This window comes from Leptolyngbya iicbica LK (assembly GCF_004212215.1).
In the GTDB taxonomy this organism is placed as follows: Bacteria; Cyanobacteriota; Cyanobacteriia; order Phormidesmidales; family Phormidesmidaceae; genus Halomicronema; species Halomicronema iicbica.
In genome coordinates this window covers 65316-121842 of the sequence record NZ_QVFV01000010.1, presented here as the reverse complement: position 1 = coordinate 121842, position 56527 = coordinate 65316, and the positions used below count along the sequence as shown (strand labels likewise).

54 protein-coding genes, 1 tRNA gene and 1 pseudogene (1 of these 56 running past the window's edge) are annotated in these 56527 nt (G+C 54.4%); 30 read left to right on the top strand and 26 right to left on the bottom strand.

Going from position 1 to position 56527, the window contains the following annotated elements:
* Positions 1–119: the beginning of a DUF3574 domain-containing protein gene (locus DYY88_RS22505; protein WP_052456686.1), read on the bottom strand. 382 nt of this gene lie to the left of the window's left edge; the window shows 119 of its 501 coding nt (coding positions 1–119); the start codon lies at positions 117–119; its stop codon lies beyond the left edge, outside the window.
* Positions 120–178: 59 nt separating this feature from the next.
* The gene (locus tag DYY88_RS22500; protein ID WP_039726604.1) at positions 179–1099 is read right to left on the bottom strand and encodes an alpha/beta fold hydrolase; all 921 of its coding nucleotides are present in this window, start codon (positions 1097–1099) and stop codon (positions 179–181) included.
* A 207-nt stretch (positions 1100–1306) separates the two neighbouring features.
* On the opposite strand from DYY88_RS22500, the gene DYY88_RS22495 reads away from it, so the two are divergent.
* Positions 1307–2164 carry an EamA family transporter gene (locus tag DYY88_RS22495; RefSeq protein ID WP_201278986.1) on the top strand — a complete coding sequence of 286 codons (858 nt, stop codon included), beginning with the start codon at positions 1307–1309 and terminating at the stop codon, positions 2162–2164.
* Positions 2165–2197: 33 nt separating this feature from the next.
* Here DYY88_RS22495 and DYY88_RS22490 read toward each other — a convergent pair whose 3' ends face one another.
* Both DYY88_RS22490 and DYY88_RS22485 read right to left on the bottom strand, forming a co-directional pair.
* The gene (locus tag DYY88_RS22490; protein WP_039726605.1) at positions 2198–2464 is read right to left on the bottom strand and encodes a Txe/YoeB family addiction module toxin; all 267 of its coding nucleotides are present in this window, start codon (positions 2462–2464) and stop codon (positions 2198–2200) included.
* The gene (locus tag DYY88_RS22485; protein WP_039726606.1) at positions 2461–2703 is read right to left on the bottom strand and encodes a type II toxin-antitoxin system Phd/YefM family antitoxin; all 243 of its coding nucleotides are present in this window, start codon (positions 2701–2703) and stop codon (positions 2461–2463) included. The genes DYY88_RS22490 and DYY88_RS22485 overlap by 4 nt, the downstream gene beginning before the upstream one ends.
* Positions 2704–2914: 211 nt before the next feature.
* Here DYY88_RS22485 and DYY88_RS22480 point away from each other — a divergent pair, with 211 nt between their 5' ends.
* Together DYY88_RS22480 and DYY88_RS22475 are read left to right on the top strand one after the other, a co-directional pair.
* On the top strand, positions 2915–4447 hold the full coding sequence (locus tag DYY88_RS22480; protein ID WP_044151179.1) for a DNA recombination protein RmuC: 1533 nt from the start codon (positions 2915–2917) through the stop codon (positions 4445–4447).
* A 135-nt stretch (positions 4448–4582) separates the two neighbouring features.
* On the top strand, positions 4583–5512 hold the full coding sequence (locus DYY88_RS22475; RefSeq protein WP_052288377.1) for an alkaline phosphatase family protein: 930 nt from the start codon (positions 4583–4585) through the stop codon (positions 5510–5512).
* 140 nt (positions 5513–5652) lie between these two features.
* Here DYY88_RS22475 and DYY88_RS22470 read toward each other — a convergent pair whose 3' ends face one another.
* Together DYY88_RS22470 and sfsA are read right to left on the bottom strand one after the other, a co-directional pair.
* The gene (locus tag DYY88_RS22470) at positions 5653–5835 is read right to left on the bottom strand and encodes a DUF2811 domain-containing protein (RefSeq protein WP_367889321.1); all 183 of its coding nucleotides are present in this window, start codon (positions 5833–5835) and stop codon (positions 5653–5655) included.
* 676 nt (positions 5836–6511) lie between these two features.
* Positions 6512–7237, bottom strand: coding sequence for a DNA/RNA nuclease SfsA (sfsA, locus tag DYY88_RS22465; RefSeq protein WP_039726607.1), 726 nt, complete (start codon positions 7235–7237; stop codon positions 6512–6514).
* 989 nt (positions 7238–8226) lie between these two features.
* Here sfsA and DYY88_RS22460 point away from each other — a divergent pair.
* Entirely contained in the window at positions 8227–9213 is a 987-nt protein-coding gene (locus DYY88_RS22460) for a glycosyltransferase (RefSeq protein ID WP_052288378.1), read from the top strand.
* 598 nt (positions 9214–9811) lie between these two features.
* Here the strand turns inward: DYY88_RS22460 and DYY88_RS22455 are convergent.
* Positions 9812–10567 (bottom strand): DUF8623 domain-containing protein, encoded by a 756-nt coding sequence (locus DYY88_RS22455; protein ID WP_044151561.1) that lies wholly within the window; start codon positions 10565–10567, stop codon positions 9812–9814.
* 442 nt (positions 10568–11009) lie between these two features.
* Positions 11010–11501 carry a DUF1269 domain-containing protein gene (locus DYY88_RS22450; RefSeq protein ID WP_039726609.1) on the bottom strand — a complete coding sequence of 164 codons (492 nt, stop codon included), beginning with the start codon at positions 11499–11501 and terminating at the stop codon, positions 11010–11012.
* A gap of 326 nt (positions 11502–11827) precedes the next feature.
* Here DYY88_RS22450 and DYY88_RS22445 point away from each other — a divergent pair, with 326 nt between their 5' ends.
* On the top strand, positions 11828–13132 hold the full coding sequence (locus DYY88_RS22445; RefSeq protein WP_039726610.1) for a hypothetical protein: 1305 nt from the start codon (positions 11828–11830) through the stop codon (positions 13130–13132).
* Here the strand turns inward: DYY88_RS22445 and DYY88_RS24775 are convergent.
* The 3 genes and pseudogenes from DYY88_RS24775 to DYY88_RS22435 form a co-directional block, all read right to left on the bottom strand.
* On the bottom strand, positions 13129–13281 hold the full coding sequence (locus DYY88_RS24775) for a ribonuclease HepT family protein (RefSeq protein WP_236146345.1): 153 nt from the start codon (positions 13279–13281) through the stop codon (positions 13129–13131). The two genes, DYY88_RS22445 and DYY88_RS24775, sit on opposite strands and share 4 nt — an antisense overlap.
* A 20-nt stretch (positions 13282–13301) precedes the next feature.
* Positions 13302–13448 (bottom strand): annotated as a pseudogene (locus tag DYY88_RS25120) (HepT-like ribonuclease domain-containing protein); the annotation flags it as partial.
* 19 nt (positions 13449–13467) lie between these two features.
* Positions 13468–13911, bottom strand: coding sequence for a nucleotidyltransferase family protein (locus DYY88_RS22435; protein ID WP_242517658.1), 444 nt, complete (start codon positions 13909–13911; stop codon positions 13468–13470).
* Between the two features lie 54 nt (positions 13912–13965).
* Between DYY88_RS22435 and DYY88_RS22430 the strand changes: the two genes are divergently transcribed.
* Positions 13966–16041 carry a prolyl oligopeptidase family serine peptidase gene (locus DYY88_RS22430; protein ID WP_039726611.1) on the top strand — a complete coding sequence of 692 codons (2076 nt, stop codon included), beginning with the start codon at positions 13966–13968 and terminating at the stop codon, positions 16039–16041.
* Positions 16042–16158: 117 nt separating this feature from the next.
* Here the strand turns inward: DYY88_RS22430 and DYY88_RS22425 are convergent, their stop codons facing one another.
* Both DYY88_RS22425 and DYY88_RS22420 read right to left on the bottom strand, forming a co-directional pair.
* Positions 16159–16671, bottom strand: a complete 513-nt coding sequence (locus tag DYY88_RS22425) for a methyltransferase family protein (RefSeq protein WP_039726612.1) — start codon at positions 16669–16671, stop codon at positions 16159–16161.
* A 78-nt stretch (positions 16672–16749) separates the two neighbouring features.
* Positions 16750–24576, bottom strand: a complete 7827-nt coding sequence (locus tag DYY88_RS22420) for a hypothetical protein (RefSeq protein WP_039726613.1) — start codon at positions 24574–24576, stop codon at positions 16750–16752.
* A gap of 550 nt (positions 24577–25126) precedes the next feature.
* Between DYY88_RS22420 and DYY88_RS22415 the strand changes: the two genes are divergently transcribed.
* From DYY88_RS22415 to DYY88_RS22400, 4 genes are all read left to right on the top strand, one after another.
* On the top strand, positions 25127–25834 hold the full coding sequence (locus tag DYY88_RS22415; RefSeq protein ID WP_039726614.1) for a Crp/Fnr family transcriptional regulator: 708 nt from the start codon (positions 25127–25129) through the stop codon (positions 25832–25834).
* A 9-nt stretch (positions 25835–25843) separates the two neighbouring features.
* Positions 25844–26641 carry a DUF2232 domain-containing protein gene (locus DYY88_RS22410; protein WP_084607046.1) on the top strand — a complete coding sequence of 266 codons (798 nt, stop codon included), beginning with the start codon at positions 25844–25846 and terminating at the stop codon, positions 26639–26641.
* Positions 26642–26652: 11 nt separating this feature from the next.
* Entirely contained in the window at positions 26653–27786 is a 1134-nt protein-coding gene (gene cobT, locus DYY88_RS22405) for a nicotinate mononucleotide-dependent phosphoribosyltransferase CobT (RefSeq protein ID WP_039726615.1), read from the top strand.
* Positions 27787–27939: 153 nt separating this feature from the next.
* Positions 27940–28359 carry a MerR family DNA-binding protein gene (locus tag DYY88_RS22400; protein WP_039726616.1) on the top strand — a complete coding sequence of 140 codons (420 nt, stop codon included), beginning with the start codon at positions 27940–27942 and terminating at the stop codon, positions 28357–28359.
* 219 nt (positions 28360–28578) lie between these two features.
* Here DYY88_RS22400 and DYY88_RS22395 read toward each other — a convergent pair whose 3' ends face one another.
* Together DYY88_RS22395 and DYY88_RS22390 are read right to left on the bottom strand one after the other, a co-directional pair.
* A complete protein-coding gene (locus DYY88_RS22395) occupies positions 28579–29307 on the bottom strand; it encodes a Tic22 family protein (RefSeq protein WP_039726617.1) in 729 nt (242 codons plus the stop codon).
* 337 nt (positions 29308–29644) lie between these two features.
* Positions 29645–29718 (bottom strand) — tRNA-Pro (locus DYY88_RS22390).
* A 341-nt stretch (positions 29719–30059) separates the two neighbouring features.
* On the opposite strand from DYY88_RS22390, the gene DYY88_RS22385 reads away from it, so the two are divergent.
* Together DYY88_RS22385 and DYY88_RS22380 are read left to right on the top strand one after the other, a co-directional pair.
* A complete protein-coding gene (locus tag DYY88_RS22385; RefSeq protein WP_039726618.1) occupies positions 30060–31112 on the top strand; it encodes a hypothetical protein in 1053 nt (350 codons plus the stop codon).
* 398 nt (positions 31113–31510) lie between these two features.
* Entirely contained in the window at positions 31511–32092 is a 582-nt protein-coding gene (locus tag DYY88_RS22380; RefSeq protein WP_039726619.1) for a TIGR04376 family protein, read from the top strand.
* A 115-nt stretch (positions 32093–32207) separates the two neighbouring features.
* Here the strand turns inward: DYY88_RS22380 and DYY88_RS22375 are convergent, their stop codons facing one another.
* The gene (locus DYY88_RS22375) at positions 32208–32987 is read right to left on the bottom strand and encodes a photosystem II electron transport protein, Sll1252 family (RefSeq protein ID WP_039726621.1); all 780 of its coding nucleotides are present in this window, start codon (positions 32985–32987) and stop codon (positions 32208–32210) included.
* 185 nt (positions 32988–33172) lie between these two features.
* On the opposite strand from DYY88_RS22375, the gene psbQ reads away from it, so the two are divergent.
* Both psbQ and DYY88_RS22365 read left to right on the top strand, forming a co-directional pair.
* Positions 33173–33640 carry a photosystem II protein PsbQ gene (gene psbQ / locus DYY88_RS22370; protein WP_242517657.1) on the top strand — a complete coding sequence of 156 codons (468 nt, stop codon included), beginning with the start codon at positions 33173–33175 and terminating at the stop codon, positions 33638–33640.
* Positions 33641–33646: 6 nt separating this feature from the next.
* Entirely contained in the window at positions 33647–34765 is a 1119-nt protein-coding gene (locus DYY88_RS22365) for an NAD(P)/FAD-dependent oxidoreductase (protein ID WP_039726622.1), read from the top strand.
* Between the two features lie 39 nt (positions 34766–34804).
* Here the strand turns inward: DYY88_RS22365 and DYY88_RS22360 are convergent, their stop codons facing one another.
* The 3 genes from DYY88_RS22360 to DYY88_RS22350 form a co-directional block, all read right to left on the bottom strand.
* Positions 34805–35458 (bottom strand): phosphoribosyltransferase, encoded by a 654-nt coding sequence (locus tag DYY88_RS22360; protein WP_039726623.1) that lies wholly within the window; start codon positions 35456–35458, stop codon positions 34805–34807.
* 60 nt (positions 35459–35518) lie between these two features.
* Positions 35519–35704: a hypothetical protein gene (locus DYY88_RS22355; protein ID WP_130199564.1), complete on the bottom strand. Its 186-nt coding sequence runs from the start codon at positions 35702–35704 to the stop codon at positions 35519–35521.
* A 131-nt stretch (positions 35705–35835) separates the two neighbouring features.
* Positions 35836–36192, bottom strand: coding sequence for a hypothetical protein (locus DYY88_RS22350; RefSeq protein WP_130199563.1), 357 nt, complete (start codon positions 36190–36192; stop codon positions 35836–35838).
* 858 nt (positions 36193–37050) lie between these two features.
* Between DYY88_RS22350 and DYY88_RS22345 the strand changes: the two genes are divergently transcribed.
* The 4 genes from DYY88_RS22345 (at position 37051) to ruvA (ending at position 40023) form a co-directional block, all read left to right on the top strand.
* Complete coding sequence (locus tag DYY88_RS22345) at positions 37051–37863, top strand: hypothetical protein (protein ID WP_130199562.1); 813 nt, start codon at positions 37051–37053, stop codon at positions 37861–37863.
* Between the two features lie 260 nt (positions 37864–38123).
* A complete protein-coding gene (gene coaD, locus DYY88_RS22340; protein WP_039726627.1) occupies positions 38124–38603 on the top strand; it encodes a pantetheine-phosphate adenylyltransferase in 480 nt (159 codons plus the stop codon).
* Positions 38604–38644: 41 nt separating this feature from the next.
* The gene (locus DYY88_RS22335) at positions 38645–39364 is read left to right on the top strand and encodes an ATP synthase subunit B family protein (RefSeq protein WP_063776176.1); all 720 of its coding nucleotides are present in this window, start codon (positions 38645–38647) and stop codon (positions 39362–39364) included.
* Between the two features lie 26 nt (positions 39365–39390).
* Entirely contained in the window at positions 39391–40023 is a 633-nt protein-coding gene (ruvA, locus tag DYY88_RS22330) for a Holliday junction branch migration protein RuvA (protein ID WP_039726628.1), read from the top strand.
* A 105-nt stretch (positions 40024–40128) separates the two neighbouring features.
* Here ruvA and DYY88_RS22325 read toward each other — a convergent pair whose 3' ends face one another.
* Positions 40129–40767, bottom strand: coding sequence for a bifunctional 4-hydroxy-2-oxoglutarate aldolase/2-dehydro-3-deoxy-phosphogluconate aldolase (locus DYY88_RS22325; protein WP_039726629.1), 639 nt, complete (start codon positions 40765–40767; stop codon positions 40129–40131).
* 234 nt (positions 40768–41001) lie between these two features.
* Here DYY88_RS22325 and DYY88_RS22320 point away from each other — a divergent pair, with 234 nt between their 5' ends.
* Positions 41002–41613, top strand: coding sequence for a hypothetical protein (locus DYY88_RS22320; protein ID WP_052288379.1), 612 nt, complete (start codon positions 41002–41004; stop codon positions 41611–41613).
* A gap of 330 nt (positions 41614–41943) precedes the next feature.
* Here the strand turns inward: DYY88_RS22320 and DYY88_RS22315 are convergent, their stop codons facing one another.
* Positions 41944–42909: an Npun_F2552 family protein gene (locus DYY88_RS22315; RefSeq protein ID WP_039726630.1), complete on the bottom strand. Its 966-nt coding sequence runs from the start codon at positions 42907–42909 to the stop codon at positions 41944–41946.
* A gap of 346 nt (positions 42910–43255) precedes the next feature.
* Between DYY88_RS22315 and DYY88_RS22310 the strand changes: the two genes are divergently transcribed.
* Positions 43256–43564: a hypothetical protein gene (locus DYY88_RS22310; protein ID WP_130199561.1), complete on the top strand. Its 309-nt coding sequence runs from the start codon at positions 43256–43258 to the stop codon at positions 43562–43564.
* Between the two features lie 23 nt (positions 43565–43587).
* Here DYY88_RS22310 and DYY88_RS22305 read toward each other — a convergent pair whose 3' ends face one another.
* Together DYY88_RS22305 and DYY88_RS22300 are read right to left on the bottom strand one after the other, a co-directional pair.
* Entirely contained in the window at positions 43588–44133 is a 546-nt protein-coding gene (locus DYY88_RS22305) for a TrmH family RNA methyltransferase (protein ID WP_207223375.1), read from the bottom strand.
* Between the two features lie 43 nt (positions 44134–44176).
* Positions 44177–44764, bottom strand: coding sequence for a thioredoxin family protein (locus DYY88_RS22300; protein WP_039726633.1), 588 nt, complete (start codon positions 44762–44764; stop codon positions 44177–44179).
* A 248-nt stretch (positions 44765–45012) separates the two neighbouring features.
* Here DYY88_RS22300 and DYY88_RS22295 point away from each other — a divergent pair, with 248 nt between their 5' ends.
* The 3 genes from DYY88_RS22295 to DYY88_RS22285 all read left to right on the top strand — a co-directional run bounded on the left by DYY88_RS22295 (position 45013) and on the right by DYY88_RS22285 (position 46428).
* Positions 45013–45750, top strand: a complete 738-nt coding sequence (locus tag DYY88_RS22295) for an AzlC family ABC transporter permease (RefSeq protein WP_039726634.1) — start codon at positions 45013–45015, stop codon at positions 45748–45750.
* Complete coding sequence (locus DYY88_RS22290) at positions 45747–46067, top strand: AzlD domain-containing protein (protein WP_039726635.1); 321 nt, start codon at positions 45747–45749, stop codon at positions 46065–46067. The genes DYY88_RS22295 and DYY88_RS22290 overlap by 4 nt, the downstream gene beginning before the upstream one ends.
* Positions 46068–46239: 172 nt before the next feature.
* Positions 46240–46428, top strand: coding sequence for a hypothetical protein (locus DYY88_RS22285; RefSeq protein ID WP_039726636.1), 189 nt, complete (start codon positions 46240–46242; stop codon positions 46426–46428).
* 56 nt (positions 46429–46484) lie between these two features.
* Here the strand turns inward: DYY88_RS22285 and DYY88_RS22280 are convergent, their stop codons facing one another.
* The gene (locus DYY88_RS22280; RefSeq protein ID WP_044151181.1) at positions 46485–47165 is read right to left on the bottom strand and encodes a Uma2 family endonuclease; all 681 of its coding nucleotides are present in this window, start codon (positions 47163–47165) and stop codon (positions 46485–46487) included.
* A 99-nt stretch (positions 47166–47264) separates the two neighbouring features.
* The gene (dnaB, locus tag DYY88_RS22275) at positions 47265–48614 is read right to left on the bottom strand and encodes a replicative DNA helicase (RefSeq protein WP_039726637.1); all 1350 of its coding nucleotides are present in this window, start codon (positions 48612–48614) and stop codon (positions 47265–47267) included.
* Between the two features lie 537 nt (positions 48615–49151).
* Here dnaB and DYY88_RS22270 point away from each other — a divergent pair.
* The 6 genes from DYY88_RS22270 to DYY88_RS22250 all read left to right on the top strand — a co-directional run bounded on the left by DYY88_RS22270 (position 49152) and on the right by DYY88_RS22250 (position 54508).
* Positions 49152–49832 (top strand): hypothetical protein, encoded by a 681-nt coding sequence (locus tag DYY88_RS22270; RefSeq protein ID WP_130199560.1) that lies wholly within the window; start codon positions 49152–49154, stop codon positions 49830–49832.
* A 690-nt stretch (positions 49833–50522) separates the two neighbouring features.
* Positions 50523–51140: a hypothetical protein gene (locus DYY88_RS22265; protein WP_039726639.1), complete on the top strand. Its 618-nt coding sequence runs from the start codon at positions 50523–50525 to the stop codon at positions 51138–51140.
* A 209-nt stretch (positions 51141–51349) separates the two neighbouring features.
* Positions 51350–51931: a YqaA family protein gene (locus DYY88_RS22260; RefSeq protein WP_039726641.1), complete on the top strand. Its 582-nt coding sequence runs from the start codon at positions 51350–51352 to the stop codon at positions 51929–51931.
* A 38-nt stretch (positions 51932–51969) separates the two neighbouring features.
* Positions 51970–52605, top strand: coding sequence for an exopolysaccharide biosynthesis protein (locus DYY88_RS22255; RefSeq protein WP_039726642.1), 636 nt, complete (start codon positions 51970–51972; stop codon positions 52603–52605).
* Between the two features lie 379 nt (positions 52606–52984).
* Positions 52985–53161 (top strand): hypothetical protein, encoded by a 177-nt coding sequence (locus tag DYY88_RS24370; RefSeq protein ID WP_160299539.1) that lies wholly within the window; start codon positions 52985–52987, stop codon positions 53159–53161.
* 207 nt (positions 53162–53368) lie between these two features.
* Positions 53369–54508, top strand: coding sequence for a HetZ-related protein 2 (locus DYY88_RS22250; protein ID WP_039726644.1), 1140 nt, complete (start codon positions 53369–53371; stop codon positions 54506–54508).
* On the opposite strand, the gene DYY88_RS25115 is transcribed toward DYY88_RS22250, so the two are convergent.
* Positions 54441–54686, bottom strand: coding sequence for a UPF0175 family protein (locus DYY88_RS25115; protein ID WP_072041320.1), 246 nt, complete (start codon positions 54684–54686; stop codon positions 54441–54443). The two genes, DYY88_RS22250 and DYY88_RS25115, sit on opposite strands and share 68 nt — an antisense overlap.
* Positions 54687–55378: 692 nt before the next feature.
* Between DYY88_RS25115 and DYY88_RS22240 the strand changes: the two genes are divergently transcribed.
* Positions 55379–56494 carry a restriction endonuclease gene (locus tag DYY88_RS22240; RefSeq protein WP_052288380.1) on the top strand — a complete coding sequence of 372 codons (1116 nt, stop codon included), beginning with the start codon at positions 55379–55381 and terminating at the stop codon, positions 56492–56494.
* The last annotated feature ends 33 nt before the right edge of the window (positions 56495–56527 follow it).

Here is a 56527-nt window from a genome sequence, read left to right as displayed (position 1 = left end):
TCAATCAGGTCGGGGACTTGCGCGATCGCCGCTCCCCCCGAGGTCGTCAATGCCATCGCGATCGCTGCCAACAGACCGTGACGCAGCCTAGCTTTCAGCCGATAGGAGATGAAACTCATCATGATCTGTCCACAACAACGACGCACGTCGATTGTGGCACGAGACTTTGGCGATCGCTTCAGTGGGATTCGGCTATTGCAGCCTCACTCGCCGTATGCTTGGCGACCCAATCCCGCAGCAGTGGATTGACCAGTTCGGGAGCCTCATCCTGGGGGCAATGCCCGACGCCGTCTAACTCGATGAAGTCTTCGACGGCGGGATAATCGGCGTAGGCGCGACCGAGTTCAATCGGTTCCCAGGGGTCAGCATTGCCCCAAATGACCAATACTGGGCATTGCATTTGCGGCAGCAAATCTTCTGCCAGCGGTCCCTGGGAATAGCGGACAAACGAAAGAAAGACATCCGCTGCGCCTTCGTCCTTCGACGGTCCAATCAAGAAGTTGATCAGTTCGTCGGTGACAGCCTCTTCGCGACCGTAGGCCTGTTTCAACACATTGCGCACAAACTTGGGGCGCGCCAGTCGGGAAAAGAAAAAGTGGCCAAAGGGGCGAAATCCCAGCAGGCCTTGAAACAGAGGCGTGGGGGCGCTGCGATACCAGGGCAGGGTGGCGCGTTTGCGATCGTGCAGCAGCCGTAGAGAGCAGTCGAGCATTGCCACGCCCCGCGCTTGGTCGGGAGCCATGGTTGCCGCTTGCAGCGCCACCACACAGCCAATGGAGTTGCCAACCAAAAAGGCGGGTTCACCAATGACCTCGCGACAAAAATCCACCACCAATTGGCCCCAGGTTTCGAAGGTATAGGGGACGGGATCGCCGGGATAGGGCTTCACCGATTTGCCAAAGCCGATGAGGTCGATCGCGTACACCCGGTTCGTCGCTGCCAACTCAGGAATATTTTTGCGCCAGTGGTCACTAGAGGCCCCAAACCCGTGGATCAGCACCATCGGCGCACCCGTTGTCCCCGCTTTTTGATAGCGGATGGGAAACCCCTGCCAGGGCCAGGTGCAATCGGTGATGGTGACAGCAGTCGCAACAGACATGAACAGCAACCTCTGAGGAATCATGAGCGCCAGCTGCGCCTTTAGATAAGTTTACAGTGTGGCTATGCGGGTTGCTGCAGGCGAAATCGCCACCGCGATCGCGCATTATGAAAGCTGCTCATGGGCGCTATAGGGGCCATTGCTAGATGTGCCGGAAGGGGTGCGGTACTGTGCAGAGACGCCTCAACCTGATTTGCGGAGGACTGTGTGGCTCAACTGACGACTCAACAAAACTGGCGATCGCCCATTTTGATGCTGTTTCTGGCGATGGCGTCGATTCACTCTGGGGCCGCGATCGCCAAAGGACTCTTTGATCAGGTCAGTCCCTTTGGCATGGTGAGCTTGCGCTTGGGACTGGGGGCGTTAGTGCTAGTGGTGCTCTTTCGGCCCCGGTGGCGACACCATTCCTGGCAAGATTATCGACTGCTGGGCTTACTCGGCCTTTCCATGGGGGTCATGAATGCCGCTTTGTATCACGCGATTTCCTACATTCCCATTGGCGTGGCTGTCACCCTAGAGTTTGTGGGGCCGCTGGGGGTCGCGTTAGCCCATTCGCGGCGCGGGGCTGACTGGATGTGGGTGGCCATGGCGGCAGCGGGAGTGATGCTGCTAGCTCCATTCGGCGGCACCTTGCATCCCCTTGGCGTCTGCCTGGCATTAATGGCAGGCGGTTGCTGGGCGGCTTACATTCTGCTATCCGCCAGAGTGGGCAAGGTGTTTCCGGGAACGGAAGGGGTAGCCATGGCGATGACGGCGGGGGCGATCGCGATCGTGCCCTTTGGCATCGTGGCAGAAGGGACGAATCTGCTGAATCCCTACGTGTTGATGATGGGCTTGCTGGTGGCGATTTTGTCCTCAGCGCTCCCCTACTCCCTCGAAATGGCCGCGTTGCGCCAGTTGCCCGTCAAGGTCTTTGGGGTCTTGATGAGTGTGGAACCAGCTGTCGCCTCCTGTATTGGCTTGATCATTTTGGGCGAGCAGTTGAGCTTCCGAATGGTGGTCGCGATCGCCCTGGTGAGCTTAGCCAGCGTGGGCTCCACTCTCCATTCCAGAAGCGCCCAGTAAATCGGGGCTGTACTCCCCAGCGGCAGTGGTGGACTAAATATCGTAATGAGTCCACATGCGAATAATTTTGATCGTTCGCTCGGATTCCAGCACTTGATAAACCAGTCGATGCTGGATGTTGATGCGTCGCGAATAGGCTCCAGCCAAATCACCCACCAGTTTTTCGTAGGGGGGCGGAGTTTGAAAAGGATTCTCGGCCAAGATATCGAGTAATCCCTGGGCCTTTTTCTTCAAATTGCTGGCAGCAAGTTTCTTCGCATCTTTTTGCGCTTGTTTGGTGTAGACCAGTTGCCAGTTCACCAGTCCAACGCTCCGTCACAGTCTTCGAGGGGGGTCGCCATCCCCGCTTTAATCGACTCGCGCATACCGGGTACTGATAGCAGGTATAGCGTCTCTTGAATGCTGGCCCAATCTTCTTCGGACAAGAGTACTGCGTTGCCACTCGCGCCTGTAATGACCACTGGTTGATGTGACTGACTCACAGCGTCAATGAGCTGCTGCAGTTGGGTTTGCGCCTCATCAATTGGCAGTGGAGACATCGTACTTTTTACCCGTTCAAGTGCTCCCATTGTAATGTTTGCGGCAAAGAACCCGTCAGCTTCCATCAGCTTGTGGTTGATTTGCTGGCATCAGTGCCGCAATCGCATACGACTTTGCCAAATTAGGCAGGTTCGGTCGCGATCTCCCCGCTCGTTGAGAATTAGTACAAATGTTGTTACCTTGGGGGCACTGGATTCTGGGAAGTAGGCAGTGCAGGACTTGCTATGGGGACTGGTGGGACTGGTTGTGGGCGGGGCGATCGCGGCTCTCTGGTGGCAAACGCGCATCCAGGCGATTCGTGCCCAAGCCAAGGCCGACGTTGTCGCCGATCGCGCCAGCACCTACGAGCGGCTACAACAGCAAGACCGCCAAATTCAGGATTTGCAAACTCGGCTGCAAGACCGGGAACGTCAGCTAGACGCGGTGCAGCGCAGCTGGCAACAGGAAGCGACTCAACGGGCCACTGCCGAAGCCCAGCTAGAGCAAGTTGTGCAAATTAAACAGCAGCTTCTGGAACGCGAGACGCAACTCCAGCAGCTTCAGGGGCAATACGTCACGGCGCGATCGCACCTGGCCGAAGTCCAATCCCGACTCCAGCAAGAGCAGGCGTTGTCTCAAGAAAAGCAAGCCCTGCTTGATCAAGCGCAGCAGCGCTTAGGTGATACCTTCAAAGCCTTGTCTGCCGAAGCCCTCCAGCAAAATTCGCAATCCTTCATGCAGTTGGCGGAAACGTTGCTCGCCAAGTTTCAGAGTCAGGCGCAGGGGGACTTGGGGCAGCGGCAAGCGGCGATTGCGGCCCTGGTGAGTCCGCTCCACAGCTCGCTCCAGCAGGTCAGCACCCACCTCAAGGAACTGGAAACTGCCCGCACTGCCGCCTACAGCACGCTGACGGAACAGGTGAAGTCTCTGGCGGTGGCCCAAACTCAGCTCCAGGGCGAAACCGCCAATTTGGTGAAAGCGCTGCGATCGCCCACGGTGCGCGGTCGCTGGGGCGAAATTCAGCTGCAGCGGGTGGTGGAGATGGCGGGCATGGTGGAATACTGCGACTTTTATCAGCAGGCGTCGGTGGAGACCGAAAACGGTCGGCTGCGGCCCGATATGGTCATCCAATTGCCGAATCAGCGTCACATTATTGTGGATTCCAAAGCGCCGTTGCAGGCTTACCTGGAAGCGCTGGAGGTGACGGACGGGGCCGCCAAACGCGATCGCCTGCAACACCACGCTCGTCAGATTCGCACCCACCTGACCCAACTCGGCAGCAAAAGCTATTGGGATCAGTTTCAAACCGTGCCGGAATTTGTGGTGCTCTTTTTGCCAGGGGAAACCTTCTTCAGCGCGGCGCTCGAACAAGATCCAGGGCTGATCGAATTTGGCGTCGATCAGCGGGTGATTCTCGCTACCCCCACCACGCTGATTGCTTTGCTGAAAGCGGTGGCCTATGGCTGGCGACAAGAGAAACTCGCCGAAAATGCCCAGCAAATCAGCAATCTGGGCAAGGAAATGTACGATCGCACCCAAACCCTGATTACCCATGTGGCGAAACTACGCCGAGGGCTAGACAGCAGTGTGGATGCCTTCAATAAAGTCGTCGGTTCCCTGGAGTCGCGAGTGCTGGTCACCGCCCGCAAGTTCAAAGACTTGGGTGCCGCCGCTGGCGACGAACTAGAATCCGTCGAGACACTGGACAAGACGCCGCGATCGCTGGCCCAAACTATCTCGACTGCCCCCGATGAAGATGGTTGACTAGGCCAAGCCGCAGCACTTGCCTGCTAGACTCGAAATTCTATTTGCACAACGCCCATGATGCCTGGAGGCCAGCCACCGATGAGCTATTGATGGGGGCATTTGCCGCCCATCGCATCGAGACGCCGAGAGCCTATGATGTTTTCGCTGCCGCGCGATCGCCCCCAATTCATCCTGCTGTTTTTGGATGGGGTGGGGTTGGGCGATCGCCATCCGGATAATCCCCTAGCCCACCCCGAGCACACCCCTTTTCTGAGCCAGTTGCTCGGGGGGCCGCTAGTGCGCGGTTTGTCCGTGGCTCAACCGTCTGTATCCGCAACCCCCATCGACGCCTGCTTAGGGATTCCTGGCTTGCCGCAAAGTGCCACAGGCCAAACGACTCTTTACACAGGCATTAATGCCGCCCAGTTTCGGGGACGACACCAGTCTGGCTTTGCCAATGGTTCCCTGCGCCAGGTGATTGCCGCCCACAGTTTATTCCGGCAGGTGATGGAGTTAGGCGGCACCGCGACTCTAGCAAACCTGTACTCTCCCGCCTATTTTGAAGCGATCGCTCAACGTCGTATTCGCTATGCCGTCGGGACTCTGGTAAATCTCACCGCCCAGCTCCCCTTTCGCATGCAAAGCGAGTATGAGCAGGGGCAGGCCATTTTTTGGGACATCACCGGAGACCTGGCCCATGCCCGTGGTGTTGCCGCCCCGGCGATCTCGGCCCAGGAAGCGGGACAGCGATTGGCTCGTTTGGGAGCGCATCATACCTTCACGCTCTTTGAATGTTTTTTGCCGGACTATGCGGGACATCGACAGGATAAAGTTGCAGCGATCGCCGTCCTCAATCGGGTCGATCAGTTTGTGGAAAACATTGTGGAAAACCTGCCTTCGAACGTCACCCTGATCATCTCCAGTGACCACGGCAACGTCGAAGATATATCCACTAAACGACATACGCTGAATCCAGTCCCTTTGATCGCGATCGGTACCCAGGCACAGCATTTTTATCCCGTCAAAGACCTAACTGGTATCGCCGCTGTAATCTTGCAATCTCTCAAAACTCCAGCTGAGTAATCCGCCATTCTCTGACATCAGAGCATCTAATAATTAGCATAAGCATGTTGTCGGCAATCTGACTCGACTCTCAGTATTACCAGCACATTGATTTGGGCGTTAAAAATACTGAGAGCACGATCATTGATCTGAAGACGTAATCACGCTGCAGTGTCAAATAAAGTGTCCAGATATGTGCGTGAAGTTGCGCTATCACGTCTGCCATTCTGTAACAGGAACAGAGAAATAGCTGCTGAAAATACACGATCCTGATCCCAGTCTGGATGCTTTTCCAGGAAAACAGCTAAGGAGTTGTGCAAATCTTCGGGTATTTCGGAAAGCATACTAACGCGACGATACATCTTATAACTCCTAATTATCAAAAACAAGTATTTCTTGAAAACGAAAAATTTGCTAGCACTATTTGAACAGCGAAAGACGATCGCTGTCATTAACCTGTGTTGTAGATGTCCCAAAAAACTTTTGCAATGCACTCCTAGAATCCTTCTCGAATTCTTCGAGCTGCATCATCAAACTATCGATCTCAACCCACTCAGAGAGCCCAGGTATCTCTGCAATGTAGGTGAACTGCCAGGCGTGTATTTGCTAGTCGCTACATTGTGCGCCAAGAGGGGGTAGGAGTGTCAACGAAACATTTGTATTGCTGGAGCTTTTGTTTTTCTTAAGGTTTACCAAGTCAAGCGACTTTGCTCAGTTTTTTGAAGAATTTTGAGCGGGATCAAACTGCTGTTCATGCCGAACAAGGTTGTGGAAAACTTTAGGGGATTTCGCCAAGCCGTCGACTGAACTCAAGGATGCCGGAAGACGGCTTGTGGAAAAATAGTCCATTCTGGGGAAAAGTCAGTTTTTATTGTGGAAATCATGTTGCCAATCTCCCTGCTGTCAATTTTTTTGAGCTCGCTGGCCAAAAAAAAAACAATGTAAAGTTTTGTTGATGCGGGGGGCGATCGCTGGCTGCACTGCTGTGAGCACGGATCCAGAATTCTGCCTGGAACCCTGTTATAAAGCGAGTTTAGCCAATCCAAGGTATTGAATTTTGTCAGGGGTGATCTCAAATCGGCACGGCAAAATTTCCAGGCCCGCAGCATAAGCTTGTCGCAGCAGCTGACCATACTCTGGATCCGCATCGTCGCCTGGGGCAAATTCTGTGCAGTCACCACGATTGATGAAATACAGCATGACCGATCGCGCATCAGGCAGCAGCTGAGTCATCTCTCGCAGATGCTTTTGTCCACGGGTCGTGACGGTATCCGGAAATAAAGCCAACCGTTCTTTTGCCCAAGTTGTGTTTTTGACCTCAACGTAGATGGGGCGATCGCCCTCACCTTCCAGCAAAAAATCGATGCGACTTTTACCGTCCGTGCCATATTTCACTTCTGACCGCACCTTGCCGTAGTCACCCAGCTCAGCAAACAAGTGAGCTTCTAAGGCTGATTTGATCACGCGATTAGGCAAAGCCGTATTCGTCCCCACCCAGGTAGGTTCATTGTCCTGCACCTCAGTCAGTTCCCAGGTGTAGGCTAGCTTGCGTTTGGGATTATCACTTCGCGACACCATGACCCGGCTCCCCACGTGGCAAACGCCCGTCATCGGGCCAGTATTGGGGCAGTGAGCAGTAATGATTTCGCCGCTCTCTAATTCAATATCAGCCAGGAATCGTTTGTAGCGCTTGAGTAACTTGCCTGGATAAAGTGGCGGAAAAGCATAAGACCAATTCGATGACATTAGCGTGACGATATTAAGTTCTGGTGTGCTGTAGCTAGGGGAGCGTGCCTGCCTCAGCAAAGCCAGTGGCGGCCCTGCGGGCGCATCCATCCTCCCATCGTTGGGATGGAGACATGCTGAGACATTGACAACTCATCCAGTAGGGCGCATGTGATCCGGGCTCACCCTGTCCCCCGCCTATCAGAATCTCATGAGTCTGTGCGCTTCGTCTCTCGTCACTTATGCATGCCATCGAAATTGGGTCGACAAATATTGTGTTGCAGAATGGTGACCCTGACTCATGAGCCTCGGTCCCATCCCCCAGGTTTTGTCAGGTGGCATAAATTGAGACAGGTCAGAGTGGCTCACTGGCCTTGGTTGACTCAAGCCTCGTTGGGTCGCTGGGGCGAATGACGAAATCTTCATGCTCCCAGTTTCAGGCTGTGTGATCACCGGAAATTGTCTGAAAATTGCCACTTGCAGGCACTATGCAGCTTGCTGGTTTGTCACATCGACAGCCATGTCTACTCCACAAACTCCGTTACATTAGATCGATGCATCTTTGTAGTGCATCGTTCTGCTCATGGTATGGCGATCGCGCTCAAAGCTTCAAGCTAGCTCTTAAATTCTCTCTGAATTGGAAAACAGCAACCAACTTGCTATGATAAGCCGGACGTTTTGTCTCAGTGTGAAAAGCTCACGTGCTATCCATGATGATGATATTTAACAGTGCCAACCACACCCGGTTAGCTGAAATGTAAGTTCCAAATTTATGTAATAAAGTATCGGTATTGGCCAGGTTGGATGTTGTCGAAAACGGATATCAAGGCGCTGAATCAGTCCATCAATAACTTGTCTGTTTTTGTGAAATCTAGTCTGGAATTTGTCTAAAATAATTTTTTCCCATGATTTGAGCTTTGAGTTTAAAGCAGATCAACCTTGTATAGCCATCAGGTATTCAAACATAGTCAATAAGAACTTGAAGCAGGGTAGTTTTACTAGGATAAGGTATGAAACTTTCGGTCGTTCTTGCCGTCTACAATGCGGAAGACACCATCAGCGAGCAATTAGAAGCACTTGCCCGACAAACTTGGGATGAGCCGTGGGAATTGATCGTCGCCAACAATGGTTCTAAAGATCAGACTCAGGCAATAGTTGAGAGTTTTTCTTCAAAAATTGCGAATCTGAAAATTATTGACGCATCTCAACGTAAGGGGGCCTCATACGCTAGAAATAAAGGAGTTGAGGTAGCCCAAGCAAGCATGATCGCCTTTTGCGACGCCGATGATATTGTGCGCGATAACTGGATCGCTGAAATTGCGGCGGCAATCGAGCAGCATGGATTTGTTTGTGGCCCCATGAGCATTGCTGCTTTGAACCCTGGATGGCGTATTCAAGAACCGATCGGAGTAAGAGTCGGTGACGAACTATTTCACGCCAGCGATTTATCGGATCACTATTTCCCGCCATTCCCTAAGGATGGAGGATATTTTAGAAATGGAGGAACATGCAATATGGGAATCCTAAAATCGATTCACCAGGATATTGGTGGATTTGATGAAGAATTTCTGAGATATCAGGATGGCGATTACTGTATTCGAGCGCAGCTCAAAGGCTATAAGCTGCATTTTGCACCTCAGGCTATTGTGGAATATCGGTATAGATTGAGTCTGCGTGACACTTTTTCCCAATTTCGTGATTGGGGAAAATGGGTTATGTTAATTCCTAGAAAGTACGGGCCACCTACAAGTCTCAGAAAGAAAATAAGTTACGTTTTTGGCGGTTGGTGGTCTTTGCCTCTAGAAATCATAAAAGTTCGGAGCAGAGCCGGATTATTTGCACTTATTACAGGTTTTGCCATTCGATTAGGGCAATCGCAAGGCTGTATTGAGTTTATGGTGTTGCCAGATATACAAGACTGGTTCGCGGCTAAGTTTGGCAACAGTGGACAGGCAGAAGGTGCGGTCAATCAAGACCCGAAGGCAAGGCTGGATTAGACGGAACTGCAATCACTCACTCGCCAGGTATCGCAAGCGACTGCCTTCAAAGTGCCAAATTTAAGGCGTGGTTGGCTAAAATTTTTGACTTATCTGGATGATCGATCCGACTGACGAATTGTTGTCGCATCTGACCTTTAAGATTACCCACGTGCGCTACGGCAGAGTCTCTGACTACCCTACGGAGGCTGGTCATGGTTTCTCAAGAGAGTTATTTATTAAACCAAGTCCAATTTGAAAACTGGAGTTTTGCATATTCGGGAAAACCTCCCTGCTGAATCTGGATGAGGTTTAATTTTGGTCATTGACGTTGTTGCTCCAATCCGAAGCATTGGCGTAGTTATGCTGGATTGACTTGTGCTTAGAAGCAACAACGTCAGTGAATTGTCAACGATGTCAAACTCAGGTTGGTTTTTAGCGCGATCGCCCTACTCACCCAAAGTGTGGTGGAGATGGCGTTATTGATCCCGATGCTCTCGACTACCGTTACAAATACCAACTTCGACTCCGTTCAGCTCGTGTCTCCTGAGCGAAGTCATTGGCGAGCCTGCCCCGAGGGCATAGGGAAAATCTGCAGTCTGATTTCAGAGGATGGGTGTTATTCTGCCTCAACGTTTAGTCGTCGAGTATCGATGACGATGCCGTCTTCTCTGACAATTACGGCTGAAATCCAACGTTGATCAGGCTTTTCAGGAGCTGTACCAATTTTGAACAAGCCGCCAGCGGCCAAGGATTCGAGGTTGACGGGGCGCGGGGCCAAAAAATCGGTGGCCGTGACGCCTTCATCAAAAGCGAGGCCCAACAAGAGGCGATCGCCCAGCGGTGTGCTGACGATCGCGTCATAAGCAAATTGGCTGCCGGGAGTGACGGTCTGAGGCAGTTGAACCATGATTTCTGGGGGCATCACACCTGAAATCAACTGGTTTTCCTCTGACAAAATTGCTTGGGATGCGAGTTGACCATTTTCGTAGCGCTGCTGCGATCGCACTGTAGCAGTCAAAGTCATGGCCCGGCCCGCGATCATGCGCGTACCCTCGACGGTGGTCAGCGTTTCGGCGACGAATGCTGTGCCCTCACGCTCCCAAGCCAAGAGTTCGACATCATAGGTCAGGTCAGTGTGTTGTTCCCAAAAGCTGCCGAGCGTCGTCTCGTATTGGTCACGGGTAAAGCCGTCTGGACCGATAAAGTCAGGGCTGTAAAGGGTCATTAACTGCGCCAAATCTTGATCGTTAGCGGCAGTTTCGATCGCGGTAATGGCATCCACTAACTCGGCGGGGGCTGTTTCTGGGGAGGCGGCTTGGGCCGGGACACCGATCACTCCGCCCATCATGACGCTCGCGCCAGCGACAACCATCAAAGTTTTGCAACAGCTCACCATCGACAACTCTCGGCTACGGATTTACTTCTGCTACCTAACATAGCGTGGAAATTGCGAGTCCAGACGATTAACGCTGTTGCCCTGACCCCGCAGCCAATTCATGACTCTGAAAAGCGCCATGCTTGGTGGGGCCAGGTGTTGTCAACGTTGGCATCGAGGGTTAAAGCAATACCTCGGACTGTTGCAGATCGCCGCTACAGCCAGACGCAACTATATAGTTCAGCCAGTCGCGACCCGGTCTCAGATCGCAGTTCCTAGCTGTTCGAGTTGGCAGTCTCACGAACCTCTACAGAAGCTCAGGCGGACGATTTTCCCGTAGCAGCTAGCGAATGGAGTGTGGAGGGAACCTGGCTGCCGCTATTGCGACAGCCAAGGTTTGAGTGGCGATGAGCGGGGATCTAGACGCCTCTCTGAAGCATTATTCAGCGACGCTGAAATGCTCTTTGAGCCTGCTTTCCTGCTCTTTTGTCAAATTGGATTGAATGAGTTCAGGACCAAAAGATTTGACGGCATCTTCAACTTTGTCGAGGGTGACACTTTCAGTCAGCAAAAACAGGGCCGATGTGCCTTCGGTGACTTTGTCGCGCACCTCTTTGATGAAGTCATCGTTGATGCCATAGTCCCGAAAATGACCGGACAATGCGCCAGTGATGGCACCCACGGCAGCACCAAATAAGGGCACAAAGAAAATTAACCCAAACAACATGCCCCAAAACGCGCCATCCAACGCGCCTAAGCTGGTGAGCGGTAAGGCTTGCTTGGTCTTGGGCTTTTTCTTGCCTTCGACCCAAGTCACGATCGCTGCGTCCTTGATGGTGATCAAATGCTGCTTTTGTAAATCAGCGAGCGTAGTCAAAACGCTCTCAGCCCCGGTTGGACTGGCAAATTTCCAAACTGTTAAATCAGCCATAGTGCTCGATATCCTTTCGTAATTGACTACAAAGGTTGGTTATGGTTAGCCGTTGTACTCGGCTGGGCTGGACCCATAACAGTAAACCGTATCTTTGCCTGTGGACTTTAAGAACTGCATAAAAAATTAAGCGGCGATCGCCATTTTGGCCTCAGTTTTAGCGATCACTGGCCGCTGCACCTCTCATGGCAGCAGCGTCACGATGGTCACTAAACGAAAATCGCAATAATGATGTTGCGTTTGTGATCTGGATGAGCGGTCAGTGCCTATATTTTGAGGAGACCATTTCGTATCGGTTGCGCGACTGAGCGCAGAGCAGGCAGACTATGGAATTTCGAGAGGCGTCAGCTCAAGTTTTGAAGTGGTTTTCTCAACGACGGGAAAAAGCGCTCAACACTGCCTACGAGGGCGCCCTGACGATCCGAAAACTGGAAGATGAGCTGTTTGCCGGACAAAAAATCGGGCCGAGTGCTGACAAAAGTAAGACGGTCGTTGATTATGCCTGTAGTCTGCGCGATCGCCAACTGCTCAAAATTCGGGTCAGTCTCACTCAGTTCAAGGCCAACAGCTTTTGGTTCGACGCTCAAGACGCCCCTTCAGAACCGCCAGATGCCCCTGATCCAGACCCGGTAACACCGCCAGCTCAGGTGACTGAGTCGTCCGAGCGTCAACCCATTCTCACCAAGCTGGAATTTATTGAGTCGGTGATTGCGAAATATCGAGGGGAAGGTAATTTAGCGGCGTTCTTCACGGGGGATGAGGCGCTCATGCCGCCCCAAGAGAAGGTGGAGACGCGCCCGGCCCGCGATCGCACCCTCGACATACCGGCATTAGAAATGGACAGTGAGCGCCAGCGCGAGCAACTGCTGCCTCGGTTGCGCTCCTCCAGCAAAGAATCGACGGCGGAATACGAACAGCAGATTATTGACACCTTACGGCTCCAGCGCAAACAAGCTCAGGTCGCGGTGCGCTGGTTGGCGGTGCTGCTCATCGTGCCACTATCGGTGCAGATTTTGACGAAAAATCTGATTTTTGAGCCGCTGTTGGGAACGTATAGCGATCGCAACCCCACCGAAATCCAGCTCAACGAAGAAATTCGCGATGAGTTTGCCCGCGACTATCTGTTTGCCAAAGAAAAGCTAGAGGTCGCGACCCTGCTCGGCTACCACGACAACATGGACGAGGAACAGCGCACCGAATATTTGCAAGAGGCGGCGTTTGATCTGTGGCGCGAAGCCCGAGAAGAGGAACTGAACGGTTTAAAGAACCTGCTAGCGGACTTGATGGCCTTTTTATCGGTAGTGGTTCTGTTACTCATTGGCAGACGCCAGGTGGCGTTGATCCGCACGGTCGCCAATCGCACGTTTCTGAGCCTGCGCGATCCGGTCAAGGTATTTCTGTTCATTTTGGTTACCGATATTTTTGTCGGCTTCCACTCGGCGGAAGGCTGGGAAGTGATTTTGGTCGCCACGTTCCAACACTTTGGCGTGCCAGAAAATCAGTTTTTCATCAACGGGTTCATCGCCACCGTGCCCGTGATTATCGATGCCTGCATTAAGTTTTGGATCTTCAACTTCCTGACTCGTTACTCACCCGCCACTTCCGCGATTTACGAGCGCATGAACACTTAGGGGGTATCGAGTGTCTTGGCAGTAATGAGTCGCTCTATATCGGGCAGCAGCGATGGCAGATCTTGGGTGACGACGGCCCACACAATCTCGACATCAATCTCAAAATAGGGTGGACTAGACGATTGCGCATACCGATAATCTCTTGCCACGGGAGGTGAGCAGCCTGAGCACGACAATTACTCGACAGCTGATTGGCAGCTTCTCCGATAATTTCGATATCTTTGACCACGGCTAGTAGTACGAGGCGGTTTGCTTCCAGGTCTTGGCAGTCATGGCCATCGAGGAAAGCGATCGCTTCTTGCGCGGCGTCTCGCATATGTTTTAAGCGAGTCACATCATCGAGCATGTTCGTACAAGGGCACAGCCTCTGTTAGCACGCGATCGCGAAAATAGTGACTCAACTCATTGGGTGTGCGGAGATCTACAGGGCGCTGGTCAAACAGGTCAGAGAGTTCTTGGGCCATCCGCACAATGGCTAGACCTGGAGTTTGCCCAGGCTCGAACTCGACCAAGACATCGACATCGCTCTGCGGGGAAAAGTCGTCGCGCAGCACAGAGCCAAACAAGGACAACTTGCGAATGGCATTGTGTTGACAGAATCTTGCAATCTTGGGTCGTGAAATTGGAATGGGCAAGCGGTGGTCAATCATACAGCCACACGTCAGGATAATCAGCAATGCCGCCACTAAAATCTTATCGCAACTGTTTTGCAGTCCTGATTTAGCTGTTGGTGTCTGGATGGGATACAACCCGAGGATAATTTTGCTAACGCTGCTCACGGGCCAAATACTTCGGCACAATGAAGAGCGATCGCCCCAACGGAGCCACGCCCCATGTCTGATGCTGTCGCGAAGCTGAATTATCCTCAAACTACCACTGTCGACCAAGTCGATACCTACTTTGGCACGGCGGTGCCTGACCCCTATCGCTGGCTGGAGGACGATCGCTCTGACGAAACGGCGGCCTGGGTAGCAGCGCAAAACGAAGTGACCTTTGGCTATTTAGAGCAGATTCCCTATCGCGGGGCGATTAAAGAGCGGTTGCTCAAAATCATGGACTATCCGCGCTATTCGGCTCCGGAGAAGCGGGGCGATCGCTTCTTTTTCTTTAAAAACGACGGCTTGCAAGAGCAGAGCGTGGTCTACGTGCAAGATGGGCTGGGGGGAGAGCCCCGGTTGTTGCTGGATCCCAACACCTTTTCGGAAGACCAGACCACTACCTTGAGTGCCTTCAATCCCTCGAAGGATGGTAAGTACGCGGTGTATGGTCTGTCGGAAGGGAGTTCGGATTGGCAGAAGTACCGCATCTTGAATGTCGATACCGGGGAGTCGCTGCCGGAAATCCTGGATTGGGTGAAGGTCTCGTATCCGGCTTGGTGTGGCGATGGCTTCTTTTATGGTCGCTACGATGCCCCGACGGATGGCTCGGAATTATCGTCGCGCAACGAGTTTCACAAGGTTTACTATCACCGCTTGGGCACTGACCAGGCGGCGGATGAGCTGATTTACGAGGACCCGGAAAATCCCCTGCGCTTTCATTTTGTCGGGGCGACGGAGGATGAGCGGTTTTTGATTTTGTCGATCAGCGATCGCGGTCAAGCCAAACTGGGTAACGCGCTGTACATTAAGGATTTAGTCGCTGGGGAAACGGAGTTCTCGCCGCTGATCGAGACGATTACCGACGAGAGTCACAACATTGTGGATAATCTGGGCGATCGCCTCTTGATGACCACCAACCAAGATGCCCCCAACCGCAAACTCGTCCTGGTGGATCCCAAAAATCCGGTTCCCGAGCACTGGCAAACCATCATTCCTGAGCAACCGGAACCGCTACGCAGCGTCAGTTTAGTCGGCGGCAAGCTCTTTGCCACGTACCTGAGGGATGTCACCTCGCGCGTTTACGTCTATGCTCCCGACGGCACGCTGGAACGCGAGATTGCGCTGCCGGGCCTCGGCACCGTGGGCGGTTTTGATGGCGAGCCGGAAGACGAGTTTACGTTTTACGTCTTCACCTCCCACACGACCCCGCCGACGATTTATCGCTACGACATTGCGACAGGGAAATCCACCGTGTTTCGAGCGCCGGAAATCGCCTTCGACGCCAGCCAGTACGAGACTCGTCAGGTGTTTTATCCCAGTGCGGATGGTACCCAGATTCCCATGTTTTTGATTCACAAGAAGGGGCTGGACTTTAACGGCGAAACCCCGACCTACCTGTACGCCTATGGCGGCTTCAATATTTCTCTGGTGCCGTCGTTTCGCGCCGCTCACATCGCGTTGTTGGAACAGGGGATGCTGGTGGCGATCGCCAACATTCGCGGTGGCGGCGAATACGGTCGCGCCTGGCACGAGGCGGCCATTCGGGAAAAGCGACCCACCGCCTTTCAGGACTTCATCGCGGCGGCGGAATACCTGATTCACGAGGGGTATACGAATGCTGACAAGCTGGCGATCGAGGGGCGATCGAACGGGGGCTTGCTGATGGGCGCGGTAATGAACCTGCGGCCCGACCTGTTTCGGGTGGCGCTGCCCGGCGTCGGGGTGATGGACATGCTGCGGTTCCACAAATTCACCATTGGCTGGAACTGGAGCGCTGAATATGGCAACAGCGACAACGAGGCGGATTTTGCCTACCTCTACGACTACTCGCCGCTGCACAATATTCGCGACGACGTGCCCTATCCGGCGACGTTGATTGTGACGGCGGACCATGACGATCGCGTCGTCCCTGCCCACTCTTTCAAGTACGCTGCCACCTTGCAGGCGCGCCACAGCGGCCCGCATCCGACGCTGATCCGCATTGGGGTGAAATCCGGCCACGGGGCAAGCAGTTTGACCAAGGGCATCGAAGAAACAGCGGATACCTATGCGTTCATGTTCCACGAACTGGGGGTGGAGCCGACTTTTTAAGATGAGTGGCGGGGCTTTCCTTGGCAGGAGGGGACGGGTCCCTGTCGGCTCCACCAATACAGTAAGGATTAGATCAAGGGGCCCGTCCCCTGTGTCGGCCCTATGTCGGCGATCGCATTAATACAGCCAGGGGATGAATTTGCTGACCCGCTGCTGGTAATCGGCATATTCGGGAAAGCGATCGCGCAGCCACGCTTCTTCCTTGCGGGCTTTGAGATCCAGAACGACGAAGAGCAAGACGGTGGCGGCAGCATGGGGCAGGCTGAGGGTCCACAGGCTGTAGGCGGCGGTGGCAAAAATCAGACCGCTATAGAGGCAGTGTCGCACCCAGCCGTAAATGCCCGTTTGCACCAGACTGCTGTCTTCACGGGGATAGGGCAACGGGGTCAGGTTTTCGCCCAGGTCGAGCAGTCCTTTGCCCAGCAAAATGGCGGCAAAGAGGGCACAGCCGACGGCGATCGCTTCCCGGCCATACGTAACGACGACTGGCCAGTTGTCCCAGGCGGCGGGGTGCCATTGGGGCAACAGCGCAAAGCCCACCAGAATGAGCCCCTGCGCGAGTACCCAATATTCGCCACGGGTGCCTTTCCAACTCTCTTTGGAAAACCCCCAATCCGACAGTTTGCCCATGCTTGTGTCCTCCAATCGGTCTGGCCCATGGAATGCGAGAATCTAAATTTTCTCACATGCGCCTGGGTAGGCGAGGGGTCAAACGGCGACCAATTGAGCAATCAAGGGTTCGGTCCATGATTGCTGCTTGTCTTGCATCAGCAGGGCGAGATGGGGTTGCAAGCGATCGCGCTGGGCGGCATTCACCATATAGATATTGCGGGTTTGCTGGGTAAAGAGGCTCCCCGCTGCGAGGTCTTGATAGGTGCGGCTGGTGCGGGTGTCGCGGCTCAGCAATTCCCGTGTCGCCATATCGGGCAGCAAGCCGGGGGGCAAGTGCCCTTCGAGAATGGCGACAATGCGCGACTGACAGGCCGCAACGTTAATGCCCTGTTCTTCGAGCAGGTGCAAAATGCCATCCAGCGGCAGCGGCGCATCGGGAATGACCCGCATCATTTCGTGCAGCAAAAAGTAGTCGCTGTATTGGTGCCGGGGCATATCCAAAACCTGCGGATAGCGGCACAGATTGACTAACCCGTAGGCGACGCGGCTACAGGTTTGGGGCCGATTGCTGGGATAGGTGTCTTGAATGATGGTGGCATTGGGGAACTTTTGCCGGAGCCACTTGGCAATGGTGCTGAAGGAGGCATTCCCCCCGGTGCAGATTACCTGGTTGATGCCCTGGGAGGCGAGTCCCGTTTGGCTCAGCAGCGCGTTCACCTGTTGGTTAATGCGTTGAATATAGGGCACGAGCACCCGACTTTCGAGGTCGCGGCGCAGCACGCGCCAAGACTGATCGGCCAGTTCTAGTTGGTAGTGATTTTGATGCTGCAAAATCAATTTCAAATAGCGGGCGGCTTCGAGCAGGCTCTGTCCCAAAGGGGAAGATTCGAGGTGCTGGCGTAATTGCTGCCGGAGGCCCGCATCGGGCTCGGCCAGGCGGGGCAAGTCGATGCCATCGAGCTCTAAATCGGCCCAGTGGGCATTGGCGACTTCGGGCAAGGCGGCTTGCCAACCCCAACCGCGATTGGGCGATCGCCGACTGTTGGGGGTTAACGGTTGGCGACGCTCCGACGGGATCAGCAACTGGCAGATGATGTCTAAATCTAAGGCATCGCCACCGTAGGCCAAATTGCGGAGCTTCCAGTCTTCGCGGCTGACGGTATCGAGGGGTTGGGGCAAATCGACGATGCCCACCTCGGTGCAAGCGGCACCACTGCCAATCACGACGGTGCCCCCTTGCCAATGACACTGATACAGCGCTTGAGCAGGCCGATTGCTGGGGGGAGCGGGTTCGCTGGGGTCGGGTAACCCGGAGAGCAGGGCCGCGATCGCCTCTTCCACAAAGAAGACCTGATCGGCAGTCTCGACTAAGCCCGTCGTTAGGATGGCTTCTCGCACGTTGAAGCAATAGGTGTCTGACCAATGAGTCGGCAGGCCCATGACCACGCCTTGCAAGTTGGCCAACACGTCTGTGAGGGTATCGGCTTCGAGCCCGATCGCCGAGCAGTGCAGTCCGGCACTCTCGGGGTGGCTGACTAACTGTAATAGGGCCGTGACGGTCGAGAGCACCTGTTGCAGGGGCAGGGTCTCAGTGTCGGACCATTGCACCCCAGGAATCGCCATGCCGCTGCTGTCGTGGTGCGGTATGCCGACGCGCAAGAGCGGTCGCAAGGTATGCAACAGCCGTTGGTCTGGGTTGGCAGCGGGTTGTGACGTGGTGGCTGGCCCCACCGTGAGCAGCTCAAAGGGGGCCTCGCCAGCGAGGGTCGCGGTGGGCACTGTCGCCACCGTGGGAATGCGGAAGGTGGCAGCGGTCTCAGTGGGAGCGTCGATCGGTAGCCAACAGAGGGGATGGGCCGAGCCGCTGTGATGCTCCATCAGCACGGCGGACAGGCCACTGGTGCCCAGGTCAATGCCGAGAAACCACTCTTCAGCAGGGGCGGCGGGTTCTTCGTCGTCTGGCAGGGGCGTCTCAGGTTCGTCGCCCAAGGTAGCCAACCTGCCCGAAGAGGCAAATACGGTGTTGTCGGTGTCGGCGGTGAAATCAGTGGTTTCCGGCGCTGCTGGCGCTTCCGGCGTGGACTCTGGAGACTCGGCAGGGGTCGTTTCCCGCGCCGTGGGGAGAATTTCTTGGTCGGTCGTGAGGGCATCCAGATCGGCGATCGCCTCCGCTGACAAAAACTCGTCGTCAACTTCGGGGCGATCGACCGCCGCCCCCTCATCGTCAAAGGCAAACTGAAACGCCTCATCAGCGGCAATCTCCTCCGCCGGAATTTCTTCCATCGAGAGATCTAACGCCTCTAGAGTCTGGCTGAGTTCCTGCGCATCTGGACTCATTGCCTCAGGCGGCGGGACCTCTTCGGTTTCTGTAGAGGTGCGATCGGTGGCGGGCGCGGCGGGCTCGTCCGTGCGGGATGCGGCAGCTAAGTCTGTGTCGTCTGGCGGTGTATCGTCACTGGGAGACTCGGGCTCGGCTAGCTCAGCGGTGGCGGATCCGGTCTCATCAGCGTCCACTGACTCCGACAATTCGCGGTTGTCTGGCTCGTCGGTGCTGCCCACATCGACTACGTTCGCCTCAGGGGGAAACAGGGTCGCCAGTTCGTCATCGGTGAGGGGCGCATTAGCTGATTCCGGTGCCACCGCTAACTCAGCATCTGAGCTGGTTGTCGCTGTTGTCTCAGGCTCCGCGTCGGTTTCAGGGGCCTCGTCTGCGGCGAGCTCAGGCCATAGCGTTTCAACGAGGGAGGGAGGATCGGGTTGGGCGATCGCAAACCCGGTCTCGGCTGACCCGGTCAGCGTCAACTCCGACTCCGGGAGCATGGCTGGGGAGGTCAGGTCGGTTGCGGGTCGCTGGGTGGAGGCGGGAGAGACGGGGGTGCCTGGGTCGGGAATTGCCAGATTAGACAAATCCACCCCGGTGGAAAAAGGCAACGAAGTCGCGGCTACCATGCCCTGCCATGAGGTCAGCCGCCGCCCATAGTCGCGTTGTTGCTGACTGCTTGATGGAGCGTCGGCATCAGGCGCAAACCCCACAGCGGTGATTTCTGGCGCCCCGATCAACGCGCGATTAATCGCTGCGTCAGATGGCGCGGTGGCAAAGCTGAGCTGATAGCCATCGGCGATCGAGCCACTCACCGTGCTTTCGGGCTGTGGTAAGGAGGCGTCGATAGAGTCCGCAGATGGCGCGACGGGGAGGTCAGCGGCGACCGCCGAGTCTGGCAACGTCGCTAATGACTGCATCAGCGCTTCACTGGGGGCGTCAGAGACGATTTGCAAGCCGTCATCTGCGGTGGCGGTAATGCCTAAGCCCGATTCCCCTGATGCTGATGTGGCAGAGGTCGGACTCTCGCTAGGCGCGGTGGATTCAGGCGGGGCCGCCAGGTCATCGGTACCCTCGGCAAAGAGATCCTCTGCCATCATGGGCAATTCCGCATCTGCTGGAGAGTCGTCGGCTCCCAGTAAGTCAGCGTTATCGAAGGCTGCATCGGACTGGCGATCGCGAGGTTCGTCAATTGTCGGCAACACCAAATCAGGTGCGTCGCCGAATAAATCTTCGACGGATGAAGTGTCTACCGTTTCCGGACTGGTGGTAGGGAGCTCGGCCTCGGGTGCATCGCCCAAATCTGCGCCCAGATTGCCAAAATCCAAACTGTCATCTTCTGGTGGAGCACTCGTTTCATCAACGGTCGGCGACACCAAGTCAGGCGCGTCACCGAATAAATCTTCGACACTTGTGGTGTCTGTCGCCTCTGGACTGGTGCTAGGGAGCTCGGTCTCGGGTGCATCGCCCAAATCTGCGCCCAGATTGCCAAAATCCAAGCGATCGTCCTCTGGAGAAGCGCTGCTAGGGGCGTCGTCCAGCGTGTCACCCCAGGTTTCTAAAGAAACGTCATCGGCGATGGGAGCGATCTCGTCGGGGACATCCCCCAGCTCTAACGCATCAACCAGCTGATCAGGGGCGATCGCCTCCTCGGTTGAGGCGGTGGTCGTTTCGGCGGTCTCCCCAAACAGGTCAGCATCGAGGGTTAACGCGGGCTCGTTAGCTTCATCTGCGATCGCGGCCCCCAAGTCAAAGCCAATGTCATCCATCGTCAAAGAAGACTCCGTGACGGGGGGCACCGAATCTTCGGGTCCACTGGAAACAGCCGCAGCAAAATCTTCCAAAGTCGTGTTGGGGGCAGTTGCCTCAGGCGAGGCTGACGGCTCCGGCTCATCAAAAGCATTGTCGAGCGTAAAGTCGCGGTCACTGTCCGGCGCTGTATCGGGTTCTTCGGGATCACCAAAAGCATCGTCGAGCGTGAAGTCAGTGGCGTTATCGGCAGCGGGCGCACTCAAGTCGCCAACCTCTCCAAATACGTCATCCAGGGTCAAGTTTGGCGCGTCTTCAGCCACTTCACTGTCATCACCAAAAGCATTCTCTAAAGTGAAGCCAGAGGTGCTGTTCAGGTCTTCGGCGTCGCCAAAGGCATCCTCTAAGGTGAAGTTGGCGTCGCGATCGCCAGCGTCATCTGCCTCGCCGAAAGCATCGTCGAGGGTGAAGCCAGATTCATCATCACTGGGCGAGTCTAAAAAGGCTGTAGTCGCAGACGATTCCTCGACCCCAAAAGCGTCGTCGAGGGTGAAACTAGTGTCGTTATCGTCATCGCTTGCTTCGGCTTCGGCCCCGCCGAAAGCATCGTCGAGGGTAAAGCCAGATTCATCATCACTGGGCGAGTCTAAAAAGGCCGTAGTTGCAGACGATTCCTCGACCCCAAAAGCGTCGTCGAGGGTAAAACTAGTGTCTTCATCGTCTACGTCTGATTCGGCTTCGCCGAAGGCATCGTCGAGGGTGAAGCTGGAGTCTTGCTCTTGGGGTATTTCGGGGTCACCAAACGCATCGTCGAGGGTGAGATCGGTATCGCGATCGCTCGTTTCATCTTCCAACTCGGAGTCCGATGGGGGACGGTCGGTGGCCGCGCCAAATAATGTGGACAGGGTGGCCGCGACTGATTCTGGAGCGGCGGGAAAATCCGCTGGGTCAGAGGTGTCGTCACCGCTCTCCTCGAAGTCCTCATCGCTGAGTTCCTCATCTGCCTCATCAAAGAAACTGTCGAGAGACAGGGACTCAGCGTCAGCTGGCGGCTCGGTCACCGCTGATGGGGCGGCGCTGCTAGGGCTAGGACTGCTAAAAAAATCCTCTAGTGAAGCCTCCGTATCGGTGGTATCGGCATCTGTGGCTGGTGTGTCGGATAAGTCCAGGAAGTCATCTGACGGCTGGGACGCCTCTGGGCGATCGCGGGGTCTCCCCGTCCCCAGGGTCGGTTCGTCAAACAGCTCCAATTCGTCTAAATCGAGGCGCGGCAGAATATCGTCTTCGCTGTCATCGGCTTCTGATCCCTCGTCCTCTGCGAGTGCGTCGCTGGTGGCGTCTAACTCAAATGTCATCGGGCTGTCGTCAGTCGCTGCGTCGTCGTCCGCTGCCGCGATTTCGGCATCACTAACACGGTCGGAGGGTGGGGCCGTGGGGGTGTCGCTCAGACTTTCGGCGATGGAGAGGCTGTCCGCGATCGCGGGCAAGTCTTCATCACGCCATTCAAGCGCGTCTGACTCGGCGCTCATGTCCGACTCGTCAAATAATTGCGTCAATTCCAGCTCAGCATCGGCCTCAAGGTCTGCATCATCCGTCGGCTCCTGGGGGATCTCGATCGGCAAGTCGTCCTCTGTTGGGGATGTGAGCGCCTCAGCGATCGCTGTCGGCTCTCCGACCTCGTCAATGCTTGGCCGACTGGCCGCTGTGGGCGTAGCATCAGCTTCCATATCCTCTGAAGATGGGGATGCGGCCCCATCGTCAAATAACTCAGCGAATAATGCTTCCTCATCTGCTTCTAGCTGATCGGCATCCTCATCGGTCTCCTCATCCATCTCTAAGGCGGTGAAGTCCAAGGATGATGCCTCGACCTCATCGAGCGTGGGCTCGGCGGGCGGTGCCGCGTCGAGCTCGTCTAGCCCTGAGGCTGGACGCTCTGGCTCGACCACATCTTGAGCAAAATCATCCAGCTCCAAAGCATCGCTAAGGCGGGGGGCGGCCAGCTTTTCATCCGGTGTGCTGCCTTCTAGTCGCGATAAGTCGCTCGACAACATGCCAAAGGTGTCGTCGTCTAAGTCGAGGTCTACCTGCGGTCGCGCAACTTCCCGTTCCGTGTCCAAGAGGTTTTCGTCGGGGGAAGCGGGGATGAACGTATCGGCGGTTTCATCAAAGGTGGCAAAGGGATCCGGTTGGCGCTGTTGCTCTGAGTCCGGCAACAGTTCCGTAAGAGAAGTGATGGTGTCGCTGGGTGTGACGCCAGCCCTGGCCTCTGGCGATAGCTCGGCAGCTAGCTCTGGGCCGAGTAACGCTTCCAGGGGCGGTTCCGGTTCGTCTGGGGTGCTTTCCGAGATTGCAATATCGTCGCTGGGCTCGGATGCCTCTAATAAGAAATCGAGATCTAATGATGTGTCGTTCGTCTCGGGCAAGGGAGATGGATCCGCGATCGCGGGTTCCATGACTGCCTCTGGGGGGCTGACGTCAAACGCGGATGTATCAGCCTGCCGCAATTGCTCATCCACCGTCGCTTCTACGTCATCACTCCCTGTTGCCGCAGCAGCCTCGGGCGCTGCTGTCATCCCAAATAGGTTGTCATACAGCGCGTCAATTTCTTCGGTATAAGCGACGGTGGGCTCATCGTCGGCAATCTCTTCTGATGTCGTGCCACTGGTGGGCTGGCCCATTACCGCCTCCCAAGCAATCGGCTCAGTTTGGAGAATGGTTTTTTCCTCATCGCGATCGCCCTCTAGCTCCGACCACGCCTCGTCTTCCTCTTCGTCTGACCAGTCTTCAAACTCTTCATCGAGCTGAAACAACGTGACTTCTTCATCCAGCGCCAAGTCATCATCCCCATCAAATTCGCTGAGATCGTCTAACTCAACGTCGTCCAAATCAACGACCGCGTCCATCAAGTCATTCGGGGCGTCGGTTTCAGAGTCCTCCATGACATCCATCGAGTCATCGATGTCTCCCCGGAGCCGCGCCAGTTCTTGCTGACTGGCAAGCTGCTCGGCCAGGGCACTGCCTTCTTCTTGCAGCTGTTCAGCAAGATGGTTGATAAATGTGCGAAAAATAAATTCTCCCTGTTGACCTAGCCCATGCATGGCATCCAGGCCCTGGTTCAGTGTGTCGCAATAGCTTTGGATGCTTTGGTCGAGGGACTCAAACACGGCCCGCAAATTGGCATCAAGCTTGAGCAACATGCCATCGGTTTGTGATTGAATTTGGCGCAACTGCTCAAGGCGCTGCTGGGGGCTCAGCTGTGGTAGCGGCTCGGCCCCGGCCAGCAAATTTTGTTCTGGCGGGATACCGGAGAGCAGAAAATCGTCTGAGCCATGGCTGGGCAAAGCCTGGAGCTTGGGGGTTAAGTCAGCGATGAGGGACGATCGCAGCTGGGTCACGATTTCATTGACCCAATCGGGGCTCGGCTGCTGCGCGGCGGCGGCTCGTTGTAAGCGTTCCTGTTCGAGTTGCCGGACTTCGTTTTTGAGGGTTTCGCGCTGCTGCTGTAGGGCAATCACTTCACTGGTTAGCGGTTGCACCATCTGCGCCCGCAAATACTGCATCTCTTGCAAGAGTGCCTGCAATACTTGCTGACTATCGGCAGCATCATACCCCGCGCCGGGATCCGAGGAGGTTGCAGTGGGGGCGATCGCCTGCCCCTGACTCGCCACCAACCCCCAACCGGCACCGTCCGGCGTCGACTGCAATTCCTTCAGATAATTCAGCGCCTGCCCCATGACGCGACGCTGCTCACTGACTTCGCCCGATCCCATCCACGGCAACTTAGGCGCTGCCCGGCCCAGCAGCGCTTCAATTTCAGTAATCAGTGCTTGTAGTTGCCCTTGTTGCGAAGCCACCGCGAACTCCTAAAAACCGACTGACTCAATCGCCCTCAAGCTCATCGAGGGTATGCCTTGGTCACAGGCTCGCCGGACGCTGCGCCCTGAAATGGGGGCCAGTATCTGCGGCAATTGCTCACTAGCATACTCATGACGTGAGTTTTCCCTCCAAAAACCCTGGTGGTTTGCCCAAAGTGTAGGACAGTCAGCCGAAATCTGTGAGGAATTGTTATGGCTCAGCAATGAATTCTTCGCAATTGCCGAATTCTGTCTTGGCTATCGCAGTTGTGTGATGGGGGCGCCCGGGCTCGATGGCCCTATGAGGTGATGACGCATTGATGGTGGGAGTGATCTTTTAGAAGGACTGTGGGACAATACTTTTCCGAGCGTCAGTAGTATCAATTTTGGTCTATGGAGTGCATTGATGAGGGCGATCGCCGCTCGCAGTTGAGTCCAACTTGGCATCAAAGCATCTTGCACGACAGGTCAAACTCGAATCCGCATTGTCTCGACCAAGCCAGGAGTTTGGATGAAAGTCGTGTCACTTTATCGTAGATAGTCAAAGTTCATGGATAGCAGCCGCTATGGATCCCGCGACTATGATGCTGAGGGCTCAGCGCTCAGCACTACCCCATTTTTTGCTGGCTTGCCCGAAGCCGCTGTGCAACAGGCCACGGCACAGGCGGTAACACGTCGTCATCCGGCTAATCAAGTCCTGTTGCTAGAAAATGATTGGGGCAGTTCTGTCTACTTTATTTTGGATGGCTGGGTCAAAATCCGCACTTATAACTTAGACGGTAAGGAAATCACTCTCAACATTTTGGGTAAGGGGGAATTGTTTGGGGAAATGGCTCCCCTGGATGAGGTGCCCCGATCAACAGATGTGATGACCCTGGTGCCAACCGTCATTTGCAATCTCCCGGCCCAAGATTTTGTGCAGCTGATTCAGACGGAGCCGCAAGCAGGAATTCGACTCTCGCAATTGATGGCGCGACGGTTGCGGCAGGTCAATCGGCGGCTACGTTTGCGCGAATCAGACAGCACCTCGCGCGTGATCGACATTTTGTTGTTCTTGGCCGATGGTCAGGGGGTGGTATCGGCTGAGGGGACCGAAATCCCGAACTTGCCCCATCGTGAGCTCAGTAGCCTCAGTGGCCTGGCCCGAGAAACCGTCACTCGGGTATTGAATAAGCTAGAAAAGAAAGACCTGTTAAAACGCGATCGCGATATCATGCGTATCCCTGATATCGTGGCCCTGGAAAAGCTCTTGGTGTAACTGTTTGGCATGGCTGAGTCGGCTTCAGACGCAACTCCCGATCCCACAAATCCCCAATGGGGCGACACCGCGCCGCCGTCGCATCCCGATGAGTTTGAGGCGGTCGAATCTTACCTGGACTATCGACCTGGGGCAATTGTGGAAAGCGATCGCCCGCTGCGGCGGCCCACCGTGGGGCCTGCGGCCATGGTTGAAACGGCATTCCTCGCCAGTGCCGCTAGTCTGATTTGGTTGGTCAATGCCTACTTTCCGCCGGGGCCACTGCTGCGGATTGTCTTTCCCCTGCCGATCGCGCTGGTGTATTTACGCTGGGGTAACCGAGCTGCCTGGATGGGCGCGCTGGTGTCCACCATGCTGCTGGCGGTGCTGATGGGGCCGCCTCGCAGCTTGCTCTACCTCATGCCCTATGGCCTCTTGGGGGTGCAGCTTGGGTGGCTCTGGTATCGCCGCGCCTCCTGGTATATCTCGATTGGCATCGGCACCCTGCTCAACAGCTTGGGCTTTTTTGTGCGGCTCTGGTTGTTGTCCCTCATGTTGGGCGAAGATCTCTGGGTGTATTTGATCAACCAGGCCACTCAAATGATTAACTGGGTACTCTCTCGCCTGGTGAGCTTTGGTCTATTATCAGTGGGCAGCCTGAGTCAATCCAACACGACTCTGGTACAGTTAGTCGCCTTATTAATTGTCATCGTGAGTTCTCTGGTCTATCTATTCACCGTGCATTTGGCGTCGTGGCTCTTGCTCGAACGTTTGGGCGAAAAAATGCCTTCGCCGCCGCCCTGGGTGCAGCGACTCCTCGAAACTTAGGGTGGTGCCCCATGAATCGCGTCTATACCCAGACCGTTCAAGGACAACGCTGGCTCCGGCGCTATCGTGGCCATCGTCCCCGACTGGCCTGTGTGCTGGGCTTTACCGAGACGGGATTGTTACCGGGTATCTCGGCCGCCGGAGCGACCCCCGACGATCGCCGCTTCACTGCGATCGCTGACGCTGAGTTTTTGTGGCAGGGCCTCAAAGAACCTTCCCAGTATCCTCTGCCACCGCTGGTTGAGGGCGTATCGCCGGTCCTGATTGCGCGAGCCATTGTGGCGACGCAGCTCATTCCCGTGATGATTTTTAACGCTGGGCTGCCCCTCGCGCCGTCAGTGCCCCATATTGATTTGCAGGGCCAGCCAGCAGCCTGCGTGAGTAGTGGTCAAGCTTTGCCACTCACCGTGGTTGAGCATCTGTTTCGGCAAGGACTCGCGTGGGGACACCATTTGGGCCAACTACCCGATGCGGACTACGTCATTTTGGGGGAATGTGTCGTGGGGGGCACCACGACGGCCTTATCTGTATTGTTAGGGCTAGACTTGCCCGTCAGCGACAAAATGGGCAGTAGCCACGTGACCTGCAACCATGCCCAAAAGCAGGCGATCGCCAACCAAGGACTCACCCATTGGCGGGCTGCTGTCACGGCGGCGACCATGGCGGCATCGCCTCTCGCTCTCGTCGCGGCTGTGGGTGACCCCATGCAAATCGTTGTGGCCGCGATGGCCATTGGCGCGAGCTGTCACGGTGGGGTGATGCTCGCCGGGGGCACACAGATGCTGGCCGTTTACGCCCTGGCGCGATCGCTTGTGCACACCTATCGGCTGTCGTGGCAGCCCGAGCGCATCGTGGTGGGCACCACCCGCTGGGTAGCCGAAGACCCCACTTGCGATACCGTCGGCGTGGCAGCACTGGTGGGCGAGGTGCCGTTGATTGCGACTGAGCTATCGTTTGCCACCTCGCGCTATGAGGCGCTGCAGCGCTACGAAGCCGGATTTGTGAAAGAGGGGGTCGCTGCTGGGGGTTGCGCGATCGCCGCCCACCTCTATCAGCACTGGCAACAGCCCCAACTGTTGCACATCATCGAAGCCCAATACGAGCAACTACAACAACAGCAGCACCCCGCGCCCGTCCCGTCTTGATCGCACCTGGACAGAACAGGTGGGCGTTGAAACCACTGCGTGTTACCTCCGTGGTTTCTTCCGATGACGTTACAAAAAACCACACACCCTCCAGCTAACTAGAGATAGAAGGTAGGCTTAGTGAACGAACGCAGGTTATGGGGGGGAAGCGAAATGTCAAACACCCAACCCGAATTACTCAAAATTGGCCAGGTCAGTTCCCAGAGTCAATTACCCGTCAAAACAATTCGTTTCTATGAAGAACGCGGCCTGATTCAAGCTGCCAAGCGAACGTCGGGAGGATTTCGCTTGTTTGCGCCATCTGTGCTGCCGCGTTTGAGTTTTATTCGCCAGTCGCAGGCGCTGGGGCTGAGTCTCAATGACATTCAAGATATTTTGGGCATTGCTGATTCGGGGCAGCGGCCTTGTCAAAACGTGCGCCACAAATTTCAAGAAAAGGTCGTCGAAATTGACGATCGCATTCAACAACTCCAAGCGTTGAAGCAGCAGCTACAAGTGCTGATTCGGGAAGCTGACCAGCGCCAAAAAATGGATGCTGACTATTGCCCCATCATTGAACATGCCAACGAATAACGCTCCATGTGGGTTAACCGCGATCGTGCTCTGATGCCGTGACTGGTTGCGATCGCGGTGTCCTGGTGATCTGGGCGTTCATTGCCAGCAGATGCTGTTGACCTTTGGCAGGTAATCAGAGCATGACCCTGCCAAACATCCCCAAAGCAGCGACGTTGTTGGAGAGGTTTGGCAGTGCCAAACCCCACCGGACAGGAACGCTATTTGCTAGCAGTTCCCTTAGTTGCCCCCATTGGATAACGACTCCAGGTATTGCAAGGTCTCAGAAGCCGGCACGAACTGCACCAGTTCTAAAAAGTCGTCGATATCTGGATCATTGGCTGCCATATTGCGCAAAATGCCCTCAAAGGTGGTGACTTCAACCCCGATGACCTCTTCCATGGCCGGGTTATTCTCCAACAATACGGAAACCTGCGATTGGAGGTCGGCTAACGAAAAGAACATCGGCAAGGTATTGTCGCTGGTAAGCAAATATTGACCTTGTTCCAGATCAACCGCCGCGTAAAGGGGCACCCCTTGAAATTCTTGCTGGGCAATTTGCGAGGCCTGCTGCACCGACTGAGTACTGGGCACGTAAACCAGTGTATCGGGGCTGTCGAGCTGAGAACTCGCTTCGGAATACACCTCGTTCAAAGGCAAGACGGCGAGCTGGGCCCCCTCAACGATGGGCGAATTTTCTTCGGCTGCCGCCGCCAAAAAATTCTCTGCCTCAATGGAATTGATGAAGACTAACGGCACTTGGACTTGCTCTTCTTCAGTTTCGCCGACACTGGCCGTCAGCGATTGGCCATCCCCGTTCACGATGAGAAAGACTGGGACAGACTCTAACTTTTCCAGAATTTCCTGTTCTGACAAGGCCAATGCCGGATCTGGCGCCATCAACGCACAGCTGGCGATCGCCAGTCCGGTCAAACCTGTGGAAGCTAATCGGCGAAAAATCCCTTGCATAAAGCCTCTAAATCCATCCTTAAAAACAACAATTGCGGGGGCTAGTCGGGGTATCAGGATCGGGGTGCGTCTGCCATTGCCGTCTCACTGCTCATCATGCAATCGCCCTCGTGCCAGATGACTGAGCGATATCCCATAGCGACGTTTGACTTCGTGCTAATGCACGATCGCGGCTGCCCGTCCCAACACCATACCAACTGCCCCGCACTCAACTGACTAAAGCCACCGTTGAGTCATAGCTGAGCGATCGCTCTATTGCGAGCAATGCTAGCAATTTTCAGTCACCTTACGATGAGCCCCTAGTCCACTGAGCAAATCGGCCATACATTTAGTTGAATCGGGATGACAGGATTCGAACCTGCGACATCCTGCTCCCAAAGCAGGCGCGCTACCAAGCTGCGCTACATCCCGTTGATCGACATCCTGCATACTAACACAGTGGGCTCAGCGATCGCGTCGTGCCGCTGCATTGCTCTCGATTGGCTGATCCGTCCTGTAAGAAAATCGTCTCAACAGTTCCGTTTCTGCCAACCGCGATTAATATTGAGCCGTAGCCTCGGCATCTAAAAAACACAGCGGCGTTCTTTCAGTCGTCAACCCCCGGCGCAAACTTGTTAACTTTCTTAGCAATTTGCCGTGGATGTGTGGCATCTGCAACTGGCTTGTTAACGTCTATGCAGGCTTTTAAATGCTTTGGGTGGTCTCTACCATAATTGACGATATTAAGCACGGTTATTCTGCGGAATCACAGCATGATTGATAGCAAAGTTCCCCCAATCGATTCTCAATCTTTACCTGAGTCGTCGCATCCGATTCAGATGGCGGATGCTTCGGCTGATCAATTGATGAGCGAGTTATTTGGCGATGTTGAGCGCGCTTTAGACGGTGATGAAGAAGCCTTAGCAAAGCTGGCTCAGCCCACGGTGACGGAACCCCCGCCAGCTGCCGAGATGCCCCTGAGCTTTGCTGTTAGCGATTCGGCGTCAGAGCTGTTGGACCCGGCGACAGCCGCGATCGCGACTGACCTGGCGACGGTCTCAACCCCATTGGTTCCCGTAACTGACGATGAGGCGGGGAAGGCTCCGTCAACTACGCCGACGCCCCCAACGCCAGTCAAAAGCTTTTGGACGGTCAATCGAGCTTTGCTCGGCGCTGCGGGCTTGATGATGCTCGCGACGTTGGGGGTCTGGATGCAGCAGCGGCAAACGGCAGAGTTAGCCGCAGTGGCCCCCGCGACAGTGCCGACGGAAGTGCCCGTGGTGAATGCCAATGCTGAGTTTTTAGAGTATTTGCGGCGATCGCTAGAGGTGATTGCCCAAAATGCAACGGCCACTCCGACCGCTGCTAGCAATGTGGGAGAGGTGACCGTTGCGCTCAATGGTGGCAACGGGGCGGGCCTACCGCCAATGGCTAACAATATGCTGCCCCCCGGCGCACCGAATGGTGTCCCCGGCGTTCCTGGCCAGGTCAACGTGATTGAGCGGGTGTATGTGCCCTATCCTGCCTCTCAGTCAGCAGCTGTGATGCCGACTCCCACTGCGCCCAATAGTGCCTATCTCCCCACGCCGAGCGGAACGACCAGTGCCCCGGCTGCCGCCGCAGTCAATACCCAAACGCTCTTAGGCGTGTTGGAACTGGGCGATCGCTCCGCCGCGCTGTTTGAAATTGCGGGCGTACCGCAGCGGGTTTACATTGGCGAGCGGATTGGCAATAGCGGCTGGTTGCTCGTGTCAGTCGCCAACGAAGAAGCCGTCGTCCGCCGCAATGGTGAGGTGCGCACTTTGTACATCGGCCAAGAATTTTAGGCACGGTTATCCGCCGTATCACACAGGTTAGTAGGTTTCTCGTCCTTGCGGCATTAGCTCAGCCCTCATCCCAAATTTTGGAACAAGGAATTGAGGGTGGGGCAAATATCTGGACAGGTCATACTAATTCTCTGAAGCAGGATGACAAAACCCATCTCTTCAAAGCCCCTCTCCTAAGCTTGGGAGAGGGGTTGGGGTGAGGGCCAAGTTTAGCGGTAAAGCCCAGAACAGGTATAAGGCTGTCATGACTTTTTGGCAGTGCGCAGATCGGGGTGCGAGTCTGGAGCGGTTGCGTCACCTGAGCCGCTTAGGATGAAACGCGCCATTGTGGGCGATCGCGCCAACCTGTTACCAATCATCGCTTACAGTGAAAACAGTTCACCCAAGGAGTCGGCGACATGGGACTGTTTGATGATTTAAGCCGATTTTTAGAAAATCGCTTAGATGAGTTTTTGAAGGCCAATCCTCACCTGGAGCTCATGGCTTTAGAAGAGCAACTCCGGGGGCAAGAAGAAGACACCATTAACTTACTGGGGACGCTGAAGCGGCGGCAGCAGCAGCTTGAAGACGGCATTTTGGAAACCGCCCAAGAAATTCAGCGCTGGCACGAGCGCACCAAAAAAGCCCAAGCCGCTAACCGGGAAGATTTAGCGCAGCCTGCCCAGGCCCGAGAAGCGGCGCTACTGCGCGAGGGCAACCACCTATGGGGACAAATGCAGGGCGTTAAAGACCAGATCGAAAAGACTCGCCAATTGCAGCGCCAGATTCACGATCGCCGTCGAGAACTCAAGGTTAAAATTGCGACGGCGGAAGCTAACCGCGCGGCCGCTACAGCCACCAGTCGGAGTGAACAAACGGCAGGCTGGCAGCAAAGCGTGCCCCATAGCTATAAGCAACCGCTAGATCCGCTCGAAGAGACCTTTCAGCGGTGGGAAACGGAGGCTGAACTGGAAGACCTGAAGCGTCAGATGCGATCGTAGCGGGGCTCGCGGGGAGTTTGAGGAGCGATAGCGCGTCTCCGGGGCATGGGATGACAACGACCACTAATGCGCACAAGACCATTTCCATCGTTTCTCAAACTATGGCTAGCGCGGCTTAGACGTAGCGGGTTAGCTGGATGCGATAGCGCTCTTTCTTGGTGATGGCGATGTCGCCGATTTCGAGCCGACCTTTGCCCCGAATCGAAATCAGATCACCCGCATTTATGGTTTGGCTGGCTTGTTTGGCTGACTTCCAGTTGATGCGCACGTCTCCCGTGTTGATCAGATCCACCATTTTGCTGCGCGACATGCCAAATCCGGCAGAAGCCACCGCATCTAACCGCAGGGAAGCTTCCACCGTGGTCATTTCTTTTTTCTTCGGTTGGCGAACGCGCAGTTCACTCCAGTCGATTTGCCGCGTCTTCACGGGCACCGATCGCACCTGAGTCAGACTCATTTCCAAAAACTCGACCAAGTCAGGCGCAACGATCGCCTGCGCCCCTCGCTCCCCCAAGACGATGATGTCGCCGACTTTTTCGCGCACAATGCCCGCGCCCAGCAGCGCTCCCAAAAAGTCGCGATGGGTAGCGGTGTCAAACAAAAAGTTGCCAGCAATATCCAACAACGCCAACGGCGGCTCGACTTCGTCCAACGGCAAGTCAGTGCGGGCGATCGCGGCCCGCTGACGCTCGGCCTGGGGATATCCGCCGCTAGCCTTTAAATGGACTTCGGTCAGTCGCTGAAAGATTTCCTGGCATTCCACCAACTCTGGCGGCGAAAGAAAATCGGTAAAGCCGATCTCCCACGTGCGGATTGACTGCTCGGCCAGGTCTAGAACCCGCGTCACCGCTGCCGGGTTTTCCACTGATTTGAGGAGGTCTGCTTTGGGCAACATGCGATCGTTCGTTCCATCCTTAGCTGTGTTCCATTGAAACACGAAGCTAGCCGTTCGACAGTGTGGGCCAGCGGGCGGGCATGTCTATCGCTAGAGGGTAGATATGCGGGCGGAAGTGACCCTCTAATATATGAAGTGTGAGTATAAATTGGCTCACGCAAAGTTACGCAAGATGCACCAAAACTATGTTTAGCAAGATGAAGTGGTTTCGATTACGCCCCGTTCTCAGTGTGGTGCTCGCGGTGGTCGCGACCTGTATCGTCGGCTGTGGAGGGGCCGAGGTCGCGCAGCCCACGACTTACTCGAGCGACCAGATTGCTCAGTTAGAGATTTTTGCGCCCCGGGTAATCGAGCTGCGCGATCGCTTCCCCGAGTTAGAAGACTACATTCAGAATAAAAATTGGGTCGATATCAGTTCCTTCATTCACGGCCCCATGGGCGAATTGCGGGTCCGCCTGGATCGGGTCGCCGTGCGGTTATTACCTCAGGATGCCAAACAAGCGAAATACTACGCGGAAGAGATTGGCACGCATTTAGAAAAACTGGATGCCGCCGCTGAAGACTACAACCAGATCGAAGCAGGCAAACAGTATCGTGAAGCCTTGGATGATTTCAACGCATTTGTTGAACTTGTGCCTGATCTCTCGGTGTAAGCGCTGATGGCTCGCATTGTCATCATTGGGTGTGGGGTCGTGGGGGCGGCGATCGCCTATGAGCTCAGTCGCACCACCTCTCACACCCTCACTGTGTTAGAACAACATTCTCCCGCTGAGGGCGCGACCGGGGCCGCCCTCGGCATTGCGATGGGCGTGATTAGCCACAAGGTCAAAGGACGCAACTGGCGGCTACGGGAAGCTAGCCTGCGCCGTTACCCCACGCTTTTATCCGAACTGGCCGAGTTAGGGCAGCCCGTTCCCCACAATTCTCAAGGGATTCTCAGTCTGTGTTTTGAGGCGGAAAGCCTGCCTCGCTGGCAATCGTTGCAAGCCATTCGTCAGCGTCAGGGCTGGCCGTTGGAAATCTGGTCGCCCGATCAGGTGGCCGCCGCTTGCCCCCACTTATCGCTAGATCAGGTCGTGGCGGGTATTTACTCGCCGCAAGATCTGCAAATTATGCCGGCAGCGTTCACTCAAGCTTTGATCAACGCTGCGCAACAGCAGGGCGCGGAGTTGCAGACTGACACTGCGGTGGTCGGCTTTGAGCAAGAGGGCGATCGCGTGCAAGCCGTTCAAACCGCGTCTCAAACCTACCCCGCCGATGTCGTGATCGTGACGGCTGGCCTGGGCAGCGAGCGATTGGCAGGCAAGTTAGACCAGATGCTGCCAATGATGCCGGTGTTGGGCCAAGGCTTACGCATCCAAATGCCTGAGGGGTTGGGAGATGCCTCCTTTCAACCGGTAATCAATGGGGATGATGTGCATTTGGTGCCGATGGGCGATCGCGTCTACGGAGTCGCTGCCACGGTGGAGTTTCCGCCCGATGGGGAGCGATCGCCGTTGCCCGAGGCGGCAGCGATCGAGGCCGTCTGGCAAGCCGCGATCGAATATTGTCCGGCACTCAAAGCGGGGAACATTCTCTCTACCTGGTACGGCTTGCGTCCCCGTCCCCAGGGGCAGGCGGCTCCCGTGATTCAGCCGATGGAGGGCATTCGCAATGGCATTTTGGCAACCGGACACTACCGTAACGGAGTCCTGCTGGCTCCCGCGACGGCGCTCAAGGTTCAAGAATTGCTGCAAGCAATATTAGACAACGACAGCTCTATGTCCCCTAGTCGATAGTCGTCATAAAACGCTGAATCCAGAGATGAGAACCCTGGGCTATTCAGCGTCTCGATAGTGTTCTAAATATTGGCTCACGGTGGCGTCATCAACCGCCTCAAAGTGTTCGTACCATTGACTAATCGAACCGAGGGAGGGAGGCGCTATTATGCAAAAACTGGCATCCACTTTAGCGCTAATGGTTTGCCAACTGCTGGGAGCGACGACGGGGGCAACGGCGGTTATGCTGAGGGGCTGAAAGGTCTTGATGGCCGCGATCGCCGCTTGAAAAGTCGCCCCTGTTGCGACGCCATCATCGACCACAATCACGGGACGACCTTGAATGTTGGGTCGCGATCGCCCACCCCGATAACACTGGTCGCGGCGCTGTAACTCTTGCTGCTCGGCCTGCACGGTCGCCTGAATTTGCGCCGACGAAATCTTTAATCGCTGAATCAAGTCTTGACTCAGAATCTGGATGTTGGGGGCCGCGATCGCCCCCATCGCGAGTTCGGGCTGGTTGGGAACTCCGAGCTTACGCACCAGCCAAATATCTAGCGGCCAACCGAGCCGCCGTGCAATCTCTGCGCCTACCGGGACGCCCCCACGCGGTAGCGCAATCACCCAGCCCGGCATGGCAAAGGATTGAGCGGCTAGCTGGTCGGCAAGTAGCTGCCCAGTTTGGGTGCGATCGTAGAGTTTTGATAAATCCATACGGACGGACGCACTTGACGCTTCAGCACTCGCAGGAGCTCAGCGCACAAATGTTCTCACTTAAGTACGTTTGCTGTTAATCACAGCATAGCGACCGTCAGCCACGCTCTGATCGATACTGTGGGTACTGATAACCGGGCGATGGCCGTTGCTGACTTGCGTCCAAGCCATCCATGAACAGCACCAATAAACGACTTTTTCAGTCAAGCGATCGCTCATGATGGGGGTGGTTATAGCGATCGTCATTCCCGTTGCATGTGCAACAGCAATCCCTCATAATCCCGCCCCAAATACACGATTCATACGGCAAGTAGTTGCACAATTTTTCGTGAAGATTTTAGTCTTGATACCGCCATCAATGTCTAACGTACGAAAGTTTAGAAACTGCTGCCAACCCCAATGGACGTGGTACCCATAGCGTCAAAAACAGTCAGTCCTAGCGGGAGGTCAATGTCACCATTCTCATTCACCAAATCATCAATCAACCCCTCGCCCAAGACCTCCGTTGTCTCAGAACTGTCTTGGGTCGTCTCAGGATTATTGATGCGATTAGCCACTGAATCGAGCAAGGTTTCATCCGTTTGGGCGGCGACGCTGCGTCCTTCTAAGGGCAATAAACTGTTCGCAACATTTGTCTTTTCAAGACTGTCATCTGCTTGCGCTGACAACGTCATTGAAAGCGTCGCGACACAGGTGGCCGCCACTAAAAGTTGAATCTTAGAAAGAGTACGCATGTGAGAACCTCGTGTGAAGAGCAATGGTTGATGCCATACCCCAAAGGTGAGATTGGCAACTACTTTCTAAACAATTTATAAAGTTGGTCACTTAAATCGACACCTGCACTAGATATATCCGAACCCATTAATAGATCGGCCAAAAGTTGTTAATTCTTCTGATTGCTCAGGCAGGATATGGGGACTAAATGATGCATCACGCCTCACACACTGCTGTCAATATCGGCGGAAAAATACGAGGTAGCCTGGGTACTCCTACGGAGAAGCTCAAGTACGCTGATCACCCTCCCAGGGCACATTCCTTCATACAGCGCAATATTCGGCCCATTTAGAGGGGGCATGAGTGGCTGAGCGAAGGGCTGCGATCGCGGTGGTTGCGCCATCACACGCCTTGATTGCCCATCCTGACTGGACTTCGCTCCGTTAGCTGAGCGCTTGGGCGACTGGCTGAACAGCTGCAAGGCAGCGTAGGCTTTTGTAAGATTGCTGGTGGTTACGACATATGACTGCCAGTTGGTTTGTTATGATTCGTTGACCGACTCTGTGTATTTACGTAACCAGCTGCCGGATTCGGTTACGGGTTGACCGGATTTTGGTCACTCTAAGTGAAGTAGGAAGCGATGAAACGTTTTGGAGAGTTGGGTCGTCATGTTATGGGGAAGCGCCGCTGACTGAGTCGCTGGCCAGTACTCGTGGTTTGAGGCCCGCCCGCAGTTGACTGACTTCCTACCGCTCTTTGGATGATTGAATGCGATCGCAGGTGTGATGAGACAAACAGTTACGCAAATCAGTGCTTCAGTGGTGATAGGGGTCTGTGCCCTTAGTGGTCTGGCAAGCTCCTTTGCAAGAGCTGGCGAGGTGCCCAGCGCATCTCTGCCCTCGTCATCGGGCGTTAGTCGCGATCGGCTAGCCCAAGCGCAAACACCGCCGCCGGTGCCGCCCCAGCCAGATCCAGTGCCCGCCTCCCGAGTGCCGACAACGGGAATCATGGGCCTCACTCCGGCAATAGAAGATGATCTCGGTGTCGGGCATCTGCGTCCTGAAGACCTGTCGTTTTTGGCGAATCCCGACAGTGATGATAATCGTTCGCTCCTTGGGGCTGGCTGGTTGCAGTCAGCGGCTATCCCGATTTATATCGAGCCCAACGGCAATCATTGGGGCTGGATTATCAATGGCTGGCTGGTGCCCAATGGTCAGGCCCCCATCGCTCTGGGGCAAGATGCCAGCTTTTTGATGTGGCAGACTTATCCCGATCTCATGTCGTTTCCGGTGAAACAGCTGCGCGAGGATGGCTGGTTTCAGTTTCAATACACCCCAGCCGGCACCGCTTGGGCCCATGTTGACCATCTGGATCTGGGGGCGATAGATTTGGTGATTGAGCCGTGGGAAGGTCGCTTTGCCGAAGTTGAGCAAGTGGCGTTTCGGCAACATGGGTTATCCAAATCTCTCTATTCAGTGCCCGGTAGTGAACGAGCGAGTATTTTGGGGTTGGTAGGGCCAAACAGCTTGATTCAACCGCTGGCCTTTGAGGGCGATTGGATGCTAGTCACCGTGACGCAGCCGACAGACGGTTGCTCTGCGTTTCCGGGTGCTTCCACCCAAGAGGGCTGGATGCGGTGGCGCAATGAGGAGCAAGGTGCCCTTATCTGGTTTGATCCGCAGGGCTGCTAGGACCGGATGGCATCAATTTGCGAACCGTTCATCTCGGGCCGGGGGAAAGGGGGAGCAAGGGAGATAGCAACCAGAAGGGGCCATGATTTCTGCCGCAGAGTACCAGGGCAATGTCAAACCTACATTGACGAATGAGTCGTGTGGGGTCGCAACTAATGTTAGCGAGTTCTGGTCAGGTGAATGGGCTGAAAGCATCGTGATTGGTGGGATAAACTACCTCTGAGATTGTGCTGTGAAATCAAGCTCTGCAAGGCGGTTGTGTGATTGCCATCTATCCCGGAAGTTTTGACCCGATTACGTTTGGCCATCTAGACATCATCAAACGGGGGAGCCAGCTGTTTGAACAGGTGATTGTGGTGGTGGCGGCTAACCCCAACAAGCGATCGCTCTTCGGCTCAGCCAAACGGATTGAGCAAATCCAGACGGCGGTGCAGCCGTTGCCCAATGTGGAAATCGACAGTTTTGATGGTCTGACGGTAACCTATGCCAGAATGAAGCAGGCCAAAGTGTTGCTGCGGGGCTTGCGGGTGCTATCGGACTTTGAAAAAGAGTTACAGATGGCTCACACCAACAAGACTCTGGCAGACGATTTGGAGACTGTCTTTTTAGCGACTTCAACTGAGTACGGCTTTGTAAGCAGTAGTCTAGTGAAAGAAATTGCCCAATATGGAGGCTCGGTGGATCATCTGGTGCCTCCTCACGTTGCCCGGGACATATACCGATGCTACGCCAAGACCTAAATTCTACGAATAATCATAACGGCGCGAACAACGCTGCTGAAATGGCTGGAGCGCCTCAGGAAGCCGCTCCTCATCATGACACGGTTAAGCGTTTAGATATTCAACAATCGTTGAATGTGCTCGAAGAGCTGATTTTAGAAAGTCCTCGGGTGCCGTTTTCGGGACGGACGTTGGTGGATGAAGACCAACTGCTCGAACAGCTCGATCGCATTCGTCTGAACCTGCCGACGGTGTTTCAAGAGGCGATTCAGATTGTGCAGCAGCACGATCGCATCATCAGTCAGGCCAATCAATATGCCCAAGAAATGATGGAAGCGGCAGAACAAGAAGCGGCGCGGCGGGTGGATGATCTGGGCATTGTGCAGCAAGCCGAAAATCAGGCGCGGCAAGTAAAGCAGCAGCTAGAGCAAGATTGCGAGGCGCTGCGATCGCAAACCCGTACCGAGATTGAGCAGTGGCAAAACGCGGCGGAGCAATATTGGGAAGAAACCCGGCGCAGTACCGAAGATGAGTGTTTGGCGCTACGTCAGGATGCCGATGCCTATGCGGCCGATGTGTTGCAGTCGCTAGAGCACAAACTCTCGGACATGATGCGCATTGTGCGGAATGGGCGATCGTCCCTCCCACCGGGGGTTGGCACTGTGGATACCACCGCCCGGGCGCAAGAAACGACCAATGCGAAAAGTCAAGGTACCGCCTTGCCGACTCAGGCCGATGGGTCCCGGACTGGGCGATCGCGTCGCAATCTGCCCCCGTCTTGAGCGATCGCCATCATTAAAGAACGTCCATGCTGAGTTATTTAAAAGGCACCCTGGTTGATGTGCAAAAGCCAGGGGGGCACCGCGTGATGATCACGGTCGATGTTCACCAAGTGGGTTACGACCTACAGGTTACCAGTCGCTTTTTGGCCGAGTTGCCGCCCTTGGGCGAGTCGCTGCAGGTGTTTTGCCATCTGCAAATTCGGGAAGAGTTGCCGGTGGTCTTTGGCTTTGCCAGTCGGTCTGAGCGGGATGTCTTCCGCCAACTGGTGAGCGTTAGCGGCATCGGTCCCCAAATGGCGATGGCTCTGTTGGATACCCTGGGCTTTCAAGAGCTGATTCAGGCGGTGGTGTCGGGCAATACGCGGTTGATCTCGCGCACCAAAGGTGTGGGCAATAAAACCGCTGAGCGCCTGATTTTAGAACTCAAGACCAAGCTGGCGGAATGGCGACAGCAATCTGGGCTGACGATTGCTCCGGGTGGTGGTCCCATGGCCAATGTGCAAGAAGAGGTCGAAATGACGCTGCTGGCTTTGGGCTACACCAATGGCGAAATTGTGAAAGCGCTACAGGTGATTGGTCGTAGCAGCACGCTGGCGAAAAATGACAACGCCGAAGACTGGATTCGGGAAGCGATCGCCTGGTTGAGTCAAGCGACGTAGGTGGTGATGGTGGCTGGCAGCGGCATTGGGCCAGGGAAGCTGGGGGGCTAGGGAGCATGGGGGCGGGGTCACTAGCTTCGGGGTCAAAGTGGCTTGAGCGATCCATCAGAGTTGCAGGTTTTGTATTGCCAGTTGCGATCGCTGCCGAATTGCATCCCAGTCTTGACGAGCAACCAAGGGGGATGGAAAGAGATCACTGGCGATCCCGATCGCGATCGCGCCCTGTTGCAGATAGTCTCGACCCCTCTCGACGGTAATGCCCCCGGTGGGAATCAGGGGAATGTGGCCAAGCGGACCTTGCAAGTGGCGAATGTAGGCTGGTCCCCCGACTGACTGGCAAGGAAACACCTTGACGCTATCGGCACCGAGTTGCCAGGCGGTCATGATTTCGGTGGGGGTGAGGGCACCTGGGATCGCTGGAATTTCCTCCGCTTGGGCGATCGCAAGCAGCGCAGCATCAGTGTGGGGCATGAAGCAAAACTGAGCCCCCGCCGCGATCGCCGTCTGCATGTCCGCCGGGGTCAAGACAGTGCCGACACCGACGTAGCAGTAAGTCGGCAAGGTCGATCGGAGCTGCTGAACGAGGACGGCTGGGCGATCGCTGTTCCAGGTAATTTCAATCAGCCGAAAGCCTGCTGCGACCACCGCTTGCGCCATGGATCGCCCGACAGACACACTGGGGGCGCGGATAATGGCGATCGCCCGGTGCTGCCGGAGTATTGTCAACCATTGCGCTTGCTTCATCACCGCTATCCCCTGCCGCGACTGTTCACTCTATCGCGATGTTTTGTGAACTGGTGCAGATTTTTGCGCCCACAGTGTCGAAACGCTCAAGTTTCGCTAAGATTCACCCATAATTGGGCTAATACAGAGGTAAATCGGCCAACCCGGCTCCAAGGGGCTGCCGTTGACCGCGCATCAGTCTGTTGGCCCACGGTTCATTCGCTCACTGACCATGTTTATGACTGTACGATTGCCATGATTGCGTCCACTGGCTCCGATCGCGACTTTGAACAGGCCACGCTCTTGATGCAAGAGTACTGTTTTGATTTGCGCGGTTTTGAAGCGGGAGAGCTGGTCGCCATTTGGCATGAACGGCTGGAAGCTGAGCCCAGTTGGATTCGGGCTGCGGTCTTAGAGGCGCTGTATTTGGGACGCTACAAAGCCTTTTCTGTGGAGCAGATTTTGCAAGGTTGGAAGCGTCGCGGTCACCCGGTACGTCACTTTAATAGCGAATTTGAGCGCATCGTCTTTGGCCCCATTGATCCCATTGCGAGTAAGTATGCTGCGCTCACCTCCCTCAGTCCATCGGAGCTGCTATCTCCCCAGTCGGAAAGTTCTCAGTCCGTGGTCGGCAGCCCCGATGAAGAGCCGGCAGCAGCCACTGTCGAGGGAGCGACGACGACTCCTTCAGAGCCGAATACCACGACAGATGATGCAACTAAGCTAACTGAAGCGCCCGCAGCTGAGAGGGAGCCACAGCAGCAAGATTTGTTTAGTCAGCCCGCCCCGATTCAAAAATTCCAACCCCGGTCAGAAGCGTCGGAGTTTTATCAGCGATTGCAGGCGGTGGCTCATCATTCTGAATAGTGGCAGGGAAATTTCCCATCTTTGATCAGGTGATTGGATGAGGGAGTTGCTTGAAAATATAGTGTTGCGCAGATAGCTCCGTTCATCGCTTGGACAGAAAAATGAAGGGCTTAGATTAGAAAGCAGGGTTTTATCAAATCCAAGTTTTGTTGAGCAGGCATCTTGCCTGCACCAGGACAGCCGAGACAGCTGTCCACACTTAGATTCAATTTAAACTTTCGGGCTCTCGGCACCTGACTGCGGATTGCATTCTCAATTTTTGGGGTTAGGTACTGCCTAACCCGTGCAGATCCTTAGCTGGCCTGAGGCGATGATTGCAGCGCATGATGCTTAGCGGTTGGCGTAGACGGTCATCGGCTCTTTGATGAAGCGAATGTAGAGGTGTTTGAAGGTCGATCGCACCACGCGGGGCATGCCAAAGTCGATGGGCATGAGCTGCGTGGGAAACGGCCAGTCGGCGATCGCTAACGCTTCCGGACGGGCCAGGGGAAAGTGAATTTCTGACCACTCGGGACAATAGCCCAACCGCATTGACTGGGCCACTGTGGGAATGTCAGCGGGGTTCGCCCCCAAAATTTCTACCAGGGCTCGATCTAGCGCAAAGACGTCGGTGGAAGCTCCCAACACGCCCAAGGGCTCGGGCTCGCCGCCGCTGGGGCCATTGCCGCCGTGCCCAATAATGCCGTCCACAATGGTGAGTTGGGGCGCAATGGTGCGGGCCGTTTCGACCAGCATGGTGCCAAAGCGATCGCGATCCTTCCCAGCTTCCATGTGCCACCAGGCCTTCATTTTGCCCGGCACGCAGCCAAACAGATTTTTGACCCCCAGGGTCAGCGTCAGCTGAATGTGGGATTTCACTTTGGGCAAGTTAATCACCACATCGGCATTCATCGCCTCTTTCGACAACCGCAGGTGGGCCAGTTCACCACTGGCTTCGGTGGCATAGCGGTGACCATGCAGTTCTTGCACCGGAACGCCCGCTTTCTCAAGCCAGGGTAAATAACCATTGGCCTCGGCCACGCCATGGGCACTGCCAAAGGCGGGACTATCGCCCAAAAACGGCTTTCCCCCCGCTGCTTTCACCAGCTCCGCCACGCAGTAGACAATTTCGGGGCGGGTAACGCATTCCTTCGTCGGTCGCGACCCGGTCAGCAGATTCGGTTTCAGCAGCACGCGATCGCCCGGTTTGACGATGGCACTCATGCCACCGAAGGGCTGAAGCGTTTGCTCGATTTGCGGCATCAACTCGTCGATGGCGTAGCTCTGAGCTTTGACTAGCGAGACGGTGGCAGTCATAAGTGATAGTAAGAAAAAACAGTAGCTGGCTTTTTGTCAGAATAAATCAACTAAGCCAAAGCCTGAAAGTCAGAAAAGTCATTCAGCCTACAATACGGAGAAGGACTTTGATTTCCAGTAGGCATGGATCCTTTCACTAATCTCGCGCTGGTGACCTTCAATGAATTAACGCGTTTCATTACTGGTCGCCTGTTTACAGAAAAGCAAATTCGCTCCATTAACCTCACATGCTGTAGGCAAACATCTGCAAGATTGGTTTCCAGAACCAGAATTGGAGATTAGAGCCAGAGAGAGGGTGGAGATAGCTAGGCAGCATATCAATGAGGCCAGTCTCATAATCTCTTCTATGCAAGCTGAACTAGTCAACCAATCCGCCGAGCTTGATCAGCTTCTAGAAGCAATAGACGAAAAAAAGCAATTGGCAGAGCGCTACACAAACTTGGCACAAACAAGTGCAGAAAAATTGTCGGCTTTCAGAATGGAAATGGAAATGGAAGAAGCTCTGCGCCAAGAATTGAGAAGACAATCTGAGAAGGGTAAGTTTACTAGGCTAGCCGCGTCGTTTCTGCTTTGGTTCATTACATTGATTCTTGGCGCAGCTTTAGGTGCTTACTTTAGAGAAATTACTGCATGGCTAACAAGTATGTTTAGGTAACCAAACATAAGGATTTCTATGCATTAGGCTCGCGAGTATTGACGGAGGTACTCATAAGCGGCGATCGCGCCCGCTGTAGCGACATTCAAGGATTCCACCTGTCCCCATTGGGGAATTTCAAGCATGGCGTCGCATTGCTGTACCAGATGATCTGGAATGCCCGTGAGCTCGCGACCCAGCAGCAACGCCGATTGCACGGGGAAGGTGAACTGTGGCAGGGCGATCGCGCGGGGATGGCGGGTCAGGGCGATGACGATGATCCCCTGTTGTTGTTGGTGCGTGATCCAGTGCGGGAGGCGATCGCTGGGGCAAATGCCGATGGGTTGCCATTGGTCTGCTGAGACTGCCACCTTGCGAAACTCGCGATCGGTCAGGATATCTGCGTTGGACAACACCAGTTCTTGCAGGCGCCAGACTTCCGCTGTGCGGCACAATGCTCCCAAATTCATTGGATTTTGCACCAAGCTGGCACAGAGCGTCAGGGGGTGACGTTGAGGAGAATGGAGCGATCGCGCGGCCATCATGCAGAACGGTGACTGGACAAAGGGGACGCACCCTTTCAAGGACAAAGGGGACGCACCCTTTCAAAAGGGTGCGTCCCCTAGCGGTCGATTAAGCGCCGAAGTATTCGGGTTCGTTGCCCGGTGTCCATTTGATGTTGCAGCCAATGCTGGGCTTTTGATCCGGGCTCAAGGTGCCGCCAGCCAGTACGGTATCAATCGCCGCCCGCAGATCTTTGCCGGTGACGGGTTGTTCATCCATGCCGGGACGGCTGTCGTCGAGCTGGCCCCGATAGACCAGTTTGCGATCGCCATCAAACACATAAAAATCCGGGGTACAGGCAGCGGTGTAAGCCTTCGCCACGGCTTGGGATTCGTCAAAACAATAGGGGAAATTGAAGCCCAGCGTTTCGGCCATTTCCTTTAAATGCTCGGGGCCATCCTGCGGATGCGTTTCGATACTGTTAGAGCTGATGGCGACAATTCCCACATTTTTGGGTACATAATCATGGCCGAGGCGGGCGAGTTCATCTTGCACATGCTTGACGAAGGGGCAGTGCTGACAGATAAACATCACCACCAAAGCCGACTTGCCCGCAAACGTGGAGAGGGCAATGGTGTCGCCACTGACCACATCCGGCAGCGCAAAATCGGGGGCGGGGGTGCCAAGTTCCAACATGGTGGAGCTGACCATGACCATAATGACAAATCCTCATTGCGTCCTTATTTGAATGGTTTCATCCTACCAAGTTCAACGAGGGCGGGATGACGGTATATGCAGCGATGAAACGGTTGCGGTCAGGGTGATTGAGGATGATGTCAGGCCAAGATCGGCAAATTGCTTGTTAATCGATCGCTTCTTTGATCTATTGGGAAACCATATTCAAGACAGGACGACCGCTCCTTCGATAGTCTGGAAGCTTAACCGTTTGACTCCGGAGGCGGGGCATGGCGATCGCGCCCGATATTGATCACAAAAGCACTCCCTGGCGCGAGTTTGGTGCCGGTGCCCGACAAACTATTCCGTTGATTATCGGAGCCATTCCCTTTGGCATCATCTTCGGCACTCTGGCGCAAACCAGTGGCTTATCGTTTGCTGGGGCGGCGGCCATGTCAGCGTTCGTCTTTGCCGGGTCTTCACAGTTTATTGCCTTGGGTTTGCTCGCGACCGGCTCCCCCGTTGGCATCATCGTGCTCACGACGTTGGTGGTGAATCTGCGCCATCTGCTCTATGCCGTGGGGCTGGTGCCCTATTTGCAACCGCTTAGCCCTGCCTGGAAAGCGGCTTTGGCCTTTTGGCTCACCGATGAAACCTTTATGGTGGCAATTCAGCGGTATCAAGCGCCGGACGCCTCCCCCTACAAGCATTGGTTTCAACTGGGTTCAGCGCTGGCGATGTATGGCAACTGGCAACTCTGCACCTGGCTCGGTCTGACATTAGGACAAGCGATGCCCAATGCTGCTAACTGGGGACTCGATTTTGCGATGGTCGCCACGTTTATTGGCATGACGATCCCGTATCTCAAAACGCGGCCCATGGTGGCGACTGTGCTCGTAGCGGGGATCACGGCGCTGGGGGCGCGATCGCTACCCCATCAACTCGGTATCATGGTCGCGGCGATCGCGGGCATCGGCACTGGGGTACTGGTCGAAACCATGCAAAAACCGGAGAGTTCCCACCCATGAATGAAGCAGAATGGCTCCTGGTGGGCGGGATGGCGCTCGTGACCTTCGGCATTCGGTACCCCGTGTTGGCGCTGAGTGGTCGGCTCAAGCTGCCGCCGCGACTGTTGCAAGCGCTGCACTATGTGCCCCCGGCGGTGCTGACGGCGATCGTGGTGCCAGCGGTTTTGGTCGAAGCCGATAATCTGTGGATCAGTTGGCAAAATCCGCGATTAATCGGGGCGATCGTCGCTCTCGCGATCGGTCTCTGGCGACAAAATCTATTGCTCACCATTGTCGTGAGCATGGCGGCCTTCCTGCTTTGGCAATTCATCGTGTGAGTTTAGTGGCGTTTGACGGTGCGGTGTAGCCGCGATCTCGTTGAGAGCGGCGCAACCTTGCCGAAAGCAGCCAAGTCGTTGGCGACTTTCCCCCTACTCCGAGCCAGAAATGCTGGTTATCTTGGCCATAAATCAGTCAGTCCCCCGTTCTCTCGCCCCCGGAGTTGCCACCATGCCAGCCCTGCAGAACATCAAAATTGGTCGCCTCATGCTCGCGATCTCTGTCACCGTGCTGATTGCCGACACCGCCCCGCACCCCAGCCTGTCTACTGGTTTGCTAGAAAGCTCCTGGGAACGCTTGGCAATCAACCTGATGGCTCAGCAAGACGTCACTGCTGCCCGTCCCAACTTGACCCATTGAGGGAGAATCGCCTTGCCGCGGGCGAGAATCAGTGGGGCGATCGCCCCCTTGTCCAACTACTCATCTGCGTCAGTTAGCAGCTCTTCCACTTGCTTCGCTAACTCCCGCACAGCGGCTCGTTGGCCGATCACTTTTGCCGTTTCCATAAACTGTGGCAAAGCTTGCACAGGCATGTGCGGAAACGCCAAGCTCTGCTCGACTTCAACATAGGCTGACTCATCAGTATTCAGTTGATAGATGGTCAGCGTTCCCCGTCGCAGCCGCCACAGTTCTGGGATTTTCAGCGCTAGATAGATAGGGAATTTATTCAGCGACGAGCTGCTGTTATCCACTTCGATCGCTAAATCTGGTGGCGGATGAATATTGAAGTCCAGTGTCTCAACTCCACGTACCACCGACTCATTTTGGATGTAAAAGCAACAGTCTGGTTCGAGCCCTTTCTTTTGTGCGGGATTTTTCATCGTCAGCGAGCCGAGTTTTCGGACTTCTAGTCCTAACGCATCAATAAAAACGACTACAAAATCATCAAACAATCTAGTGGATTCTTCGTGTCCCTCCAGCGGAGCCATAATTTCCAGCACCCCATCACAGTAGGCAAAGCGTTTGTTGCGGTTGTCGCCTGTTTCTACCAGTAACTGTTCAAAGGTCTCCCAACTGACCCCGTCTAGTAGGATGCGCGTTTCCGTTTCGGGCCAAGTCTGGAGCGTGGATTGGGGCTGAGCAGAAGCGATCGTCATAGGTCATTACCGGACTCTGCAGGTTGAGGTTATTCTAAACTCTCTTCCTCGGACGACCCATTCACCCAGCCACCCAGCCACCCAGCTACCCTCACATGCTTAACCCGGCGGTTGCGCCAAATTCCGAAAACGAGTGTACTGCGGCTCAAACAGCAGCTTCACGGTTCCGGTCGGGCCATTCCGGTGTTTGGTGATGATGATTTCGGCAATACCGCGATCGGGCGTATCCGGATCGTAGTATTCCTCCCGATACAGCATCATAATCACGTCGGCATCCTGCTCAATACTCCCAGATTCCCTCAGGTCAGACATCATGGGCCGCTTGTTGGTGCGGGATTCGACGCCCCGGCTGAGCTGCGAGAGAGAGATGATCGGCACGTTGAGTTCACGGGCAAGCCCTTTGAGCGATCGCGTGATTTTCGACAATTCCTGCACCCGGTTATCGCTGCTGCCCTCCATCAACTGCAGGTAGTCGATCAGGATTAGCCCCAATGCACCGCCCTGTTCTGCCTGAAGCCGTCGCGCCTTAGAGCGCATTTCGTTGACTGAAATGTTGGGCGTATCGTCAATGAAAACGGGCATTTCCGAGAGTTGGTTGATCCCCTGTCCGAGAATCGTCCACTCGTTGGGATTCAATCGTCCGGTGCGCAGGCGACTGGTTTCGAGGGCGAGTTCGCTGGAGAGTAGACGATACACCAACTGCTGCTTCGACATCTCCAAGCTAAAGATGGCGACAGGGAGTTTTTGGGTGCTGGCGATGTTCCGCGCAATGTTCAAAACGAAGGCGGTCTTCCCCATGGACGGCCTGCCAGCGGCGATGATGAGGTCCGATCGCTGAAAGCCCTGGGTCATCGCGTCCAAATCATAGAAGCCGCAGGGCACGCCAGGGAGGACGATGCCTTCAGCCCGCTCTTCGATTTCGGCGAAGGTCTCGATCAGGATGTCAGCGGTGGAGGTGAGGGCTTGCTGGGGCCGATCTTGGGTAATAGCAAAGAGTTTTTGTTCCGCTTCATCGAGGGACAGTTCGAGAGGTTGGTCAGCCTCAAAGCCGAGCTGGGAGATTTCGCCGCCAATTTGAATGAGCCGCCGCCGCATGAATTTCTCCATGACGAGCTGGGCGTATTGGTCGATGTTGGCCGCGCTGAGGGTGCGATCGACGAGTTGGGCAATGCGGCTGGTGCCGCCGACTTTTTCCAAGAGCTCGCGGTCTTTGAGCCAGTTGGTGACGGTCATCAGGTCGGCGGGCAAGCCCCGACTATGAAGATCCATTGCGGCGCGATAAATGGTTTTGTGGGCGCTGATGTAAAAGGCGTCGGGGTTAAGAATTTCCATGACCCGCCCGATCGCTTCCGGATCGAGCAGCACACCGCCGAGAATGGCTTCTTCTGCATCAACGTTTTGGGGCGGCAGGCGATCGCTATAGCCCTGAAAATCCAGATTCTGAACCATTCCCCTCTCCGCAGTGATGGCGTGGCATCCCCTACCCTAGCGGATTCTTGGCAGAAATAGGGCGTGCGATCGTTACGGTGAATGATCCCCAGCCTCGACTGCATTGCTAGCGAAAACGTCAAGGCTGCCTGAGGCCACCTCTGCTCTACTGTCGGGTGAGCCAACTGGGTCCGATAACGTGCGTAAACTTGGTGTGGCCATGGTTGGCAGACGGTATTGGCGGTCAACCCAGTCCTGGGTTTAACGACTGCTCAGAGATGGCTGCAACGACTTTCCAAAATCATAGGCAAGATGCATGGAGAGTGTGGAAGTATCCTCGTTGTTCGCTTGGGATGATGCTTCATTCTGTCACCTTGGAATGAGATATAACCTGTCGTTCGATCCATCAAAACTGCCCTGGATACCTTTTAGGGTGTTAATAGCTGATTGGTTGGTTGAAATTTGAAAAATCATTTCCACCGCTATAGCGCAAAACTCATTGGAGTCTATAGCGATATTGTGAACAGCCAATCTGCATTTTGTTACGCAGAGGTATCTATGAAACGCTTTATCTTATGCTCTCTTTCCGCAACGGTTGCCCTCACTATGGGTGCGATCGCTCGGGCTGACATGCACGAAGATGGGTCAGAAATGATGGAAACTCATCCTTCCCCCACAGAAGGTGTCATTTCTCCTGATAGTCAGTCTCCCAATAATCGAGCGATCCCCGATGCTGGTGTTGAAGCTGACGAAGCAACCGGAGAAGTAGAAAACGCTGATCTCATCGATGGCATTATCGTGCCTGATAGCAACTCTCCTAATAATCGCGCCGTGCCGGATGAAGGGACCCCAACTGAGGCTGACAACGGCTACGACGACGTCTATGAAGAGTATCGAGAACCGACAACCAACGAATTGTCTAGTGAGCCCAATTCGTCAACCCCTGAGGAAATCGAAGGTGTCATTTCTCCAAACAGCAACTCTCCGAATAATCGGGCAGTGCCTCAGGACGGCGCCCTAGAATTTGACGAGCCCATGTCTGAACCGGACACGGCAGCGCCCACCGATGGCATCATCGTTCCGAACTCTAATGAGCCGAGCAATCGGGTCGAAGTTGACCGAGAGCCAGCGACGACGAACCAAGAGACCATGGTGGATGACGCTGCACCCACCGATGGCATCATTGCACCCAACGATTTGGAACCCAATAATCGCGCGGTGCCTAACGGAGTCCGCTAGCGACGGCATGATATGCCTCAGGAAATCTTGAATATCACGGTCCTTCATAGAGGGTTGAGAGTGGTTGTGAATCAATTCCATGAGTGCAGGCGGTGAATGTTAATGCGGGATCCCGTTCCTAACGGTTGTTGCCCTTCGCCAAGGGTACTCACATGCCTCACTGATGCTGCCCTCTCTAGGGTCGTGCCAAGTCTCACGTCCCCCCATGTTTGCTCGCAAATGTAAGAGCAAGCATGGGGGGATCGTTTGTTTTCCAATTCAGGGCCGACATAGCGTTGCGTAGATAGCTCCGTGCATCTCTTTGGCAGAAAAACGAGGGATTGAGGGCAGGTTTTAGCAAATCCAGATATTGTCAGGCAGACAGCTTGCCTGTTTCGGGACAGCTGTCTCGGCTGCCCACACTTCGATTAAATGTCCATGCTTGAAGCTGTTGGGCTCTCGGCGCCTGACTGCCGACTATATAAAGATTTTGACCTTGATCTCCACGTCCTCTGACAGCCAATGGCTCATGATCGCTCCTCTTTCGTTAAAGCGGCTATCCCAAACCTTGGACGCCCCAAAGTATCAGTCCCCAGACCCAATTCATCCAACTGGTGCCCAAAGCTACAAACAGGCTGTCTGACGTTGGCTACGCTAAGGTGAAAGCTAATCTTTAATTTTTGTAAAAGTCGCTTTTATTGGTGTCGTTTTATGCGTCAAACAGCCGTCGATCTTTTTCAGCTTTTGGTAGAAGCTGGTGCCGTGCCGGGGCAAGATTTTTCTTGTGATGCCGAGCAGGCTGCATTTCATCTGAACGAACGCTGCTATGACTTGTTGCAGGCGGCTTTCCCTCAGGTTGATTGGTCGGATGTGCTGGGGGCCCCGCAAGCTGGGGTACAGCACCAAATTGAGGCGCTACATGAGGCTTTGGGTAGTCATTTTGTTGATCAGCTGGTGGCGCTGATGGTGTCGCGTTTGACGGCATTGGCGGATGACGAGGCAGCGGGCTATGTGCAGGCTATTTTAGTCGGGGTAGAAAGCGCCACTGGCATTGCCATTTTTCCTTTTTTGCAAGCGGCGCTAGATTGGGCGGGCCAAGCCCGCTTAGAGTGGCTGCTGCGTCAGACTGCGATCGCGATTCCTGGTGAGTTGTGCTTGCAAGATTTGTTGCAGGCGGCGGGCGCAACGTCCCAAGATTACGAGACTCATGCCGGGGAGCTATGGCTCACAGAGGCCGGCTGGCAACGACTCGCGCTGGTTTGGGATGGCGAATGTACGTTGGGCACCCGGGTCGAAGCTTTGCCGCCGCGATCGCCAAAACAGTTCTAAACCAATGCCGCTGGAGTCTCAGCAGACGTCTAGCCTGCCCCCGATGCCTGGTTGCGATGGTGATCGATTGGGTGCACAAGCACTGTGCCTCTGGCGCAAGTGACTGAGGCCACGGGACTGGGCGCAGGAGCGGCTGAGGCCGATGCCACACCGCTAGGTTTGACCTGCTATGGTGAATACGTTTTATATTCCGTAATATTTTTGAATTTATGCTCCAAAAAGCCTATACGCATCTCTCTAGTTGGAGCGAAAAGCCTTACGGTGAGCACATTTTGTTTTGGTTTGCCCTAGCGGAGTCATGTGTGGTGCCGGTGCCAGCCGACCCGCTGTTACTGGCGCTCTGTACCGGTGCGCCGCAGCGATCGCTGCGGTTTGCCCTGATTTGTGGGGTGGGTTCAGTCTTGGGCGGCCTGTTGGGTTATGCGATCGGTCATTATGCCTTCGATACGATTGGCAGCGCGGTCGTGCAATTCTATGACCCAGAGCTCAAGACCTTCAGCCAAGTGGAAGGCATTTATGAGCGATGGGGCTTCTGGGGCGTGTTGATGGCGGCGGTGACGCCGATTCCTTACAAGATCTTCACGCTAGCTTCAGGCGTATTTCACTTTGATTTTGGGCAGTTCGTTTTGGCGTCGGTGATTGGCCGTAATGCCCGATTTCTCTTGGTGGGCGGCTTGATGGCTTATGGTGGCGATCGCGTGCAAACCTGGGTGCAAAATTCCTCAGAGCGGCTGCTGTGGGTCGGGTTAGGGGTGGCCGTGCTGGGCCTGGTCGCGCTAAAGCTCCTCTGAGTCGGATAATGATGAAGCTGTGGTTATGAGTGTGGTCAATGGCCCGTCTTTCGGTTGAGCTAGAGCAATTCTTTTTTGATGAATCGCGCTCAGAACAGGTAGTCCTGGCTGACATCTTAAATCTGGCCGAAGAGCGGACCTTCGGCTTTTTGTTTGTGTTATTGGCTTTGCCGTCAGCGTTGCCGATCCCGGCACCGGGCTATTCGATTCCGTTTGGGATTTTGATGTTTGTGCTGGCGGTGCAGCTGATTGCTGGACGGCATCGCCCCTGGTTGCCCGCCCGTTGGAAGGAAAAAGGGTTTGGCCTCGCGCAGATTCAAAAAGTGGTAAAGGCGGGATTGCCCTGGCTGCGGCGCATTGAGGTGCTGTCGCGCCCGCGATTGACGCCAGTGTGTACGAGTCGAGCGGGGCGGATCGTTTTAGGGCTGGCGATCGCGTTGATGTCGATCTGCATGATGATCCCCATTCCCGGCACCAACACCCTGCCTGCGATCGGGATTTTTGTCACCGGGTTTGGCTTGCTCGATGATGACGGTTTTATCAGCCTGGCGGGGCTGACAATTTGTGTGCTGGCGCTGGCGCTGGTCAGCGTCATTCTGTTTGCTGGGGTGCAAGGGGGCTCTGCCGCAGTGAAATTTATTCTCAACGGATTTTCTATGCCCATCGCTGAATAATTCACTGCTGCGCGGAACTGTATTCACGACGACAGTTTGCCTTTATTAAAATGAGCGAGTGGCTAGCAAGGGCAACGGTAATTCACGGCTCGATGTATCGCTTAACAAGACTTCATTGGCTTGGGATCAGTGAAATTACCGCTGAAATCGATGAGATCGAGTTTTTCTTGGCGGAATCTGATGATTTGAAAGGCGCTATTTGCTCAGCGCCCTTGGCTGCGTTTAGGGGACTCAGTCAAGGCCCTCAAGATCACCGCATAATGCAACAAAACATTGCGACGGCCAGGCTAAACCTCAAGTAATTCTAAGAGTTCCCCAACCTCAATTGTTGAGTGTTTACGATGTAGGTGTTGGTTCGGGAAAGTCCAGGAGGGCGAGTATGGATAGGACCCTGTTGCTGCTGTTAGTCATTAGCGGTTTGCTACTCGTGGTGCTGGCTCCCCATGCCACCCTGACCATTACTGCCGCGATCTCCCTCTCAGTGCTCACTACACGCATGATTTGGGCGTTTGGCCAATCGTTTGAGTCAGGCACGCCTCGTCAGGCGACTGATTAATTGTGTGGGCAATGATGGTTTGACGTCCGGTTTCGGTACCTGTCACGGTGGGTGGAGTTGCAATTTGCAACCCCACCTTTTTATATGCCCCGTTGGGTGACCCAGTTCGTTGGTTTGAGATTCCTGAACAGTTTGTCTATTCACCGCAGCAGTGGTTTCCGATACACCCTACAATCAGCTATGGGCTGGACGAGGAAGACCAAAAGCATGACGGCGTTAGACGACATCACTCAACAATGGTCCACCAGATTGGCTACAGAGTTGGCGGACGAAAGCGACAATTCTCGCCACAGCATTTTGGAGTGGCTACTCGGTTCTGACCCAGAACGGTTTAATGAGGCCGACCCCGCGAAGCTCCAAATTCTGGTGCAAGCGCTGGAATATCGCTATCAAATTTTGCGTCAGCGCTACTGGCAGGTCGGCCCCGATCGCGCGTACAAAAATCTCATCAAGCGCTTGAGCAGTCTGTTTTTGGTGCGAAGCAAAGTCCGCACGTGGATTGCCCTCAGCCGCGATCGCCGTCGCACGGTGACCGACGTGCTGCAAGAAGTGATTCAAGAAATGCTGCAAAGCGATCGCTATCTCAAGTCGCAGGTGCAATGGATTGGGCAGTGCTCTTCCCGACCGCAAATTCGCAATTTGCTGATGCTCGCCACGGTGGAAGAATATTGCCTGCGCCCCATTCGCAATCAACCGTTGTTGGTCTACCGCTTTGTGAACTATTTGCGGCGATCGCAGCGGGGCGGCATGACCAACATTCCTTCGGGCGAGATGATTCGCCTGATTTCGGAAGAAGTCGGCACGGATGAACCGGATTCTTCCATGAGTCTGTTGGATGTGGAAGCCGTCGCCAAGTACGAAATGCAGACTGATGCTGAAGCGGCTCAAGTCGCTCGCGAGCAGGTGAAAACCAGTTTTGCTGCCTACTTGCAAGACTCCCTCGATGAGACTGCCGTCGCTTGGCTTGAACTCCATCTTCAGGGGTTTTCTCAAGAGGCGATCGCCCAACGCCTCAACTTATCGACGAAGGAAGCCTATCGCCTGCGGGAAAAGATTCGCTATCACGCCATTCGGGTCTTTACGCTCAAAGAACAACCTGACTTGGTGTTGGGCTGGCTCAAAACGTCTCTGAAAGATCACAACCTGGGCCTGATTCCTGAGCAATGGGAGGCGTTTCAGTCGAGCCGCAGCCCCATCCAGCGACGCATTTTGAATGACCTCAAAGCCGGGCGTAGCTTTGATGACATTGCCAAGGAAACAAACTTGAAACCTAAGCAAATTACGGGGGAGTGGGCACAAATTTACCTCGATGCCCAAAGTCTCCGCCAAGAAGCCAGCAGCTCTTAAAAATAAGGGAAAAGCGCTTATCGTCAGCTAATTTAGCCGCTTTTCCGGGAGAACGCTTGTAATCTTGAAAGTAAGCGATTGCCGCAATCAGGCGCATATTGCGACCCAGGTCTTCGGCTCCGAGTTTGAGTGCTGCCAGCAGATCGGCTGATATTTCAAAGGTTACGGATTCATGCATCACAGGCCCGTCCTCGCTGATACTAATAGCTTAACTGAGGCTGCTTGCAGTAGTGGGGCGATCGCCTCCCCTCACTCTGCCACTCAAACACTCTTGTCCTCACCCAGAAAACAGAGGCTAAACTAAGATCAATCTGGCTCAACGCTGCCCATGACAAAATTCGACCCTTAGAATTGGATGTTTTTTCTATAGCGTGCTCTTAAACTTTTCTATCATTAGACATGACAATTTCAGATCTTTATATCGACAACATAAATTATTACTGGAGACATGATATTCCAAGTTTTTTGTTATTTTTATTCGACCGTGATAGTTCCTACTGTATTGAAGTTAAAACTGAAGAAGATGAAGAATGGGATTCAGCTAACACGCTTTTCGAGATTGGATTCAAATCAACCGCCAAAAAAAATCTTGATAAATCTAGACTCTTATGGATATACAATTCATTTCTTTTCTGAAATTTATAGCTCATTTTATTCGGAGCTAAAAGACGGATACAGCATTTCTCACTCTAGTGAGGTGCAGTAGCAGCAATTTGTAAACCAGTTTTTAATGTCTGTCAAAGAAACTTCCNNNCTTCATGTGCCTTGATGATTTTTCGACGGAACTCGATAGAGTAAGCTTTCATCCCTGTCTCTTAGCAAATTCCAAAACATATTAAGTGTATCTCACGAGACTGGAAAAGGCTGTATATGGAAGCCGTCAGATATTTACTGCTCGAAGAATATGGAGAGAACGCTGACAATATCTTTTCTGAGGAAGACATAGATAGGCGGCTTTTGGAACATCTTAGCAAGTTCCCAGACGTTGGAAGAAGAAATGAATTTGAAGATTTCATTAGCCTAGTTAAATTGTTTCTGGTATTTGAAAACAATAATCAATCTCCTCCAGACGAAGGGCACAATATCTTAACTTTAAGTGATAGGAAAACATACGAAGTTGACTATGCTGCTTATTCTTGCCGGAAGGAAGACTCCAATGCCTCTCGTAGTCTTGACTTCGAGGCGCTTATAGAATATACAAGTGGCGAAATTCTAAGTATGCCTCCTTGGATATCCGAAATAGCCGATTTATTTGGCAGTGAATATTATAGAGTCTGTCCGGAGATCATGTCTCTTTTACATCTTCGTTTAATTCTTGAAGCTGTCGATCCTGATAAAGAAGTAAAACTGGCCATTCATGTTGATGCATACGACGATGAAGAGATGGATCTAGATGTTTTGTTGTCGCAACTTTCAAACACTTTGACAAGGAAAGTTGGCTTGTACAATAAAGCATTTGAGCCATTGCTCTTGAAAGAGGAAATCTTAAGAGCACGATACGTTAAAAGTGAAGGTATGAAGCTCTTGAACAGTTGCAATGTAAACAGAAAATATGAAAAAGGATTAATCCTTGAAAGACTGACTGAACTACTATTTACTGATGGTAATACGCTAGAATTAGTTACTAAGAGAGTAGAGACTGGCGATGAGGAAATTGATTTAGTAATTAAGAATACGATGACCTCTCCATTCTGGCAAGCGTTTAGTTCTCCTCTCTTCTTTGTGGAGTGTAAAAACTGGAGTAAACCAGTAGGCGCAAAAGAGCTTAGAGATTTTGAGATTAAGATTCAAAATCATTCGAGATTGGCAAAGATTGGCTTTTTTATATCTTTAAATGGTTTTACTTCGGGGTTTGAGTCAGAAATGAAACGCTGTAGTAGAGCCGATTATCATATTGTCACGTTAAGCAAAAACGAGATAGAAGAATTTCTCAAAACAGATACAGCATTTCTCACTCTAGTGAGGTGCAGTAGCAGCAATTTGTAAACCAGTTTTTAATGTCTGTCAAAGAAACTTCCT

Bases quoted from the DNA above. Each gene is read 5' to 3' on its own strand.
- DYY88_RS22460 (WP_052288378.1), top strand. From the start codon at position 8,227: ATGAAACTTTCGGTCGTTCTTGCCGTCTACAATGCGGAAGACACCATC.
- DYY88_RS22455 (WP_044151561.1), bottom strand. From the start codon at position 10,567: ATGGTTGTCGCTGGCGCGAGCGTCATGATGGGCGGAGTGATCGGTGTC.
- ruvA (WP_039726628.1), top strand. From the start codon at position 39,391: ATGCTGAGTTATTTAAAAGGCACCCTGGTTGATGTGCAAAAGCCAGGG.
- DYY88_RS22375 (WP_039726621.1), bottom strand. From the start codon at position 32,987: ATGTTGCCCAAAGCAGACCTCCTCAAATCAGTGGAAAACCCGGCAGCG.
- DYY88_RS22415 (WP_039726614.1), top strand. From the start codon at position 25,127: ATGGATAGCAGCCGCTATGGATCCCGCGACTATGATGCTGAGGGCTCA.
- DYY88_RS22500 (WP_039726604.1), bottom strand. From the start codon at position 1,099: ATGTCTGTTGCGACTGCTGTCACCATCACCGATTGCACCTGGCCCTGG.
- DYY88_RS22355 (WP_130199564.1), bottom strand. From the start codon at position 35,704: ATGACGATCGCTATAACCACCCCCATCATGAGCGATCGCTTGACTGAA.
- DYY88_RS22365 (WP_039726622.1), top strand. From the start codon at position 33,647: ATGGCTCGCATTGTCATCATTGGGTGTGGGGTCGTGGGGGCGGCGATC.
- DYY88_RS22470 (WP_367889321.1), bottom strand. From the start codon at position 5,835: ATGCTTTCCGAAATACCCGAAGATTTGCACAACTCCTTAGCTGTTTTC.
- DYY88_RS22335 (WP_063776176.1), top strand. From the start codon at position 38,645: ATGGCTGGAGCGCCTCAGGAAGCCGCTCCTCATCATGACACGGTTAAG.
- DYY88_RS22290 (WP_039726635.1), top strand. From the start codon at position 45,747: ATGAATGAAGCAGAATGGCTCCTGGTGGGCGGGATGGCGCTCGTGACC.
- DYY88_RS22410 (WP_084607046.1), top strand. From the start codon at position 25,844: ATGGCTGAGTCGGCTTCAGACGCAACTCCCGATCCCACAAATCCCCAA.
- DYY88_RS22310 (WP_130199561.1), top strand. From the start codon at position 43,256: ATGCAAGCTGAACTAGTCAACCAATCCGCCGAGCTTGATCAGCTTCTA.
- DYY88_RS22260 (WP_039726641.1), top strand. From the start codon at position 51,350: ATGCTCCAAAAAGCCTATACGCATCTCTCTAGTTGGAGCGAAAAGCCT.
- DYY88_RS22425 (WP_039726612.1), bottom strand. From the start codon at position 16,671: ATGGGCAAACTGTCGGATTGGGGGTTTTCCAAAGAGAGTTGGAAAGGC.
- DYY88_RS22360 (WP_039726623.1), bottom strand. From the start codon at position 35,458: ATGGATTTATCAAAACTCTACGATCGCACCCAAACTGGGCAGCTACTT.
- DYY88_RS22300 (WP_039726633.1), bottom strand. From the start codon at position 44,764: ATGGTCATGGTCAGCTCCACCATGTTGGAACTTGGCACCCCCGCCCCC.
- DYY88_RS22445 (WP_039726610.1), top strand. From the start codon at position 11,828: ATGGAATTTCGAGAGGCGTCAGCTCAAGTTTTGAAGTGGTTTTCTCAA.
- DYY88_RS22385 (WP_039726618.1), top strand. From the start codon at position 30,060: ATGATTGATAGCAAAGTTCCCCCAATCGATTCTCAATCTTTACCTGAG.
- DYY88_RS22475 (WP_052288377.1), top strand. From the start codon at position 4,583: ATGATGTTTTCGCTGCCGCGCGATCGCCCCCAATTCATCCTGCTGTTT.
- DYY88_RS22350 (WP_130199563.1), bottom strand. From the start codon at position 36,192: ATGCGTACTCTTTCTAAGATTCAACTTTTAGTGGCGGCCACCTGTGTC.
- DYY88_RS22240 (WP_052288380.1), top strand. From the start codon at position 55,379: ATGGAAGCCGTCAGATATTTACTGCTCGAAGAATATGGAGAGAACGCT.
- DYY88_RS22320 (WP_052288379.1), top strand. From the start codon at position 41,002: ATGATTGCGTCCACTGGCTCCGATCGCGACTTTGAACAGGCCACGCTC.
- DYY88_RS22380 (WP_039726619.1), top strand. From the start codon at position 31,511: ATGGGACTGTTTGATGATTTAAGCCGATTTTTAGAAAATCGCTTAGAT.
- DYY88_RS22285 (WP_039726636.1), top strand. From the start codon at position 46,240: ATGCCAGCCCTGCAGAACATCAAAATTGGTCGCCTCATGCTCGCGATC.
- DYY88_RS22280 (WP_044151181.1), bottom strand. From the start codon at position 47,165: ATGACGATCGCTTCTGCTCAGCCCCAATCCACGCTCCAGACTTGGCCC.
- DYY88_RS22485 (WP_039726606.1), bottom strand. From the start codon at position 2,703: ATGTCTCCACTGCCAATTGATGAGGCGCAAACCCAACTGCAGCAGCTC.
- DYY88_RS22295 (WP_039726634.1), top strand. From the start codon at position 45,013: ATGGCGATCGCGCCCGATATTGATCACAAAAGCACTCCCTGGCGCGAG.
- DYY88_RS22315 (WP_039726630.1), bottom strand. From the start codon at position 42,909: ATGACTGCCACCGTCTCGCTAGTCAAAGCTCAGAGCTACGCCATCGAC.
- DYY88_RS22255 (WP_039726642.1), top strand. From the start codon at position 51,970: ATGGCCCGTCTTTCGGTTGAGCTAGAGCAATTCTTTTTTGATGAATCG.
- psbQ (WP_242517657.1), top strand. From the start codon at position 33,173: ATGTTTAGCAAGATGAAGTGGTTTCGATTACGCCCCGTTCTCAGTGTG.
- DYY88_RS22265 (WP_039726639.1), top strand. From the start codon at position 50,523: ATGCGTCAAACAGCCGTCGATCTTTTTCAGCTTTTGGTAGAAGCTGGT.
- cobT (WP_039726615.1), top strand. From the start codon at position 26,653: ATGAATCGCGTCTATACCCAGACCGTTCAAGGACAACGCTGGCTCCGG.
- DYY88_RS24370 (WP_160299539.1), top strand. From the start codon at position 52,985: ATGGATAGGACCCTGTTGCTGCTGTTAGTCATTAGCGGTTTGCTACTC.
- DYY88_RS22250 (WP_039726644.1), top strand. From the start codon at position 53,369: ATGACGGCGTTAGACGACATCACTCAACAATGGTCCACCAGATTGGCT.
- DYY88_RS22395 (WP_039726617.1), bottom strand. From the start codon at position 29,307: ATGCAAGGGATTTTTCGCCGATTAGCTTCCACAGGTTTGACCGGACTG.
- DYY88_RS22400 (WP_039726616.1), top strand. From the start codon at position 27,940: ATGTCAAACACCCAACCCGAATTACTCAAAATTGGCCAGGTCAGTTCC.
- DYY88_RS22325 (WP_039726629.1), bottom strand. From the start codon at position 40,767: ATGAAGCAAGCGCAATGGTTGACAATACTCCGGCAGCACCGGGCGATC.
- sfsA (WP_039726607.1), bottom strand. From the start codon at position 7,237: ATGTCATCGAATTGGTCTTATGCTTTTCCGCCACTTTATCCAGGCAAG.
- dnaB (WP_039726637.1), bottom strand. From the start codon at position 48,614: ATGGTTCAGAATCTGGATTTTCAGGGCTATAGCGATCGCCTGCCGCCC.
- DYY88_RS25115 (WP_072041320.1), bottom strand. From the start codon at position 54,686: ATGCATGAATCCGTAACCTTTGAAATATCAGCCGATCTGCTGGCAGCA.
- DYY88_RS22450 (WP_039726609.1), bottom strand. From the start codon at position 11,501: ATGGCTGATTTAACAGTTTGGAAATTTGCCAGTCCAACCGGGGCTGAG.
- DYY88_RS22430 (WP_039726611.1), top strand. From the start codon at position 13,966: ATGTCTGATGCTGTCGCGAAGCTGAATTATCCTCAAACTACCACTGTC.
- DYY88_RS22270 (WP_130199560.1), top strand. From the start codon at position 49,152: ATGAAACGCTTTATCTTATGCTCTCTTTCCGCAACGGTTGCCCTCACT.